The sequence below is a fragment of the Ensifer adhaerens genome (genome assembly GCF_001270265.1).
Lineage (GTDB): Bacteria > Pseudomonadota > Alphaproteobacteria > Rhizobiales > Rhizobiaceae > Ensifer > Ensifer adhaerens_B.
Genome location: NZ_LGAP01000009.1, coordinates 107325 through 161712 on the forward strand (window position 1 = coordinate 107325; position 54388 = coordinate 161712).

Sequence of the window (54388 nt, forward strand, 5' to 3'; positions counted from 1 at the left end):
TGCCGTGGCGCTCTGCGATTTCGAGGTGCGTGCGGTGCGGGTGCACCAGGCAGTCGACGAGGGCGAGTTGCTCGGGCTTCGTCAGCTTGACGCCCATCATCTGGCGCAGGACGAAAGCAGCGCTCGACGAAGGCAGGGCGCGCGGCATGGGTGCCGCCGGGGTGGGGAAGCGGAGAACTGTCGCAGTCATCAGACGCGAGCCTCCGATGCGAACTGCCATTCCTTCTTGAAGGCAGTGCCGCCGGCGAGGGCGGCGGAACCGATCATCGCCATGCTCAAAACGAGGATGACGCAGGCGAGAAAGAAGCGGCTCGGGCAGGCCTGGAGCCGCGCCTTGTGATAGCCGGTGAAGTGCTGATTCATGACCAGAGGCTCCGATTGAGGACGGGAAGGGAAAACCTTCGATGTCGGCCCGAGGGCCGACGCCGAAAGCGTTCGGCCTCAGGCGGCGCGGCTGGCGATGCGCACGCGGATGTGACGCGCGGATTGCTGGAATGCCAGTTCGCGGGCGGCGTCGCCGTATTTGATCAGCTGCTGCTGGGTGAAGCCTTTCAGCTTCAAGGCGGTTTCGGTGCAGCCTTCGCCGAGCAGGCGCATGGCGTCAGCCATGGAATGGGTGATCTGGCTGGGAGTGTTTCCGAGGGGGTTCTGCATGGGATCTCCGTTGAATTTGAGGGCAACGGAAATGGAAAATAAATCCAACTCTTAGAAACGTCAATGCGTGTCTGGATTTATTTTCCAATTCTCCCGATTCGACTCGACTCTCCTGCGCTTCTCTGGATTTATGAGAACCAAAGGAGAACAAACATGTCTGTCGCGCTACGCTATCAGCCTCGAATTTTCGTTCTGCATCTGCGGTGCGAGAACTGCGTGAGGGAGACTTCGAGGGTGGTGGAGGTGCCGCCCGTCGACGATGCGCCTTGCGACGTCGACGAGTTGGTCGAGAGCGGGGTTCTCTCCTCGCTGACGTATTGCTGCACTCAGTGCGACTGCAGAATTGGGCAAATCATTGGAGTTAGTCAGGAGCGAAACTATGTCGCATGAGGTAACGGAGTTTGTAATAGTGCCGCCCGTTGATCAGCGGGCGCAGATCCATGGTGCGAAGGAGCGGTTTGTTGATTACCTCGTCCGTCGCTTCCCTGGCTATGCGTTCAAAGTCTCGGCGGTCGCCCCCGTAGGAGAGATGGATTGCTACATGATCTATCCGATCATGAACTTTCTCGGACCGGACGGAAAATCCTACATGTGCGCCAAACCGCCGGCATGGTTGCTCGGCGAAATCAGTCGCGCATGCGATGACTTTGATGTCGAGCGAAGCTTCGCCGCTTAGTAGGTAAATTCGTTCTGGACGCGCCGAACAAGGCCGATGACCTCGACTCGCGTGCCGTCATCGGCGTCCGCGTCTCGTTCGACTACGATCGGCTTGTGCTTCGGATTCGTCGATCGGGGGTGAAACTCGGTGCGACCTTCGTAAATCTCAACCTGCTTCACCGACCATTCGCGAGTATGTCCGCCGTCACGCGTGCGCTCGACTATGACGACCATTGCATCACGAAGAACTGCTTCGTTTGCCACGTCTTCATATGCAACGGCGATAACCCGGTCGCCATCCATGATGGGTCTTGGCCGAAGGTTGTTCATTGAGTCCCCGGAGACATCGAAGACGATTTGGCGGGCTTGAGGAAAGCGCTCATCCGGTGGCACTGAGATCAAAACCGGCTCCGACTGATCGAACTCATCAACTTCACGAAACGCTCCAGCCTCCACCCGGCCCACCACCTGGGCGGCGACCATCCTGCCGGGCATCAATGTCAGTTCGCTCTGGGCCACCTCGATGCCATCTCGAAGCCAAAGGAGGGGGCGCTTGATCGTACGTGCGAGCGTGTCCAGCACATCTCCTCGCGGCTGCTCAATGTCGCCTCGCAGGTACTTGTTGATGTTGTCGTAGGGAATGCCTGATCGACGGGCAAGCTCGGCCTTGTTCCAGCCAAGTTCCTTACGTCTCTCGTCCAATCTTTTCCACCAAGCCATGGTCGCCATCATAGTTTCGGAATTATTTTCCGGGTTGGATTTCACTTGCCTTGTAAGTGGATTTAAAATCCATTATTGGTGCGTGCATGAGCACAATTACGATCAGGCAAATCATCAAGGATGCGGGCGGTGCGGAAGCGATCGCGAACGCAGTAGCTGATGCGGGCGGCGACCTGTCGAAGGATGCCGTTTACAAGTGGACGAAAACTGGGATCCCGGATCGCCATTGGCCGATCATCATCGCTCTGACCGAACACGGCCCGGTGGCCCTCTATGCCGCAAACTGTGCGGCGCGAGGTGTGCCCGTCGAAGCCTCGCAACATAGCGAGGCGGCTGAATGACGATGTTCTCCAAGCAAGGCACGAGAAGAACCGGCATCCTCCTCCCTGCCGGGTGCCTTGCCGCCTGGCAGGGGCGCGTCCTCCGGCGCGTCCCTGTCTCTGTTTTCCCTTTTGCCTATCCATGTGGTCCCCCTTGATCTGATGGTGACCCTACGCGCGGGCCTCTCGCGCTTCACTGAATCCTTATCCGGTTTTCTTTCCTTGCTTTTTTCGCGGGGTGTTTTCGTGCGTTTTGATGAGCCTTTGATGAACCTGAAAGGTGCGACCGAAGCCAGCTTCAAGCTCGGCGGCGGTCTGACCTCGTTTGCGCTTTTGGCGCGCGTCGGGGTGTCGACACTGTCGAAGTACGCCTCGGTCAGCCAAGAGTTTCGCGAGAACGTCATTCCCGTCGACATCGCCGTCGAGGCCGACCGTCGCGCCGGATCTCCTGTCATCATCGGCGAGGCGGCGCACCAACTCGGCTTCGAGCTAGTGCCGATCGCGGGGCAGACGGCGGCAAAACCAGTGACCGAAGCCGACGCGCACCGGGTGCTGAAAGAGACCATGGATGTCTCGCAGGCGATCATCGCGGCACGGTCCGACGGCAAGATTGACAGCCTGGAGCGCAAGCAGATCTCGCAAGAGGTGCGCGAGGCGATCCGCGCACTCGAAGCGGTGTTGGCTGGGATCGGGGAAGAGCCATGACGGTTTCGACCCTCGATGTCCGCCTCTGCGCCGAAGCGCGCGCCTTCCTTCGCACCGTTCGCCATGCGGGCGGTTCTTTGCATATCGGTGGCGAGCTGCGCGAGGTGGCGAAAACCTGCGCGGCGGCTGGCGTGCTTGTCTTCACCGGCTCGGCCAAACGCGAAACTGGCGTTGCGCTGACGGGCAGGGGCCACGCCTACCTCGATCGCCTGATGAGGGCGCACTGATGCCCTCGCTTCCTCGACAGATCCTCATCGAGCGCGTGCTGCAGCTTTGGCACGACCGCCAGCACGACACCCACGCCATCGTCGTACTGCTCAACATCGACGAGCGCGAGGTCTGCGAAATCATCGAACAATCGGAAAGGCGGGCGCTGTGAGCGATGGACTGCCGAAGGGAATTGGCGATCGCGCCAGGCGGATCATGGACGCGGCTCTTGCCTCGGGCGAGTTCCGGTCCGCAGATCCACAAGACCAACGGGCATGCGGAAACCTCAACGGCCGGCAGCTGTTGAAGCGGCATGCCAAGGATGCCTGGCTCTGGTATCCGACGGCGAAGGCCCACGAGCTGGCGGGCGTAACGCAGCCGGCCGCAGGCGAGAGGGGCGATGGCGGACCCGATGGTGATCGCCTCCCTGTGCCGATTGCCGACTCCTCCGACCTAGTCATCGCTATCGAGAGTGCCCGCGCGATGTTGGATGCCGGCGACGTGCAAGCGGCGCTGTTGCTTTCGGGTGGGCTCTATGAACGTGCGAAGGCCGGAGCGGCTTATGCGCAAAAGGTGAAGGCGTCGCGCGAGCTGATCGACAAGGCCCGGCGCATGCAGGCCGAAGCGCTCAAAATCGAGAGCATGTGCTACGTCGCCATGGCCGATGCGATCGACGAGGCGCAGGCCAAGGGCCATGTCGCAAAACAGGGACAGGCAAAGGTCCGCGATGCGGACGTTTTCACATTCGACGATGTCGGCATCGACAAACGCCGCCTGCACGAGGCGCGCAAGTTGCGCGACGCCGTGCGCAAAGAGCCTGGCTTTGTCGAACGCGTGGTGGAAGCACGGATTGAGGCGGGGCTGGAGCCGAGCCGGCGCAGCATTGCCGGGGCCATCGGCACGCGCAGCGCCAGCAATGACGAGAAGGGTGACCAGCTCTACGAGACGCCGCAAGAGGCGACCAAGACACTGCTGGCGCTGGAGAGCTTTTCCGCCACCGTGATGGAACCCGCCGTCGGGCGCGGCGCGATCCTGCGCGTGCTGGAAGCGGCGGGATATGACGTGGCGATTTCGGATCTGCGCGACCGTGGCGTCGCGACGCAGCATGGCGAGCTGCAGCAGGTGGGTGACTTCCTCAAGTCCGTGCCCGGCGATGCTGAAGGCATGGATATCGTCACAAACCCGCCGTACGGCGACGTTGCCAATGCCTTCCTGGCTCATGCGCTGCGCGTTCGCCGCCCGGGCAAGATGGCGGCGTTGCTGAACCTCAATTCCATGTGCGGTTTCGACGATCCCGATCGCCGCTACCTGATGGACGAAACCCCGCCATCCCGCGTCTACGTCTTCACCCGCCGCCTGCCGATGATGCACCGCGACGGATGGGACGGGCCGAAGGCGACAAGCCAGATGAACACCGCCTGGTTCGTCTGGGAGCGCAACCACGACGGCAGCTATGGCCGTGGTGACGGGTTCAAGACGATTCGCGTCGATTGGCTCCCGTACCAGGCAGCGCCGGCGCTGACGCCGGGCGCAGACTGGCATATCGCGCCGCTGAAGTTTGTCCCCGACGACGACTGCGACGAGGATTTCACCCGCGAGACACCGCGCAAGACGCTCGACGAGCGCTGCGATGAGGAGCGGGCGCGCGCGCTCGTTTGGATGTTGGAACACGACGAGTTCGACGCGATGACGCTGCGGCGTGGGATCGGTGTTCGGCCGTCCGTGTCCGATGCGCTAATCGCCGGGCTTTCGGCGGACGGGCTGATCGAGCCGCGCGACGGGGCGAATTGGTCGCTGTCGGATGCCGGGAAGCTGGCGCTGGAGGCGACCGCTGGAGCGCTGCTGCTGCTGGAGGTGGCGCAGTGACGACACTTCTCCCGATTGTCGAAGAACTGCTTGACGCGCCCGACGACGCCACGCGGGCGCGTTGGCTTCTGAATGTGCCTCTGGACGTGCTGTTGCGCGACCAGATGCCTATCCGGGTCGCGCTGCAGCGATCCGGGTTTCAGCCGGGCCTCACGTGCCTGGCAACCGAGATCGCCGCGCTCTGCGGCATCCGCTGCGATGACGGCGGCCATCCCATCACCATGCGGGTCTCGCGCGAATACGCGCGCCTGCAGCTCGTCGAAATCGCGCGCAAGGGAGCGTTGAAATGAGGCTGTTATCGGTTGGAACGTCCCGCGACCGCTGTGCTCCATCGAGTGATCATTTCGTTAGCCAACAGTTCGAGTTGATTGCAGTAAATGGACTGATGCTCAATCCCGGTGTCGCCGATGGTAACAAGCATATCGTCGATCCATTGTCGCCAATCGGGCGTTTGCTTCAACGCCATATCTCGGACTGTTTTCATGTAGTTCAAGTTTGCCTTCATCCCGCTTCGTACCTGTTGGATGTCAAGATGGCCGGGCCAGGTGATGGCCTCAAAGTCGTCAAAGGCACGGCGAGAAAAATCATTTATGCCCGTCTCCATCACCCCGAGACACCTGTTGAGTGCGCGGGTGTCAGCCGGGTCTGCTTTCAGTTTACCCAGTTCGCGGCGGCGAGCGTCGATGGTTATGCGTACCGCGGCAACTGCGTTGATGATTTGACGCGCAATGTTCGCCTGCGCTTCCAAACGTTGCATCTCGGCCGATTGGTATTGCATTTGCGCGTCCTTCACCTGCCGCGCCAAAAGCGCGATCGAAATGAAGGCAGCCACACCGGCGAACCAGCCGCTCGTTGCAGAAACCCACTCGCGAAAACAGTGCTCTTCGGGGTTGCCGGTGCAGAAACCAAAGTCTGCTTTGGGATCGCCGAAGATAATCACGGAAAATACGACAACAATCGTTGCCGGGCCAAACCAGCGCATAAATCGGTCACCCGGTCGAGGATACATGATGTCTCCGTTTTAGATCTTAGAAACCTATATGCCAGATTGCCGCGTTTGCAACGGTGGCTTGCATGACGACGCCGTCTCGTCCCGTTCTTCGATGGCATGGTGGCAAGTGGCGTTTGGCGCCTTGGATCATCGAGCACCTGCCTGCGCACCGCGTCTATGTCGAGCCATTTGGCGGTGCAGCGAGTGTGCTGATCCGCAAGCGGCGTGCCTATGCCGAGATTTACAACGATCTCGACGACGAGGTCGTTTGCCTATTTCGCGTTCTGCGTGATCCGGTTCAGGCTCACCGGCTGCGCGAGCTGCTGCAGCTGACGCCATTCGCCAGGTCAGAGTTCAAGGCGGCCTATGAGATGACCGACGATGCCCTAGAGCGTTGCCGTCGGCTCGTTATCCGCTCGTTCATGGGCTTTGGGTCTAACGCCCACGCAAGCGCGGCCAAGGGGCACCGATCGACAGGTTTCCGCGCCACGTCCAACAGAAGCGGTACGACCCCGGCGACGGATTGGGCGAACTATCCCGCTGCGCTCGATGCGTTGGTGGAGCGGCTGCAAGGTGTGGTGATCGAGAACCGCCCGGCAGTCGAAGTCATGGCGCAGCACGATCGCGAAGGTACGTTGCACTACGTCGACCCGCCCTACATGCACGAAACTCGAGCTCAGGGTAACAAGTACGATCTCGGCTGGCGCATGTACCGGCATGAACTGACGAACGATGACCACGCCGAGCTGCTCGACTTCCTGCGCAACGCGGCAGGAATGGTGGTCCTCTCGGGCTACGACGCGCCCCTTTACAACGACATGCTCGCGGACTGGAGCCGCGTGGAAAAGCAGACGTTCGCCGATGGCGCGCGCGAGCGAACGGAAGTGCTTTGGCTTAACCCCGCAGCGGCCGAGCAGCTCGAAGAACAGCAGCGGCCACATCAGCAGCATTTTCTGAATTTGGAGGCGGCTGAATGAGCAGCGGAAGGTCCGTCGGCCGGGCGGCTGGCAGTGCCGCAATGAGCGGCAAGATAGATGAATTGAAGGCGCTCGCCGCCGTCATCCTTTGGAATTCCAAGCATTTCGACACGTGCGACATCGCGAACGCTCTCGGCGTCGGCGAGGACGCGGTTTGCCGCACCATTGAAGCGGCGCGGCACATCGCGAGGGGCGGCGCATGAACTGGTTAGATGAGAGATACAGGATTGTTTTGATGTGCGGTGACGTGAATGTCGGGGCGGTTTATCCGCCGTCGGGACGCGCCAAGGTTTGGCGATGGCGAGTCTGGGTGACGAAGAGCGGGCATCCTGCTTCGGGTTCTGAAAAGTCCAATGCGGCGGCTGTCAGCCAGGTCGAGCGCCGCTTTCGTTCCTTCCTGATCGCTGCCGGGCTGGTGTCGGATGGCGGTGCGGTATGAGCATCGCGATCATGTCACAGCTGTTCAAGGCGCATCTAGGCTCGACCGGACGCAAGATGCTAGCGGTGCGCCTTGCCGACTTCGCCGACGATGACGGCAAGGGCATCTGGCCGACCGTCGGGCGCCTGTCGCGGGAGACAGAGCTTTCCGAGCGCACCGTGCAGCGTATCCTCGGCGAGTTTGTCACCGAGGGTCTGCTTGTGGTCGTAAAGAAGGGTGGCAGCAAGCCCGGCGAGGGCACGCGCTATGACTTCAACATGGCCGCCCTGGGCCGTCTTCCCTCCTCGAAAGTGGTCGCCGACGGGTGTCATGGTGTCACCCATGACACGGTGTCACCCGTGACACTGACGACAGCTACGGGTGACACTGACGACGCCGACGGGTGTCACGGTGACACCCAAACCATAATAGAACCACCAATAGAACCATCAGAGAGAGAGGGTGCGCGCGAAGCTGATTTGAAGGATGGAGATGATCCTTCGAAGTTCGGCAAGCGGGTAAAGGCTCTCGAAATGGGTACGGCGAACAATCCGTGGCCGGGTGCTATCGCCTCGTCGACCGCATGGGCTCTGCAGCAGTTCGAGAAACTGACGCCGGAAGAGCGGCGGATGGCAGAAGAGCGCCGTGATGCCTATCTGGCCGAATGCAGGGCGCAGAAGGTCAAGAACGTCGCGCTCGGCGTCTACCTTCGGGACAAGAAATTCATCGACGTCGCGATGACGGCCAAGGCGCATGCTTCGGGCGCGAAGATCCCGGTTGCCGCCTTCGGTCCGATCTGGGCCGGACTGCGCGCTCTGGCGCTGTTGAATGGCCCCGAGCATGTCGACGTTCCCCTCGATGTGTGTGACCGCATCCGCCAGACCTACGAAACGCTGCAGCGTGGCAGCGGGACACGCGCCGCTGCCTATTTGCAGGGCAAGGGCATCGTGCTCGGCAGCGACGGCGAGCTGCTATTCCCTGAGGGCTTTGAGCAGGAAGAGCGGCGTCGCCGTGAATGCGAAAGCGGTTATCCGGCTGTGACCCGCCTGCACCAGATGGCAAGCCGCTTCGAGCGCTCTGCCGAAGATGCGCGCTACCAGGTGTTTGCCGATCTCTGCGAGGCGGTGCCTGTCGGCTGCGAAATGTTCGAACGCTGGCGCTCATACCATGCCGAGGCCAATTGGCCGTTCGTGCCCGACGCGGGTTCGATGCGCGTCGTCTACTTCCCTAAGGGTGGGCCGGAAGGCCTGTGTGAATTTGAAGCCGCCGCACGCGCGGCCATTGCATTGGAGCGGAGCAATGATGATGCAGCATAGGGGAATCACTGGTCAGCCCATAGCAACCCGCACCGGTGATCGCTTCGAGGATCGCATGCGCCGAATCACCGATAGCATGCTCGACGAGGGCGCGCTGCTGACGCTGAATTGCCGAATCAGCGGCGGTAAAGCGCCATGGTTTGCGCTGCGCGTCTGGACCGGTCGTGAAAAGACGGTGGAAAGTACGCTGGAGGAAATGGGCGTTCGTTCGCTCGTTCCTATGCGGAAAGGCCCGGATCTTCGCCGTCGTCACCGTGTAATTGAAGGCACGATGATGCCTGTCATTCATGGCTATGTGCTGGTGCAAATGTTCGCCAGAGCCGAATATCTGGCCGGATTGCAGGGTGTTGAGCATGCTATCGAAGTGCTCGGCGGATGCGAGAAGCCGATGCGCATCAGCGACAAGGAAGTCAGCAGATTCAATGGTCTGGCGGACGGCGGAACCTACGATTTTGCGCGTCCCATTGACATCGTCGTGTCGGCTGGTGAGCGGGTCCGCTTAACGGCTGGTCCCTTTGCTAACTTCAACGCCGTAGTGGTGACGCCGAACAGGACCGGCCGTGGTGATGTGGTGGTATCCATCAGCATCTTGGGCGGCGATGTCCCGGTAACAGTGCCTCTTGCATTGCTTCGGAAGTTGTGAGAGTCATTTTGCCACTGGACTAGCTGATGATCCTGAAGTGAGCCTCTGAAAACGCCTAAACAGCGGGGAGCAATCCCGAGGTCGGTACGCCGGTCAGCCCCAGCCTTGACAGTCTCCCAAGCGAGACACCGATTCAGGGCAAGTGCTACAGCTATGAAAAGATGACAGGCGGCCGAAAGGTCGCCTTTTGTGTTCTAAGAGATATGAGCATCTCTCGATCGATTGACCGATGATCGACGCCCACATCAAATTCGATCTGTCTAGATTTGAGCGGTCGTTGCGCGATATCGAGCGCAAACAGTTGCCGTATGCGATCATGCTGACGTTGAACGAGACGGCCAAGGGTGGTCGGCTCGAAGTGCAGCGCGAGATGGACCGGGTGTTCGATAGACCGACGCCCTATGCCAAGCGCGGTGTTGTTTTCGACCGTGCGACCCGGCAGAACCTGCAGGCCGCTGTTGTTGTCACTGGCGACCGCACCAAGGGTGGCTTGCCCGCTACTGCATTCCTCGGTCCGCAGATCGAGGGAGGCATGCGATCGCACAAGGCGTTCGAACGTCAGTTGATCCAGCGCGGTCACATGAAGGCGAACGAGGTTGCAGTGCCAGCCAAGCGCGCACCGCTCGATCGATACGGCAACATGACGCAAGGTTTCTTGAACCGCGTTCTCGCCGATCTTCAGATCGATTATCGAGGGGCAGGGGCGACCCGCACGCGAACCGAGACATCGCTAAAGCGGAACAAGAACTACAAGAACGCGCGCTTCTTCGCGGCCAAACGCCCGGGCCATCTCTATCCGGGCGTCTGGCGGCGAGACCCGACCACGCAGGCGATCTTCCCGGTCATCCTGTTCGTGCCTCAATCCTCATATCGCATCCGCCTTCGCCTTCGCGAGGTGGTCGAGCGGTACGTGAACGCGAACATTCATGATCACTTCGCCGCCGCCTTCGAGCGGGCGGTTCGAACGGCCCGCTGACCCCTTTGAGTTTTTATGGGTCCTTCCTGGGGAAAGCCGGCCTGCGGGTATTTGGCACCGCGGTGGTTGTCCAGTCTGAGCGATTTTTTGAAGCCTAAAGTCGGAGCCTAAACTAAAGAGGCCCGCTAAAGTCGAGCGCACCCTAAAGATGAGCCTGCACGCTGAAGTCATGACGAAGAGCGCGTTCGCTGCTCATGTCGGCGTCAGCGCCGGGCGGATCTCGCAATACATCGCCGAAAGGAAAATCTTCGGCGATGCGCTCGAAGGCGAGGGGCGCAACGCCAAGATCCGACCGTCGGTCGCGATGGAGCAGTTGAAGCGTTCACTTGATCCGGCCCAGCGTTTCGGCGCGAACGGCATGGCGACCCGCTCGGCTCCGCCTTCAACCGCCACCGATCTGCTCGACGACGCGCCGACCAGGTTGAAGCCACCGGTCAAGCCGACTGTCGTCCCGGATCCTTTCGTCGACGAGGTCGCAGCCGAAAAGCTGAAGCAGCAGAAGATCACGACGGCGCGGATGGAGCGCGAGGAAGCGCTCGAGCTCGGTCGTTACATGCTGACGGACGATGCCCGGCGCGAGATGGTCAAGGCAGTCGCCGAGGCCTTCAAGGTGATGGAGCAGGGCATATCGGAGATGGCGAAGGCGATCGCAGCACAGTTCTCTATCCCGACGCACGATGCCACGCATGTGATGCTGAAGGCGTTCCGCGATCACCGGTCGAAGAAGGCGAAAGATTTCGCCGCCGAGGCGGCAGAGTTGCCCGACCACGTCGAGGACGATGAATCGTGACGATGCTGTTCAATCCCGGACGGCTCGCATTAAGCGTGCTGGCCGAGATCTGCGAGCCGCCGCCGTCGGTCGATTATCTGGACTGGGCGAAACGGCACATCGTTTTCTCGGAGCGGATTACCGACCACCCAGGCCCGTATAACGAGGACCTGGTCCCGTTCTTCTCCGAGATCTTGCGGGCACTGTCGCCCGAGGATCCATGCAATATCGTCAGTCTCGCCAAGTCGGCGCAGATCGGCGGCACCATTTGCGCCAACATTTTCACGCTTGGCTCGCTCGACATGGCGCCCGGCGATTTCCTCTATGTCCACCCGACGGAGGAGAACGCGGCGCGCTGGTCGAAAACCAAGCTGATGCCGCTGGTGCGCGAGATGCCAGTCGTCGCCAAGCTGTTCTCGCAGAACAGCCGGGATGCCAGCAACTCGGTGCTCTACAAGGAACGCATCGACGGCCGGGGCGCCATTCAGGCGGCCGGCGCCAACTCACCCGCCGGCCTGTCGATGATCTCGCCGCGCAAGCAGGTGCAGGACGACCTTGCAAAGTGGCAGATGAACGAGGCCGGGGACCCGGAGGCGCAGGCCGACAGTCGCAGCAAGGCGTTCTTCAACGCCAAGGTATTCAAGATCTCGACCCCGATGGTCGAGCCGGGTTGCAAGATCACGTCGAACTATCGGGAGGGTTCGCAGGAAAGCTACCACGTACCGTGTCCGCACAAGGAATGCGGCGGACTGCAGGAACTGCGGTGGGAGAACATGCGGGATCATATCGATCCCTTGCATCCAGAGAAGGCGCACTTCGTCTGCGTTCACTGCGGCGGAGAGATCCACGAGCATCATCGCGAATGGATGGTGCGCCCGGAAAACGGCGCGCAGTGGGTCGCAAAATACCCGGAGCGCGCTCGGCGCCATCGGTCGTTCCGGATCTGGATGGCCTATTCGCCGTTCGAACGCTGGGAGAACCTGGCGCGGGAATACATTTCGCTTCAGGCCGGTGGCCCGGAGAAACGCGACAACGGCGCCGGCGCCGAGCAGACGTTTTTCAACGACTGGCTCGGGCTTGCCTATGAGGCCGACAATAAGGCCGTCGATTGGGAAGTGCTGCGCGATCGAGCCGAGGCGAACGGCTTTGCGCGCGGTGTCATTCCCGCCGGAATTCTATCGCTGGTGTTGGGTCTCGATGTCCAGGGCGACCGTGTTGAGTGGTTGTTGGTCGGATATGGCCGCAATCGACTTCGCGCTGTCATCGACCATGGCGTGATCGATAGTCGCGCCGGCGGGCATCTACCCGGTTTTCGAGAGCATTCGGGTCACATCTCCGAACCGGAAGTACGCGCGGCGCTCGACTTCCTACTCGTTCGAGAGTGGCGCGACGACGCGGGACGCTTGCGCACCGTCGATTTGTTGGCGATCGACGGCAACGCCTACACCGACGACGTCTGGAACTGGGTGCGCAAGCATCCTCGGTCGCGCGTCATCATGGTTCGCGGCGGCAACAGCGACAACGCGCCGCCGATCGCCCAGGCCCGCGAGTACGACAAGAAGGGCAAGCCGAAGAAGCAGAAGTGGTCGAGCCGGTTTTTTACCTTCGCGTCGTCGGCCTTCAAGTTGCGGCTCTATCGCGACTTCAAAAAGGAAGATGCCGAACAGGCGGGCTACATCAGCTTTGCCCGTGGCTTTGAAGACGACCTGTTTCAGCAAGCGACGTCGGAAAGCCGGGTCGCCGAGAAAACCAGATCCGGCCACACCCGCTATGTCTGGAAACTGACAGAGGGTCGTCGGAACGAAGTTCTTGACATGCTCAACCAGAGCCTCGCGGGCGCCTACCGCCTCGGCATTCCCTACTGGACCGACGAGCAGTGGGACGTGATCGAAGATAGGCTCGGCAAGATCGAGCCCCCGCGGCAAGGCGACCTTGAGGACCATCTCAACCAGGTGCCACAGGCTCAACCGCAGCTGGCGCCACCGCCTCGATCCGAAGCGCCAGTCCGTACTGAACAGAAAAAGCTCACGGCTGCAGAAGCCCTGCGCCAACTCAACAGGTGACACATGAGACCGGCCCTCACTCCCGAACAGGAAGCGCTTTACCGCGGCCAGCTGGCTGACGCCGAGAGTGCGCTGCATCAGCTGATCACCGGCAAAAAGGCGGTGACGCTGAGCTACAATGGCGAAACCGTCACCTACACGCAGGCGAACGAGGCACGGCTGCGCAACTACATCCGCGAGCTGCAGGCGAAGCTCGGCCTTATCCCTGCGGCGCGTCGGCGGGGAGTACGGGTATGAGCTTGCCCGTCATCCTCGATCATAACGGCCGGCCGATGCAGCGGGCGACGGTGCGCCAGCGCGGCTTCGGTGGCGAGACCGCCTATCAGGCCGCGAGCTACAGCCATCCGGATATGTCCGATTGGATCCCGCGCTCGGTCTCCGGTCAGTCGGCGCTGTCGCAAGAGCGCGACGTCGTGGTCGATCGTGTCCAGGACATCGCTCGCAACGATGGCTGGGCGTCGGCGGCGATGTCGCGGCACATGGACGTGATCATCGGCTCCGGCTGGGATATCGCCGTCGATCTGCCGGAAAAGTCACTGAACCTGACGGCAGATGAGGCCGACGAACTCTCCGACGAGATCGAGGAGAAGTGGACCGAATATGCCACCGACCCGGCGTTCTGGTGCGATGCCAAGCGGCAGGGACCGATGGCCTCGGTTCTCGGCCGCGCATACCGTCATCGTTTCGGCGATGGCGAGGCTTTAGCCGAGATCTGCTGGGACGAGGAACGCGGGTCGCCCTATGCCACGCTGGTGAAGCTGATCGACCCGGCGCGGCTGTCGAACCCCTTTCATGAGGCCGACACGCTCAACCGCCGCGATGGAATCGACATCGACCGCTATGGCGCGGCCGACGCTTACTGGATCCGCACCCAGCATCCGGATGACGATTACGTCTGGGGCTCCGGATCGCCGGAATGGGTGCGGGTCGCGCGTGAGACCGAGTGGGGCCGGCCGATCATGGTCCATGCCTTCGAGGCGGATCGGGACGGCCAGTTCCGCGGAGTGCCGCCGCTGGCGCCGATCCTGCGCAAGCTGAAGCAGATGACCCAGTATGACGAGGCGGAACTCAAGGCCGCCATGGTCAATGCTGTGCTCGCTGCCTTCATTACGTCGCCCGGCGATCATGGTGAGATCGCCGAGTCTTTGACGGACGAGGATGCTGCCAAGCGCTGGGACCAGCGCACGCTCGATCGCGTCAACACCTACAAGGAGATGCCGCCGAAGATCCCTGCCGGGATGGCGCATTTTCTTTATCCCGGCGACAGCGTGACGCTGACACAGCCGGGCCATCCGAATTCCGGTTTCGAGGTGTTCTTCCGGGCAGCGCTGCGAAACGTCGCGTCCACCGTCGGTCTGACCTACGAACAGCTGACAATGGACTGGAGCCAGGTGAACTATTCCTCGGCTCGTGCTGCGATCCTTGAGGTTTGGCGCGGACTGACGGCGCGCAAGGACATGTTCGCCGCCCAGTTCATGAACCAGATCTACCGGGCGTGGCTGGAAGAGGCCATCGATCGTCGGATCATCCGTCTGCCGTCTCGCGCCCCATCGTTCGAGGCTGCGCCCGCCGCCTGGTCGCGCGTTGACTGGATCGGCCCTGCGCGCGGTTGGGTCGATCCCGAGAAGGAAGCCAAGGCCGCAGGGCTGCGGCTTAGCCTCGGGATCTCGCACCTTGAGAAGGAATGCGCCGAGCAGGGCATGGACTGGAAACAGGTGGCCCGCAAGCGCGCGCGCGAACAACGTTTTCTGTCGGCGCTCGGTCTGTCGTTCCCGACTGCCGACGCGTCAAAGCCGGAAGCCCAAAAGCCCGAGACATCGGACGAGCGCGATGCCCGCGAGCGTCAGGAGGCAAGAGCAGCATGACCCACTATCCGCAGATTGCCTCGCAGCTGTTCAATCGGCCGTTGCTTGCCCATCGTGGAACGCTCGAGCAATACGCCCGTGCCATGGCGCCCCGCATCTTTGGTGGCCCGGTCACCTTCGGCGGCGAGTGGCAGGCCGGTTTGATCGGCGAGCCGGTCCGCGATGTCGTCGATTGGGAAGGCAATCCGACCTACACCGGTCCTCGCATGATCGGAAAGACCGGCGTCGCCGTCATCGAAGCCGAGGGCGCGCTCGTGCCGAAGGGCAAATGGATCGGCGCGATGTGTGATGCCACCTCCTACGAGGGTATCCATGCGCAGGTGAGCGATTGCCGATCAAATAAGGATATCCGCGGCGTCATCCTGGAAGTCGATTCCTTTGGTGGCGCGGTGTCAGGGGCTTTCTCTTGCGCCGATGCGATCCATCAGCTGGCGCAGGAAAAGCCAGTGCTGGCGATCCTGACGGAGCATGCCTGCTCAGCCGCCTATCTGCTCGCTTCGGCCGCGACCGGCAGCGTCATCCCGAAAACGGGCCTGGCCGGTTCTGTCGGCGTGATCATGTTGCATGTCGACTACTCGAAGGCACTCGACAAGGCTGGCGTGAACATCACACCGATCTTTTCCGGCGCGCGGAAGAACGACTATTCGCCGTACGAGGCGCTTGGCGAGGAGGTCTACAAGAAGGCCGTGGCTGAGGCTGACACGGTCCGTGACATGTTTATCGACGCGGTGGCCGGATATCGGAAGGGCCGCATAACGGCCGACGCGTTGCGCAAGACCGAGGCCGAAACCTTCATGGGCGCCGACGCCGTGAATATGGGCCTTGTTGACGAGGTCGGCGATCCGATCGCCGCTGCCAACGCCTTCATTTCAGAGATCGGCCGCAAGGCCGCCTAACCGCCCGCAACAGCGGGCGATCCGCCCGAGGGCTTATCCCAGCAAAGGAGAAGCGCATGTCGCTTGCACAGATGATCCGCCGGGTAGCCGGCGGAAAACCCCGCCGCATGTCCGATGATCCGCCGAAGGACGCCGAAGATGAGGACCTCGATCCGGTTGCCGAAAACGACCAGGACGACCCCGCGGCGGACGACAACAATCCCGACAAGGATGCCGAAGACGAGGACGCGGTTCCCGACGACAACGACGATGCCGATCCGGACGCCGAAGAAGACGATCCGCAGGAAGGCATGTCGGACAAGGAAAAGGCCGCCTTTGCCAAAGGCCGCCGCGCCGAGCGCAAGCGCATCGGCTCCATTCTCGGCTCGCCTCGTGCCGAGGGCAATCCGGCGCTTGCCGCGCATCTTGCCTTCAAGACGGCCGACAGCCCGAAGAAGGCGCTCGCCGCCCTCAAATACGGCGGCACGGCGCAGGCGTCCGGTGGACGGCTTGCAGGTCGCATGAACGCGCGCGGTCCGTCGCAGACCGGCCGCGGTGGTGATGGTGACGTTCGCAGTGCGAACGCCGCCAAGTCCTGGGACGGCGCACTGGCCAAGGCCGGCGTCAAGATGAAGGGGAAGTGACATGACGGTGTTCAAGGATGGGCCGCGCACGGCCGAATATCTGATCTCCGAAGCGGGCGGTCACCGCTCGCGTGAGACCGGTGCGCTTGCCGCCGGCATTGTCGGCGAACTGCCGCCGGGCAGCGTGCTCGGCAAGGTAACCGTCGGCGGCGCCTTCAAGCTCTACAACCCCACTGCCAACGACGGCAGCGAGGTCGTCGCCCGCATCCTGTTTGAGGGCGGCGGCGCCGGCGACGTACGCACCATGACGGCGCGCGACAGCGAGGTGAAGGCCTCGAAACTCACTTGGTTCGCCGGCGCCACGGCAAACCAGATCGCCACCGGTGTCGCGGCTCTCGCGGCACTCGGCATCATCGTTCGATAAAGGAGGCCCCGATGCCACTTTCCATGGATGCATTTAATAACAGGGCCTTCTCTATGGTCAGCCTGACGGCGGCCGTCGACAAGGTCGACTTTGTTCCGGGTCTGCTCGGCTCGCTGAACATCTTCGAACCAGTGCCGGTCTACGGTCGCACGGTCGCGGTCGAGCGCCGCGAGAACAAGCTGTCGTTGATCCCGACTTCGCCGCTCGGCTCCGCTCCTCGCGAAACCGATCGTGCCGGTCGAGACATCCGCGATCTTCGCACTACCCGTCTGACAGATAGCTTCACCATGTGGGCTTACGAGGTCGAAGGCATCCGCGCCTTCGGCACGGAATCGGAGTTCGAAGCGCTGCAGGTTGAATACGCCACGCGCATGGCGACAGTACGCAGCAACATGGACCTGACGCACGAGTATCATCGCCTTGGCGCGCTGCAGGGCAAGCTGCTCGACGCGGATGGCGTGACGGTCATCTATGACTACTTCGCCGAATTCAACATTGCCGAACCGGCGGCCGTCAGCTTCGAACTCGACGTTGCCGGCACTGATGTCCGGACCGAATGCCAGAAGGTCGTTCGATCCATGGCGCGATCGGCAAAGGGGTCGTTCACGCCGGCAACGCAGGTGCATGCGATCGCCGGTGATGAATTCTACGACGACCTTATCAAGCATCAGAGCGTGGTCGCGACCTATCAGAACTGGGCGGCTGCCGAAGCGCTTCGCGAGAAGACGGCCTTCGAAAGCTTCTACTTCGGCGGGATCACCTGGCACAACTACCGCGGCACGGATGACAACGACGCCGTCGCCGTTCCGACCACGGAAGCGAAGTTCTTCCCGGTCGGCGCCAAGGACGTGTTCAAGAAGGCGATGTCGCCAGCGGAGTTCGGCCCGTTCGTCAACACGCGCGGCCAGGACACCTACGCCCTGAACATCGTCGACAAGGATCGTGAGGCGTGGACGAAGGGTGAGCTGTACTCGTACCCGCTCTACCTCTGCACCCTTCCCGAAGTCCTTCGCAAGGCCACCCGCACCTGATGCGGATCAGGAGGCGAGCGGCATGCCGGCCGTCTCCTGACATCACCCGGAGATTTCCATGAAAACGATCAAGGCTGAAATCATCCATGCCGGCCCGCGCGCTGTTGCCGTGCCGATCGTCGGCGGTTCGCTGACGGTTTGGCCCCAGGACAAGCTCGCTGGCGTCGACATCCTGCCAGTCAGCAAGGAACGGGAGGAACTGTACAAGACCAAGGGTGTGACCTTTGTGTTCGGTCGGGCTTCCTCCCCGCGAAAAGCGGGCGGCTCCGCGCAGCCGGTCAATCTTGCCGCGCTCGAGAAGGTGCTGGCTGATGCTAAATCCGCCTACGAACTGGCGCACCAGGCGGCATCAAAAGACGAGGCGACAGACTCCGACCATCAGGCATTGCAGCAGGCGATCGATGCTGTCGAGGACGCCGAAGAGAGCCTCGAACAGGCCAAGAAATGAGCCGGCGCCCATCGCTGTTTGAAGGGATGGGCGCGGACTTCGCCGACGCCTTCGGCAATGTCGACGCCGTGCTGACTATAGCCGGCGTCGCCAGACCGAAAGTCACCGGCATTTTCCGGGTCTGGCGCGAAGTCGATCTGGTCGAGGAAGTGTCGCAAGCGGTGGAAGGGACAACGCATCTTCTCTCTATCGCGGCCACCGATGCGCCCGGCCTCGAAAGTCAGCGCGACACGGTCACGATCGATGGCGTGACCTATCCGATCATAAACGTGGAAGACGATGCGCGCGCGATGCTCAAGCTCTTCCTCTCAGGAGACATCTGACATGAAACAGGAACAGGAAGCGCCGATCGCTGCGCGGACGGTCGATCTGCTGGAAGAGATTTGCCAGGCGCTGTTTTCCGACGGAACCGACGCTCAGAAGGCTGCGGCTCGGAAGGCCGTGGGAGCGATGACGCAGCGGCCGTGGCAGCAGTTGCCCTCGCGTTTGCGCACCGCCATCCGCTGCGATGTCGGTCGACTTGCGGACGCGAGGAAGACGCGCGAGCAGATCGTGGCGCTCGGCTATTCGGTCGAGATCCTCGGTCAGGCGCTGCGCGATCAGGGCAAGACGATCGCCTGACATGGCGCATCTTCGCACACAGATCTTCGACGCGGTCAAAGCGCGACTGGTCGCCATCCCAACGTTCGCCGAACCTGAGAAGGTTGTTCGCGGCCGGAAGGGTGCCATCCGTCAGGAGAAGTTGCCGGCGCTGACGCTCACCTGGTCGGACAGCAACGAACCGGCCAGTATGCGTCCGAGCTCCGGGCCAAATGGTGAGGATGGTTATGATCGCAGCTTGCCGCTGTCGATCGTGGTGCATCTTCGCGACGACGATCCGGAACTTGAGTTCGACGAGATCTGCGTCGAGGTTGAGGCCGCAATGGGCTCGGACATCCAGCTAGGCGGTCTCGTCATCGAAGCGCTGCTAGAGTCCGAGCGGCACTTCGTCAACAACCAGACCGGTACCTCTCTCGGCGCCGGTTCCATCAATTACCGGATCGCCTACAAGACGCTTGCAGCCGATCCACAGCAGGCCGCGCTCTAGCGCCGCCATTCCCCACCAGCAAGAGGACTTTGTCATGGCACTCGGCCGTACGCTTACACTTGCCCGCACGAATGGCGCGGGCGGCTTCGAACTCACCTGCATCACGGAGCAGCGGTCTCTCGAAATCAACAACGAGGAGATCGACATCACCAAGCCCAACTGCACTGACCCAGGCAGCAAGCTCGTTCTGGCGCTGATGTACGGTATTCAATCGATCCGCTTCAACGGGCAAGGGGCCTTCGTCAACAGCACCGTGATGAAGTCTGTTGCGACCGATGCCATCAACCAGGTCGTGTCCGAGTATCAGGTCACGGTTCCTGGAGTCGGCACGTTCGAGGGCGACATGCTTCTGTCGATGACGTTCTCAGGCGACAAAACTAACGAGCTGCAGTCGGATATTCGTTGCGCCATGAGCGGCGCTCTGACGTTCGTCGCAGCGGCATAAGGGGTACTCTCATGACCACTGCCAATGCTATCCGCGGCGAGGCGTCCGTTACGATTGGTGCGATCACCTTTCGCATTGCTGTGACTTTCTCTGGCCTCGCTCGCCTCTCCGACGCGCTCGGCACGAAAACGCTCGATGATCTCTACACCCGCATTCTGGGTTTCGAGCCGAAGGCCGTTGCGTGTGCAGTGCGCTGCCTTATCGTTCCCGACGATGGCGATCAGCTTGCTGAGTTGATTGCTCGGATCCTCGACGACGCCAACATCTCGGCAACGGATCAGATAGCATGGCGCGATGCTGTTCAGCGCGCTTTGGTGGGCCACATTGAAGCCGGCAACGCTCGGCGAGACGAACGGACCGCCAACCAGCTTTCGGCGGATGTCGTTCTGGGAAAGCCCGTCAGCCTCTCCTGATTTCAGACCATCTCAAAACCGCGTTCCGCATCGCGGTATCGCCAAAACTTCTCGGCTGGTCGCCGGAGATTTTCTGGTGCGCTACGGCGGCGGAGTTTGAGATGGCGCTCGAGGGGCTGTCAGGGAAGATGAGCAGCGCGCCATTTATCTCCCGCGAGGAGGTTCGGCGGATCGCGGCGGAGCACGGTGTTCGCCCGTCGCTCAAGGCAAATCCAAACCACAAAATCATAGGCGCGCCGAAAGAGGGGCAATAGCTGAATGTCACGTCCCGATATTCCAGTCACGATTTCCGGTGATCCGAAAGGTTTAGCCGACGCCCTGGCGCGCGTGCGTGCGCTTGGCAAAACAACGGCGAACGACGTCGCAGCGTCGTTTGCGGCGATCAAGAGCAAGGTTGGGGGTGCTGGTGGTTTCATTACCGGCATCGTGACGACGGGCGCGGTTGCGGCCATCAAGGACGCGGCCAACGCGATCGCGGCCGTAGGTGACGAGGCTCGGCGCGCCGGTGTCAGCGTGCAGGCGTTTCAGGAACTGAAGTTTGTCGCAGAGCAAAACCGTGTTGCTGTCGATGCGTTGACGGACGGCATCAAGGAACTGAACCTGCGCGCTGATGAGTTCATCGTCACCGGGGGCGGGGCTGCTGCAGAGGCATTTCAGCGTCTCGGCTATTCCGCCGACAAACTCAAGGACAAGCTCAAAGATCCGTCGGCTCTCTTTACCGAGATCATCGGGAAGCTTCAGCAGTTCGACAAGGCGGCGCAGATCCGTATCCTCGACGAGGTGTTCGGCGGTACCGGCGGCGAGCAGTTCCTGCAGCTGATCCGTCAGGGGGAGAAAGGCATTCGGGATCAAATCCGTGCGGCTCACGATCTGGGTCTCGTCATGGACGAGGAGCTGATCAAGCGCGCCGAGGAAATAGACCGGAAGTTCAACACCATTGCTGCGACCGTCGGTACGAACCTTAAGAAAGCTATCGTCGATGCCGCCGGCGCGTTCATGAGCTTCTCGGACTCGTTCCGCGCATTCGAGCAGCAACAGACCGGCAGCCTGCTCTATCGGCAATCTATGCTGAAGGACGCCCGCGATCGCGCCTCAAAACAGGCCGGCACCACTGAAGATAAGTTTCTTTCGATCTTCGGTCGGGATAGCGCGACGGAAATTGCTGCTATCGACGCTGAGATGAAGCAGATCCAAGGATTGCTTGATCGCAGAGCCGGGATCATTGACGCCGCGGCGCAGGCCTCACCGAAGGGCGGACGCATTCAATCGGCGCAGGACATTCTTCGCGCCGAGTTCGCGCAGCAGCGTGTCAACGATGCTTTCGAAAGCGGCTCGTCTGGATCGGGCAAGGGCGGCGGCGGTGGCCGCTCGAAGGTTGCAACGGACGCGGAAAAGGAAGCCAAGGCGATTGATCAGGTCATCGCGTCGTTGCGCGAAGAGCTTGCCGTCATCGGCCTGACTGACATCGAACGCGAGCGCACGCTGGCCCTTCGCGAGGCCGGCGTTACCGCGACCTCGAAGGAGGGCCAGCAGATCTCTGATCTGATCGACCAGAAGTATCGCCAGCTGGCAGCCGAGGATGCCTTGATCGACCAGCAGGAGCGTCTGCGCGATGGCGCCGAGCAGATGGGGGCGGCGATGGACGATCAGCTGAACCGGGTCATAGACGGCACCTTCGACGCGAAGGAAGCGATCGCGGCACTGCTGACAGAGATCATCAACGTGAAGACGAACGGGCAGGGGCTGTTCGGCTCGATCTTCAGCGCCCTCTCCGGCGGCTTCGGCGGTGGCAACAGCGATTTGTTCTCCTCGAGTTTCGTGCCGAACACCACGCTCGGGGGCATCCTCGGTTATGGCGGCGCTCGCGCCGGCGGCGGTGACGTTTCGCCGGGGAGGATCTACCGCTTCAACGAATATGAAGACGAATTCATGGTGCCGACGAACCATGGCCGCATCATTGCGCCGAGTAAGCTGCAGGGCGCAGGCTCCGGTGAAGCGGCTGATGGCGGCCGCTCTATCGTCCAGATCGAATTGAGCGAGGACCTGGTTGCCAAGATCCTGCAGCAGGCAAGCGGGCAGACCGTGCAGCTGATGAAGCGGAACGAGGCGGCTCGGGCAAACGTGCGCCAGAACGGCGGGGATTATTGATGCCAGATCTGATCACGCTTCCGAATGTGGTCTATGGGCCGTCGATCTTCTTCGATCCCATCCGGACCCGAAGCACCTCGCGCATGCTGGGACGCCGCACCGAAACGCTTTTCCGCGGCACGCCCTATTGGGTCGCGACCTATGCCGCAGGAAAGCTGACGACGGCCGAGGCGGCGCTGTTCGACGCCTTCAACATGGTAGCGAGTGATGGCGGTGTCTTTGCCGGTTACGATCCGCATCGGCCTCGGCCGATCGCCTACCAGGGCGACACACCGCTTTCCGGCATCAAGGCGGGCGGCGGAGCTTTCAATGGCGATGCTGTGCTGCAGGCGATTACCAATCCGCTGGCGATGGTTGTCGGCGGCCTTCCGGCCGGCTTCACGCTCTCGACGGGCGACTATGTCGAGGTGCGCAAGGCTCCGTTGGTGCGGTCGCTCCACCGGATCACGGCGCCGGCGACGGCGAGCGGCGCCGGCGTGGTGACGTTGGCAATCCGATTCGCGCTCGACACTCAGCACTTCGCAGCAGGCAACACGGTGCACTTCGAGAAACCGGCCTGCATCATGGAGATGGACGAAGGCAGCTACAGCCTTCCGAAGTCCTGGCCGAACTACAATGTTCAATTCATGGCAACGGAAAAGTTTTACTCATGAGCGCTCTTTCTCCTGAAGTCGAAGCGATCGTCGAAAGCGGCGAGTTCGCCGGCCTTGATCTGATCCGCTTCGATCTGCCGGGCAAGACGGTCGGGTATCATCGTGGCGGTCGGCCGTTCACCTACAACGGCCTTGAGTACCTGCCGAACAGATTCCTCGAGCCGGGCGATATCAACAGCGCCGTCGGCATCGCGGTGACGACGCGCACGATCGTCTTCTCGAATATTCCTGTCACCGATCCCAACGACGCAATCGCCCAGATCGAGCAGTACGACTATCCGAATGCTCCTGTCATCATCACGCATCTTGCCGGGGCGCCGGGCACAAATGAGGTGATCGGGATCCTCGCCTCGAACATTTATGAGATCGACCGCATCACATTCAGCGACGACGCGCTTGACGCAAAAGGCGCCGGCTTGCTGACGCTAACGATTGAACTCCAGCCGCCGGGGCGCTCGGCTCGCGGGCAGACGCTGGTCAAGCGCAGCCAGGCGGAGCAGCAGTTCGACAATGACGCGACCGATACCGGCCTCGAATATGTCGCGACCGTCGGCACGATCCCCGAGGAATGGGGACAGGTGTCGAGATAAGCCATGGAACGGTTTCGTATCGGATCGGCCACGCTCGAGCGTGAGCTGTCGACCCCCTATGCCTATGGCCCGGCGGATTGCTTCCACCTCGGCTGCGCCATGTCGGACGCGCTGCACCGCACCTCGCTGGTCGAGAAGTACCGCGGTGTCTATCGCAGCTTGAAGGGAGCGCACATCGCGCTTCGTCGGCGCGGTTTTTCGAGCCTCGTCGATTTCTGGTCGACCGAACTCGGGCAGAAGCCGGATGGCGGGGCATCGGCACTGTATTTCGACCTGGTCATCCTTCGTCTCGCGGATGGCGCCGAACATGTCGGTGTCTGCGCCGGCCACCGCTTCATCACCAAAACCGAGAGGGGCCGTGCTGACCACGGCCTTTCCGACGTCATCGCAACGTTCCATCTCGGATAATCCCTTCAATGGCAATTTTCTCGTTGATCACGACGGGGCTCGGCGCCCTGTTCGGCTCGACCTTAATCGGCAATCTCGTCGGCGGAGCCTTGGCTTTTGGCGCCCAGCTGGGTCTGGGGAAACTCAACAAGCCGAAGAAGCAGAAGTTCACCGCGGTTCAGGGCGAGGTGCAGCTGGGCGGCGACGTGCCGGTGCAGACGCTGTTTGGCAAGGGTAAGACGCGCGGGCAGCGCGCCTACTATGCCAAGTGGGACAAGGGCAACAAGATGAATGCCGATGTCTTCATCCTGGCCAATGGCTGGTGTGATGGCCTCGAACCCTACATCTATATGTACGGCCAGAAATACAATCTGGTCCCAAAGGCCGTCGCTGGTGGCGAGGCCGCGCGCTATAGCGTTGAAGGTTTCATCGATGGCGACGGCAATAGCTCGATTGATATCCGCTTCTATGACGGACGCCCGGGGCAGGTCGCCGATGCGCAGCTGGTCGCGCAGACGGCAGCGCTTGGCAACTCCTGGAAGGCGACCAGCCGTCTCAGTGGTATGGCCTATGTCGTCGTCTATCGTTACTACCACCTGAAGTTCTTCCGCGATGCGGGCAAGGGGCGGCCGGATATCGAGTGGATGCTGCGTGGCCTGCGTGAGTACGACCCGACCAAGGACTCTACCGTCGCCGGTGGCAATGGTCCGCAGCGGTTGAACGATCGTTCGACCTGGGTGCATACGCTGAACCCGGCTGTTCATCGTCTCAACTACCAGCTCGGCCTTCGTGGTCTGCTCTCCGGTCGCACGCTGGTCGGCGAGGGCAAGAGCCTCGGTCAGCTGGACCTGTCGTCGTATTTCGTGGCGATCAACTATTGCCGCACGCTACGCAATGGTAAACCGATCTATCAGTGCTCGCTCTGGGTCAGCGCCGAGACGGATCACACCGAAGCGTTGCAGGCGTTTGACGATGCCATGGCCGGATATGGCTTGAACCGTCGCGGCCTCTCTGGCGTCGTCGTCGGCGCGCCGCAGATCCCGGTTCTGACGATCACCGATGCGGATATCCCGGCCGATCGGCCGAAGCCGCGCCAGCCGCGCAAATCGGCATTCGAACTCTACAATCATCTGTCCGGTCAGTTCACCTCGCCAGATTCGATGTGGAACCCGGAAAGCTTGAAGCCGATCGTCGTCAATGCCGACGTCGCGGCCGACAAACGCGCGCGTCAGACCTCGATCGACTTCCTGCAGGTTCACGATGCCGACATTGCGCAATATCTGCTGAACGTCCGGTACCGCCAGAACCGCAAGGGCGGCACGGCGACCGTGCCGGTCAGTCGTCGTGTCGGTTTGAAGGCGGTGGAAGGGGAGTGGGTCACCTGGCTTGGCAAGTCATGGATGATTTCGGACTGGCATTGTAACGAGGATCTGCGCTTCAGCTTCGAGCTTTCCGAAACCGGCGCCGATATCTATGACGATGGCGACATCGCGCCGGGGCCGATCGTCCTCCCGCCGACGCCTCCGATCAATCCGTCAATGCTTTCCGTTGTGCAGGGGTTCAATGTCGCGGCGGGCATTATTGCCGGCGCCAGCGGCAGCCAGATGCCGTGCCTCAAATTCACCTGGACGCCTCCAGCGGACCCGACGATCGTCTCGGTCAACATCACCTATGAAGTCGTTGGCGGTGACCAGCGCTTCAGTGATGTCTCGACGGATCCGGAGAGTGGCGAGAAGCTGACGACCGATAACGTCGTGTCCGGCAAGGTATATCGGGCCAAGGCGACGATCACCACGACGCCCGACCGTTTCCGTACGGAAACGCCCTGGGTCACAGCTACCATTCCGACCGGCAACATGAATGTGCTCGACAACTCGATCACGGCCGCGAAGATCGCGGAAGCGGCGGTCACCGCAGACAAGATCATGAATGAGGCGATCACCAGCCTCAAGCTTGCCAATCAGGCGGTGACGACCGCGAAGCTTCAGGTCGCAGCGGTAACCAGCGACATTCTCGCCTCGCAGGCGGTGATTTCGAGCAAGCTCGCCGATGCGGCCGTTACGGCGCAGAAGCTTGCCGCCGAGGCCGTTGACGCGACCAAGTTCGCCTCGGGTATCAAGCCGGTGGAGGTCGTCAGCGCGCTGCCGACGACGGGCAACAGCGAAGGTCGGCAAGCCTACCTCACGACAGACGGCAAAGTTTACCGATATCGCAATGGCCGGTGGGTGAAGGATACGGCGGCCGCCGATATCACCGGGCAGCTCGTGTCCGACCAGTTGGCGGATGCATTGATCACAAACAGCAAGCTCGCCGCCCTTGCGGTCGATGCGGCCAAGCTGGCGACCAATGCCGTCACCGAAACCAAGATCGCCGACAATGCGATCACCACACCAAAGCTGGTCGCCAACGCCGTTGTGTCGGACAAAATCGCGACGAACGCGATCACGGCGCGCACTCTGCTGCTCGCCGATCTCGAAAACCTTATCCCTAACGGCAACATCGAAGACATATCCCCAATCGGTACTTATTGGGGCAGCGTGGCCGGCGGCGGGGTCATTGGTTACCTGTCGAAAGCCGCCTATCCCGACTTGGTACTCTCCGGCACGCGGTCAATCATCCTTCAGAAGCCGGCCGGCGACTTGAACGTTTCCGTCTTTGTGGACTCGAATGCCGCGACCCTGTTCCCCGTGACGGCGGGCGAAATCCTGTATGGCGAAACCACCATAAAAACCAACGGACCGCCAGCGAGCGCCGGTGCGTATTATCGCGTTCTTTGGTTCGACGCGGACCAGACGATTATCCCTGGCAGCGACGGAGTAGGTTACGGGGATATTATGGCGAACGCCCCCATGACCGCCGCTTGGGTGACCTATTCGAGAAAGATCACCGTCCCGGCGAACGCTGCCTTCGGGCGGGTGCGTCTCTACAACCATGTGACCCAAACCACGACGCAGAACGTGATCTTTGATCGCCTCATCCTGCGTCGGGCAAACGCCGCGAACCTGATCGTTGACGGTAGCTTGACAGCAACGATGATCGCCGCCTCGGCGATTACTGCAGACAAATTGGCCGCGAACTCCGTGGTTGCGGGCAAGATTGCCGCCGGGGCAGTGTCGGCGGACCAGATCGCGGCGAATGCCATCATTTCGAGCAAAATCGCGGCCGGTGCCATTACGGCGGACAAGCTGGCTGTTGGCACCGGCGCGAATTACATCGAGAATTCTGATTTCTTCGCTGGTACGGCAACTTGGGGAGCGCGTTGGAGCAACGCTCCCTCGTACTTCACCTACGAGATGCGTACCGACACCTATGGTGTCTCGGGTGGTTCACTTCAGATACGCCACGCGCGGCTGAACGCGGGTGATGCCTTCGATATCGCGCCTTGGGACCTAAGTCAGGGAACGTCGAAGCGGTACCCCGTGGAGGCCGGCAAACGCTACCAGTTTTCGGCCTACCTCTACTCTCATCGCGCCAGCAGGGTGATATACATTGGCTGGTTTGATGCTTCGGGCAACAATATCGCCTACGCGCAATCGGCAGTCGCCGCCCCGGAAAACGGAAACCCGGTCAGTCTGCTCTCCAACTACAACCGCTTGAACCTGTTCGCCACAGCGCCCGCAAACGCTGCGTCCTGCGAGGTGTTCATTCGGCATACCGGGACTGCCGCCGGCGGCGACAGTTACCTCTGGGTGAAGAACGCGTTCTTTGGGGAAGCGACAGCAAACCAGACCGAACCGTCGCCGTGGTCTCCTTCAGGCACGACGATGATTAGCGGCGGGCACGTCCTGACCGGGGCGATCACCTCCGACAAGATCGCCGCGCTCGCCATCACAGCCGGAAAGATTGCGGCCGGCGCGGTGACAGCAACGGAATTGGCTGCCGGATCGGTGACCGCTATCAAGATCGCAGCGGCCGCGATCACTGGCGACAAAATTGCCGCCAACACCATCGGTGCCAACAACATTGCAGCCAACGCGATCACTGCAAAGCACCTCGTCCTGACTGATTATGAGAACCTCGTCGCCAACGGATATTGGAGTGAAGGAAACGTGATCCTGCCTTATTGGGCTGGCAGCGGCGGCACAAACCTTCACATGACGACGTCCTATAGCCAGACCGGCCAATTTGCGTTGGTCCTGCAGAAGACGAACGTCAACGCTTCGGTCTACATGGAGCTACAGGCCGCCTATGCGATCGCCGTTACGGGCGGCGAGCAGCTCTATGGCGAGATTTCGGCCATGACGAACGGACAGTCCGCTTCGGCAGGATTGTACTTCCGCATCCTTTGGTATGACGCGAGCAAGACCGGCTATATCGGCTACACAGATATGGTGAGTAACGCTCCGGTGGGGAACGGGTTCGAAACTCGCTCGGGTCGCGCAACCGCGCCCGCAAACGCCCGCTATGCCACGTTGCAGGTGTACAACCACAGTTCCAATACCGTGACGCAAAACTTCATCATCGACCGCATCGTCCTGCGGCGGATGAAGGCGGCAAATCTGATCGTCGACGGTTCCATCACCGCCGACAAATTGAACGTGACCAGCCTTTCGGCGATCTCGGCGAGCTTCGGCGATGCGTACTTCTCCGGCGTCGCCCGTAGCATCAACGGCAAACTCTTATTGGACTTCAACAACGGCGGCATAGAGGTGTCCACCTGATGGCTCGAATTCGAATAGGCAACGATTACACCGGCTGCGGTGCACTCAAGGTCATGAAGAACAATGCCGACGATCCCTATTCGACGCCGGATAGTGAGCGTTGGAAGTTCCTCTACAACAGCAAGTTCGGCATTCAAGCGAGCTTGTGTGACATATGGGTGGTGAACACCTTCCAGGCTGGCAGCGGCGTCACCTACTATCCTCCGGGAAGCAATTCCGCGACGTTTACCTATATGTCCGTGACCATTGCGCAGGGAACGCTCTGGGGCTTTCGCAACACGGCGTTCCCGACGCTCCGCTACAACGTCCCGCTGTTCGACGTGAAGGCGAAGAAGGGCGGCGGAAGCAACGTCTACAATCAACAGATGGTCGCCTGGACCGATAACGGCGCCTACTACAACGGTCAGGGCGGCTTCTATGCCGTGGGAAATTTCGCCCAAATTGGCTGGGCGGAAAACATGGTTCTCAACAACAATCTGGGGAACTTCTCATACGGGACCCCGATCGTCGTCACGCCGAACGACACGATTGATGTGTTCAATAAATTTCGATCGCGCGACAAGCGATTGATCGTCTGGAATTTGCCGGGGAACAACGTCGCGCCGGATGACGCTCCGATCCTGGCGCCGAACGGCACCAAGACCATCAAGATCACCTCAACCGAGACGAAGATCGCTAAGCCGGGCTACAACGTCGACACCGCAACGCCTCAGCAGATGGCTTTCGATCCCTCGAAAATGCCGGTGAAGGTGATCGCAGCGGCAGATATCGCGCTTCCCGCTGGCGTGAGCTACTACAACACCGGAGTTCCCCTCCCGGATACCGTCGTGCTGGACGTTCATTTTTACGACAGCGCTACGATCATGTATCCGTCCAATCCGCAGGTTCTCGATTTCGGCGCGGAATATTGGTTTGACGGGACGAACATCGGTTTCAACGCGACAAAGGCGATGCGCGCTCGGTTCATGCTCTATCTTGAGGATACGAGCGCGCCGACGGGTGGAAGCAACAAACCCTTGCGGACGTTCACTGAGGGAGGCGTCGACGTCGTCCAACTCCTTCGCCCGGGCGCGGCCGACCCGCCATCATGGGCTGATATCGTCATCGATACGCGGCGTCCGCAAGTCCAAATCCTGGCGCAAGGGTATTTCGCCTTCGGCGCCGGCAACGACCTGATTACGGACATTCCGTTCGATGGGACGGGGATGTTCCCGATGGTGAAATACCTCACGCATCACGGCGCCGGCAACGGTGCGAGCCTCGGGCAAAGTAACCTCCCGATGTCGTGGAGCGCGTTGTGGCGCCTGCCGTTCGTGAAGCGGCTGAAATACACCTACAGCGGCCAAGCCCACGCAGGGGAAAGCACCTATTGCGAGCTGACGGCCAACAACGCCCGGTTCCACACCTTCGCGGGCAATGCCGGCGATTACTACAATCGCGCCGACAGCCCCGGCAACTGGCGCACCTCAGGCGCCTATGCGCCCGTCGGCATCCGTTACTTCATCTTCGGCATCCCGGCCTAAACCCAAGGAAGAACCGCAATGTACAGCATCGAGAACAGCTATAACCCAATGATTGAGGCCCTCCTGAAGGGCGTTCAGGCCGGCCAGGGCGAATACTGGATGGCCTCCATCGCTTGGTGGCTCGGCCGACAGGATTTCTTCAGCTGCCGGGAATACTGGTTCACCGTCGCCGGTAAACTGACCGCCGAGCTGCCGGCCGCGCAACGTGCCAGGATCGTCGAGCAACTCGGTAAACAGGAAGACGCCTACGTCGACAACCCGCCAATGACGTGGCCCGAGGTGCCTTCGATCGTCCAGAACCTGCTGGCCGGATGGGACCCGGCTCCGGTCGAGCCCGATCTACCGGCCATGCGTCTCGACGCGATCAACAAGATTGATCGCGATGCCGAAAACTACCGCCTGAATTTCATCACCGCTGGATCGGGTCAGACGATGGCGTACCAGCAGAAGCTGACCGAAGCCCGGGCGGCGCTCGTGGATCCGCCGGCGTCGGAAAGCGAGATCCCGCATATCGTCGCCGAAGCCGCGCTTGATGGCGTCAGCGTCGCGGAGAAGGCGGCGGAAATCATCGCCATGTTTGAGCAGTGGCAGCTCGTCTCGGCGGGGATCGAAGCCAAGCGGCTCGGCGCGAAAAAGGCGGTCGCGGCAGCTGAAACGGCGTCTGCGATCAAGTCTGCAGTCAGCGTCAATTGGATGGAGGCATAAGAATGTCCTCACTCGTCAACTCGCTCAAGCGCCAGAACATGCTGCTGCAGGAGGAAAATGAGCGGCACGCCAATGGGCTCGACAACCTGGCCAGCATGCTCAACGAAGCTCTGTTGGTCCTGGATGGACACGACGCGAACTATGTCGCCAACATCCGCGCCCGCCTCGGCATTGCCCAGCCGGTGAGTGCAGCTGTCTCACCGCCCATCTCCGATGCTGTCATAGAGGAGCGCGAGATGCTGCTGGCGGCGAATCTGTAACCAGCACTGTCGCCAGTGCGACGGCCTACCGCCACCTCGCGTTCCTTTCGCCTTTCATCATCGCAACAGCATCGGCCTCCATGTTGCGGCACATGGTTTCGTATTCGGCCAACAACTCGGCTCGAACGGGAACTTCCTTGCGCAGATCGTCGACCATCAAAACCGAAGCGGCATAGAACTCGCAGAGACTGACGAATGCCACGCTGTGGATCGACAGTAACTTTTCACGATAGGCCGGGAGAGCGAGCCGGAGCCGTGCTCTTCCGACCCTACGCATGGCGAGCCCTGATCTCAGATGCCCTTTGATCATGGCCAGTTCGTCGCGCTCGTCTGCCTCGTCGTAGTCCATAAAAAGATCCGATCGTACTCGGCGCCCGGCGCGCTAACTGAAATCCGCCACTCAATGCGGCGCCGTTCATAGCTCGTCTGAGTGTGCGCGGCCATCTCCTCCCAAACAAGGAAAAGCAGCATGAACATGAACCGACGCATCAACGCGGCGGGCCTTGCGCTCGTCAAGCAATGGGAAGGCCTGAAGACGAAGGCTTATCGAGACGTAGGCGGCATCTGGACCATTGGCTACGGCCATACCAGCGCCGCAGGTGCACCGACGGTGACACCGACCATGGTGATCACCGAGGCAAAGGCAGAAGAGATCCTGCGCGCCGATCTCGCCAAGTTCGAAGAGCGGGTTTCGCGCCTGGTCAAGGTGCCGCTGACGGACAACCAGCACGCGGTGCTCGTCTCCTTCGATTTCAACACCGGCAGGCTCGGCAAATCGACGCTGCTGAAAAAGCTGAACGCCGGCGACTACGACGCCGTGCCGGCCGAGCTGATGAAGTGGGTCAATGCCGGCGGCAAGCGGGTGAAGGGTCTCGTCAACCGGCGCTCGGCGGAGGCCGGGCTCTGGGCCAAGGGCGAGTTCGTCTCGACCAACACCCAGCCGGCCGCATCGAAGGCGCCGGAAGTCGTGACGAAGGAAAACCTCAGCTGGGCGGCCGGGATCGTCTCGACCCTCGGCTTTGCCTTTACCGGCAATGGCCCGCTGCAGTGGGCACTCGCCGGCATTATTGTCGCGTCGTTTGCCGGTGGCGCTTATCTCTTCATCCGCAATCGCCTCGATCCGGCATGATCCCCTGGCCGAAGATCCTCGGCGGCGCGCTCGTGCTCGCCGCCATCACCTGGGTTGTCCTTGAGATCCGCGAGGACGGCGCCCGATCGGTCACCAACGCATTCGAGAGGCAAAACAATGCGGCGGCACATTCCGCGGGCGATGCTCGCGCTGACTATGACACTTGCCCTGACGAGCTGTGGGACTTCGGCGCCGGCGAATGTCGACGGCCTGCGGCGGGTCGTCGGAACTGACCTGGTCGGTGCGCGCGGGGCGACGCCGGCGGACCAGCGGAAAATAGACCGGACTGTCGTCGGCCTCTGCGCCGGCGGCGTTTGGACGAATGTGGAATGCGTGAGGCATGGGGAAGGGCGCTAGATGCCGCAAAAATACACGTCTCTTATTGAATTGCTCAATGCCTGGTTCGGTGGCGCGGCGACAACGCTCATCGCCGTGCTTGTCGGCCGTCTCATGTGGCACACGAATGAGGTGCGAAAGATGCGACGAAAGTTCTTCGGAAAAGAGTTGCTGTGGGAAATGCCGATCGCGGTCGGTATGGCATTTGTTGGTGAAGGATTGGCAACCTGGCTGAACCTCGGTCAGCCAATGGCGACAGGTATGATCGCGGCACTCGCGTACCTTGGCCCGCGCGGGTCGGAAGTGCTTTTCATGCGTTGGTTTGGAGCGAAGTTAGGGTGATGATCTCTGTTGATCTTCGGAGTTGCACTTCAACACTCCTTCGCTCGTTGTGGTGCAGGTGGTTACTCTTCTTGGCTCCAAACCAGATCGTTCCGGTGTTGCCACAAGAATTCGTTCCAGCTCTTCGACCGCCGTGACCGGAACTAGTCGGTACCCTGCATTTAGGGCAGCGAGGCCCAATTGGCCGGATGATGCGGGTGCCGTAACCTGTAACCCCGCGTCCGACCATTTTTGAAAGATAGCAGTGTATGCATCGGCTTGGCCGGTTGTTTGGATTTGGCCGGCAACTTCGGAAAGTCCCTTTCGATAGTCCGCGATTACAACGTCCCGCGCCGAAACCCGCTTGTTCAACTCGGCTATTTGTTGTTGCGCTTGTGCTATCTGCAGCTTGTAGCCTTGCGCTTCGACCACGACTTCACTCCATTTGAATGTCGTCATGAGAATGACACCCATGAAAACCAGGAAGTAACCGAAGCCGGTGACTTTGGATTTTCCAAGGTAACGCCAGATGGGCGGCCAACAGAACGCAAACCCGACTAGAAAACACAGAATGCTCGCGACCAGAATGTAGTTTTCGTTCATATCGCCCCCCTATCGCCCCGATTTGGACGATCGAGATTGCAATGGCGATAGTCAAGTTATGTTCGGGGGAATATTTTGAGTTCCGGCGTGTTGACGCCTGCTAGCGCCATAGCTCGTCGTAGACCACCTCGATATTGTACTTGTTACACATACAGCGTCTCAGGCATTACGGTTGATCCTGCCAAGCACCAGGCCGTTGCATTCGCGATCTACGGTCAAGTCGATACCGCGCCGGTGTCGCATGGCGCGCTCCTCCTGTGACGAGAGCTATCGCGTTACCGACGCTGGTCAACGCCGGTGCACCAACGATCAGCGCTTCTGCTTCCCGATCTTGATTGTGTTTCCAGCGGCGTTCTTACAGCGCTGGCACCGCATCTTCGCTGCGAGTGCGAGTATGGACTGATCCTTGCCGAAGCGACGCTGCAGGTCACCGCGATTGAGATGCACTTCACGGCGACAGTGCTTGCACCTGCAAAAGAGTTCGTACCATTCCGGCAGATTGGCGAACGTGATCTCCTCAGGTCGGCCGGCTGGTGCCGTGTTGCCAGCCGGTTCGATCGGGAGGGCAATCGCTCCTCTGCGGACTTGCTGTAGGACAGTTGGCAGCGATCATAGAACGGGTTTTTCGTCTTTGTGCAGCCGTTTGCGTCCGCAAGTCGACCAAGCAGAGAGGGCATAGGAACATCGCCGATCCGCTCCAGCAGCGCCTTCGCGTCATATTGCTTCTTCAGCCCGCATTTGCACTCGACCTGGATTTTCAGAACGAACTCAGACAGCCACCAGGCACCGTTTCTAGGCATCCTTCAAATGTTCCTCGGTCGGTTTCCACCCGCGCGTAAAACCAAGGCTCATGGAGATTTCGGCCAGTGCGAGCTGTTCGCGCAGATGTTTGCAGTCGGCGAGGAGGGTCCGGATCGTGGCCTCGGCGTCGCCATCGTGCCAGGCAAGGGCTGCAGCGAGTTCGTCAGGCGTCTGACCGACGTCGTCGGCGTGGGTGATTTGCTGAGCGGCGGACATGCTTTCTCCTCGTCCGGGGTGCCTCCCCGGAGCTTTCGTCTGTTAGGTTTTAGGTTGGCGGCCGCATCGCCGGTGAAATTAGGACCTCTTGGCCGGTGGCCATTCGATCCGATGCTCGAAGCAATACCAGTTCGGCGCTGCGCGGCCGTGGGCATAGCCGAAGCTCCCCCACTTCGTGCAGCCAGGATGCTCGCACAGGTGCTCAATCAGGCCGCTTTCCGCTCTCTTGGTAGCGCCGACTTCGTCACTCATGCTGCAGGGCCTTCTCAATGCTTCTGTTCTACAAATGTTCTCATTGAGGCAGAGAGTCAACACTGAGATTTCGGGAGTAAGTGTCCTGCTGCGGGAGCGTTATGGGGACACGAAGAAAAGAAGGGCGACAAGCAACCACAGCATCACACCGATGAATCCTGCCATGTCAGCGTGGCAAATCAGCGAGCCATCCTCGACGCGTTTGAATCCCAGCCAATTAAATCCTCTCTCGGCCGAGGTTATTGATTGAACGCGCACCTTTCCTAGAGTGATGATCGGCAGCACCAGCCTAGCGGTGGTGTAGCCAAACAACTCAAGAAGAACGTCAATCAAGTCATAACTCCGGTGCAAGGTTCCATGGCCGCAGAATGGGATAATCAGCGACATCGGTTAATACCCGGCGAAGATAGGCTTCGACGCCCACTTGGGGAGGGGTTAATGCGGTTTCCGCGCGAGCAGCACAACGCCGGCGCCAAGCTCGAACATCTCGGCATTCGAATTCATCGCGAGGAAATTGTTGTCGGCAAGTTCCATCAGCGCCGTCGCCACTTCCTCGCGTGACCATCCGGCCTGGTAGGCCCGATCGGCAACCGACTGAAATTCGGCTTCTATCGCCTCCTGGTAAAGGAGTTCGCGATCAGAGAGAGATTTCGGATGTTTAGGCCCGGCGATTTTCGGCATGGCGTGTCCTCCCGGAGAAGATGGTAGGGCGCACTTCGCATTCTGCAAGGCTCCGCTAATTTAAGGATTCGCCTTCGATCTTAACGCGCCTGTCCGTCCAGCCGCGCCGACAGGCCTCGTCGAGCACGTCGCGCCACATGTCGTCGTCGGAGCCGTTGACCCAATTTGCTTGAGCAAGCAGGAAAACGGCCACTAGGCAAACCTCACGAAGCTCGTCGTCGGTGATGGAGGGGGGTGCACGCATGAGTGTCTCCTCTTGAGAGGAGGTTAAGCCGCGACGGTGGTCGTTGGCTATTGCAAGATTCACAGTAGTTTTCGCGACAGTCGGCGTGTGCGGTCGTATTAGAAGAGATTGGCCGGAGGGTTTTCCCTCCGGCCTTTGGCTGCCCGGCCACGGGTGGCCGCAGCCGCGAGGCTGCAACGGCGGGTGCTGATTGGCGTCGTACCCCGCCCGGCAATCACACAAGATCATTGCCACACCCGCTGCCTGCGCAGGCGTTCGGCGGTGTGCCAGAAAAAGTGATCCTCTACAATGCAAGATAGTTTTCAGTTCACGGCCGTTCGGCCTGTGTCCCCGCCGGCGGCGTACCTCGGCGGCAAAAAGCAGCTCGCGGCGCGCATCGCCTCGATGCTCGAACAGATCCCGCACAACCTTTACGCCGAGCCATTCGTAGGGATGGGCGGTGTGTTCCTACGTCGATCGCTCATTCCAAAGGCGGAGGTCATTAACGATCGCTCCGGCGACGTCACCACGCTGTTCCGCATCCTGCAACGGCACTATCCGCAGTTCATGGAAGTGATGAAATTCCAGCTCACTTCACGGCGGGAGTTTGAGCGCCTTGCTGCCACCGACCCATCGACGCTGACGGACCTGGAGCGTGCTGCACGCTTCCTCTATCTTCAGCGACTGGCGTTTGGGGGCAAGATCACCGGGCGATCGTTCGGCGTCGATACCGTTGGGTCGGCCCGCTTCAACATCGGACGCCTCGGCATCATCCTCGAGGAGGTACACGAGCGTCTCAGTGGGGTCGTTATCGAGAATCTGGACTGGCGAGAGTTCATTGATCGATACGATCGCCCTGGTGCGCTCTTCTATCTCGATCCGCCGTATTTCGGAAACGAGAGCGACTACGGCAAGGGTGCCTTCTCGCGCGATCGGTTCGCTGAAATGGCTGAGCATCTGGCGAGGATCAAGGGGCGGTTTGTGATCTCGCTCAATGATCGGCCAGAGGTCCGCGAGATCTTCGCGGCATTCCCGATCGCGCGGGTTGATCTGACCTATACCGTCGCCGGCGGAGGTGGAAAGGATGTAGGGGAGGTTATTATCCTTGATGGCAAAGAGCCGGCGGTAGCGAACCTACCGGCAATTCAAGCGACTCACACCAGCTAGTGATTGCTGGTGGGTGCCATCTCATCTGCTTGTGTAGCACTGCCCGTCCCTCCTTGTGGGACGGGTGGAAGACCGTTCGTCGGTACCGATGTCGGCACTTGGGATTCTATCTCGCTCGTCTTGCCCTTTGCGGTTGAAGGGGCCTGCGCCGACGAGCCAACAATGTCGGTCGACTGAGAGAGTGTGGAGCCGGGTGTGTTCAAGCCACAGATTGCGACGTAAAACACGGCAGCAAACATCAAGAGCGCCATTGATGCACCGCCAACGGCTGTTACATAGAAACCCCTTTCGGCTCTGGTCGCAGGCGTTTCGACCATTTTGCTGTATTCGTCATCGTTCAAGTATCTGTAGAGGCGTGGTTTCCATTCGTTCCGCATACCTTTCTGAATACGCAAGAACTGAAGGCCACTCCCGATTACCACGAACACGTATATCGCCAGCACCAGCGCTAGCAGCACCGACAAAATCTGAATGAAAGAACTGGATGCTGGCAACGTCGCACGAGCTATAAGTATCCCGATATTGCCCACGGCTGCGCCGGTCACTGCAGCGGCAAGCCCTCGAGCGGTATCCGCGAGCTTGACGGTTTCATCGGAGACCGATTTCCGTAAGTCGGATAATGCCTTCAACGTTTCCTGACTTTGACGAGACACCCCGAAGTTGTAAGCAATCTTTGCGCCTTCGAGTGCTTGATGAAGGATACCTACTAGATCTCGTGCGTTACCTCCGCGTAGTGCCGAGCGAGCGACCTCCGCTGCCAGCAAAGCGTGTCGATTCTCAACTTCTCGGTCATTTTCGTAGACCCATTGAGCTGCGCGCTGCAGTTCTTCAAATGACTTTGCGTCGAGTGCTTGCTCGAATTTTGCTGCGAAACGAGTTGCGGGCGGACCTCGAAAAAGTAGCTCTCCGTCCGTCTCAACTTCCTGAGCGAGTGATGCTGTTAGGTGAACCGCCGCCACGTCACCCCAGTTCGCTGGTACAATCGCACTTGGTTCGCGGAGTAGCCAGCGACCTAGACCGGAACGAAGGACGTTAAAATCTCCGAGTACGCGAACGAACCGTCGCGGGTCGATAGTTTCATCTTCAGGATGAAACTCAGTGGTGTCGTCCCAATCTGAGTATCGAGTTGTTCTCGTTTCGAAGGACGATGGGAGTCCCTGCAGCCATATGATCGGAGCAGTGGGTGGACGCATTAGCAGTTGTTTGAACGCAGTTTTCGTAAGAACGGCTTCAACCCCATCAGGCGAGATAGGCTTCGATGCCACAATCTTAACGTCTCGCAGATCCGCCGAAAGCTGCTTGATACTAAATTCGCCGCCCGCGTCTTCGAGCGTCTCTACCGCCAAGCCCGCTCCGGCGAGCAGATCGCACAACCGAATCGCGTCTTCGCCTTCGAGTTGATAGACGATGACTTGACTAGGTGTCTCCGTGACTGCCGCGCGCTGGTTGTCGACCAGGCGATCTATTTCAGTCGCGAGGGCGTTCAGCAAGGGTCTTATCCTCTACAAGCGGCGCGTTGGTGCGAATAGTAAACTCCACTCCACCCTCGGGCAGTTCACGACGCATCACCGATCTGCCTTGTTCTTCACCGGGAAACTCTATGCGGACCTGTTCAGCCGTGCGGATGTAGCGGCGCGGCTGCAACCTTAAAGTCTGAGGATCTGGTCGGAAATCAACATCCGTGAGATCCACAGATTTCAGTTTTCTCCGCATTACCTTCTCAATGTTGAGCCGTACACTCTCGTCGTCGGGTCGGTCGGCCGCATGGAGCACCGCGTCTACCACGTCGTCGTTTGTTACCATGTCCCGTGCCTGAAGCGCACTTTTAGCTCGCGCAACCGCCGCTCCTACATTCTTGTCGGGCAAGTTATCCTTTAGTTCCTGCAAAGCTCCGCGTATCGCTTCATTTAGCTTTCTGCTCAGTTCTTCAGTCGATCGGCTTCTTTCAACGCCGAGATATCGTTCGAAGTAGTCGGTGAGGTCGGGCGCCTCTTTCATTCGGTCGCTTGCAGACAATTGTTCTTCTGCTGCGCCCTCGCGGACCCGAACAATGCTAAACTTCTGGAGTGCCTTCTTTTCTTTGACAAACGCCTGGATGATTGCGCGCAGCACGTTCCTTCCGTCCTGTTGAGCCAGTTCAACAGCTTCGCGGTAATCGTATTTTACCAGCGCATATAAGATCACGTTAGGGTCGTCATTGCGCAGCTCAAAGACAAAGAAGGCGCCGCTACTACTCTGGCGTACGTGGTCGCGATAAAAAAGCTGAGATAGTTGTTGCCCGCCTTGCTCGAATGTTAGTTCGTTCCGCGCCATCCGTTCAATAATAGGCCGAACGTACGAGTCTTCCTTGAAACGGTGTACGCCGGCAGCGGCGGCTGCGAAGATACGCTCGCGAAAAAATGCTTCTTGTTGCACTTCGATTTGCGGTTGGGGAGAAAACGGTTCTTCTGCACGTCCTACGACATGCAAGATCATCTTGCTGACCTCGACAGTGTTCAGTTCATGATCCGTCAGAAAGCTCACGTGATTCTCCCTCAATTGACATATGCGTTGGCTACGCAGCGTTGCATCTGTTTTATGCTCGCTCGTCAAGAAGTAGATACTCAAAGATTTAACATAAGCTGATTCTAGTGCCGCATGTTCATATTTGGCGCTTGCGTGGGCCTTTTGCCAGCTGGTCACGGGGGACGCTGCGGCGCAAAACTGCAACCAGCTGATTTTGAGTGATTACCTTCCTTGGGTCAGAAACCCTATGTCCGGTATCGCTGTTTCGCAATTGACGACAACTTGGTTTGGTCATTTGTTACTCTCTTCGCAATCTGGAGGAGAGAATGACAAATCCTGAGGCCGATGCTCAACTCCACTGGGTCTTATCGCAGTCAAACGTTCCGGTGGCATTACGTTTGGGAAAGGGTACCAAACTTCAGGTAAAGGTGCCGTTCGCTCCTGACAACCGCGTCTGGCTGCAGGGAGGCAAGCGCACGTCGCCGAAATGGTTCGGATATTAAGCGGTGGGAGCTGCCGCAGTCCTGGTTTAACGACTTCGTAAATCGGACCCTTTCTCGATATCGCCGTGTCTATGTTATCCAGCCCTATCAGGACCAAGAAGTCTGTGCGCCCGCTTGCTGGAATGCGGCTGGCCATGAATGCCAATGCTCGTGCATGGGTGCAAATCATGGCTCAGGGGAAGGTCGTGGCTGGTTTGTCGCATCCGACACGTTTGCGGTGAGATGGGGCACTCGCCATGTAGCCTGTCGTTTGCTGTCGGCGAAATGAATGGGGTGGAAGATGAAGCTTCGCCGTCGCCTGGATGCCCTAAAGCGTTCTCAGAGTTTAACCGTCGTGTGCGATTGCGAGTTGGGGTTGGACTTCACCTTCACCTCTACCCGAAAGCCGCGGCGTGGAGCGTACGCATGGCCTGCTCGTCTCCTGCAGAATCTGGATCAAGTGGGACGCCCGCGAACACATCGTCACCGGCCAACCAGCGATTCTCGATGCTTGGATCTTGGATTACCAGTTCCATCGCACTGTTGAATTCGTACGATGCACGAGATAGTCCGCTTTCCATCAATGCTCCCTCAAGGGCGGTGCTGAAGATCCCGCGAACCATCATGTGAGCCATCGGCGTTGGAATATCCTCGCCGCTGAGCCCAACATAGGATCTTTGACAGATTTCGGCGTCAGCCGACGCTGCTGAGCGACAGACGTTCGGCCGGTTCTTATAATTGAGGCAAAGGTTGTCTGATAGAGCGGGACAAGGGGTAATCATGTCGCCGCGATCGTCAAATGAGAGGCCTCTCACCGCTTGCATCGTTTCTTCCAAACGGGCGACGTAACCTGCGTGCTGGTCGTTGGAAATTGTTTTTGCGAAGAAGATGACTTCTGGCACCTTCGCCGCCACCCAAACAGTGCAGCAGTACCAACAGCCCTTGGAGCACTGTGTCGGCACATCCGCCAGCTTACGAGAAGACTTGTCCATGGCGGTGTGCAGAAAGTTCATCAGTCCATAAACGCGGCCGCTTCTGCGAGCTTGCTCAACATGCTCATGAGTTTTCCGCATGAGCCGAACCATCAAGCCTTCGTCGAAGTGGTCGATGTTGATCCCTTGATCGATTTGGCGATCATATTCTTTGTTTTGCCTACGGCGGTTAGCTCGGTTCATATTTTCCTCTAAAATGCTCCATTTTAGTCAACTCGACTAACGAGGTCAGTCACGACAATGAAGACCTCAACGCCGGCGGCGAAGCCTGCACTCAAGGGCGCTGTTACTGGTCGCTGCCACCAAGTGTCGCGTCTGGACGGAAGATAGGAATCTGTGCCGTCCGCCGTTCAAAGGCGCCAGCGAGCAGGTGGATGGCGCGTTCGAGCCTAGCGCAGCGGGTGAATACTAGTCGCTCGCGATTACGCCTTTGGTCTTGAATTGATCGATGTATTCTCGCGACGAGGTCACATACTCGTCCTGGTCGCGTAAATGGTTGTCCACCAAGTCATTGAGGAGCAGCGGTTTATAAGCGGCGTCTGCCAAACAGTAAGCCCGCACCAAGCCATCTAGAAAGGCCATGCGCTCACGACGACGTTCAAGAAGCTCCGGCCGCGACAGTTTTAGGACCTGCTCCGTTGCAAACGCACGAAGGCTGTCTGGTCTGGGCGCGACGACCTCTCTGAAATAGAGGAAGTGCTCTTTCGGATCGTCCCTGTACGGATCGATCAGGCTATCTTGCGAATGAGCAGGGTCGGCGGTGTATTCGTCCCCCTTGTTTTCATTGCAGATGTCGCAAGCTAGCGTGAGGTTTTCCCATTCATATGCCTTGCTTGGGACCTTCGATTTGGGAGCGACGTGCTCAATATCTCCGTGGGTGATATGTCTAACAACACTTTCGCAATAGGCGCACTTGCCGTGCGTCTCCGCCACAACCGCGGCCTTTATGTCAGCGTGTCTGTAGCGTTCCTTCATCGTTTGGGTTGGTTTGTTGCCGGCGGCCAAGGTCCCAAGTAGACTGGTCGTCCACGCCTCGGCATTCCTTTCCAGAACATCGGGTTTCTCAGTCTTCTTGAGGCGTCTCAATTGGACCTCGTCAGGCTTGTCAGTGCCGATGGATAGCTTGACGCAAGGCCTTCTCTCTCTAGCTGCGCATAGATGTTTTTAAGTGCGGCCTCATCAAGCCTCGTTCCCTTGAATTGACCCACTATCTGTTGAACGCGAGCTTCGGCCCAATCTGGTATTGTGGAGGCAATTCCCAAAACGTCACGCAGGATCTCGCTTGCAGATGCTGCCTTGTTGACGGTGTCTAGTCTTTCAGCAACAACCCGCGTGCCCAACAATCCTCTGATAGACTGATCGTCATCGGCTCCGGCAGCGATATCCGCATCGAGATAGCGAAGCACGTAGACTGCAGAGTCCTGCATTGCGGAAATGATGAATGGGCTGTGCGTTACCGCTATGACCTGCAGTCCCGGGAACGCTTCTAGAATACTCGGGAGAAACGATTTCTGCATTGAGGGATGCAGATGGTTCTCTGGTTCATCAAGGGTGACGACGAAACGCTCGCGGCCTTGCGAATAGAAGTAGAGCTGCCATGCGACTTCAAAAAGTTTGATTATTCCGCCTGAGGCGGCGTCCACTAAAAAGTCCCCGGACTTGGTAGATAGCAATACCTCAGGCGGTCGTATGATGAGCTTTTCGAAACCCAGCGACTTCGGTAGCATTACTTTGAGGACAGCTTCGAAACCCTTAAAAAGCTCGATCAATTCGGGCATCGGGTCCATGGTTTCATTGCCATAGCCGAAGATGCTCAGCTGCATGAGCGTCATTTTGATGTGATAGAGCGAACCACTATTGAGCCCGCCGCCTTGGTAAAAGTTGATGTACTCACTATCCACACCAAGGCCGATTGACTGCCGCACTGGCGGCGCCGATGGGTAGTTTGCCACATGCCGATAGACATTCGGCGGGCGATGCGAATCGATGTGAATGCCGTCTACCGTCAACTGACGATCGAACGCAACATCGTAGTGTAGCGCCGCCTGTGTCGGTACGTTTATTTTGCAAACAGTGCCGTCGGAGTATCCGATTTCCCCGATCTCAATTCCATGCGGCGATGTTGGCAGAGGCGGTGTGGGAGCCAAGCCAAGTTTTCGTAGAACGAACAATCCCACCGAGAATGGTCTCTTTGCTCCAGAACGTTGAGGGGTAGCCAAGAAGGCGCGATGGTAACCGAAATGCCTACTGAAGAAGGAGAGTAGAGTGCTCTTGCCAGCCCCGTTTGCGCCAGTAATGATCGTCAAGCGTGGATGAAGCTGCAGCTCGATATCCTGAAACTGTCTCCAGCCTCGAATGCGTAGTTTGGTGAAGCCTGGTGTTGTGCTCATGATGCGCCCCTCTCGGACATCTCTAGCGTGTGCTGCTCGGGTTTGTCATCAAGAGAATTCTAGTGGCAGTGGTGGCTTTTGGACGTCGGCCAGAAATTGAGAACAGTCGCCGAACGGCGCTGGCTAACCTCTCTGGTAGTTGATTGATTTGTTGTCTCTTCTCAGGCCTACAGCGCCTTGTGTCCATCGCCAAAGCTCCTCTAGGCGATTATTCTTCGCCTAACGTCAGTGCTCGCTTGTCCGCTGAGAAATGCTTCCGATGGTATCGAAGATGTTCGACAGAGATGTCGTGCCATTTTCCGCGGGTCAAACGCCCAGGTATTCCGACCAGCGAAAAGTCGTCGTTTATGCTGAAGACGCCGAGATCGAACATCACATGATGGTTTGGGCAAAGACAAAGAATGTTCTGAGGCTTATCGGGGCCATTGTGCGGCTTACCTAATGGGCGAATATGCGCAGCTTCAGCATAGCGCCCAGCCTCGGTTTCTATGAAAGTTCCGCACACTTGGCAGCGGTGTCGGTATTTTCTCTTTATTTCTTTCGCTTGTTTTGTGTCTCTGACTATACGCTGAACCAAAATGGTGGCGCGCCTGGGACTTTCATTTCCACCATTCAGCCCAATCGGTTCGATAGCCGCCGGTGGCGGGTTTTCACGACCTACCTCGGATCGGACCAGACGGTAGCGCCAAATTCTGAAGCCCGCTGAGCCAATTTCGTGCCAATGGCTTTCAACAAGATAGAGCCCATCGTATCGGTACCCGGAGATCGGTGCGGAAGGATTGTTTCGCGCTGGGCCCCGGATTACGCGGACCGGAATCCCCTCTAGCTGGTTTCGCACAAGCGCCAGGTTTCCGCGGGTCATCTCTTGGTCTTTGATTTGTTTTCCGGATTTATTCTGGCCGCCATGGCCGGTATAGATAATCTCGTCACCCAGATCGACATCATCCGGATATCCGTGGGATATCACTATAGAGTCTGCTCCGTCGTGTTCCGTGCCGGAAATTCCACCCTGGTTGGATCGATGAACACCTTCAGCGTTAAGCTGCTTGTAGTTGTCGAAGGTATCCCCGACATTTACGCCCTCTGGGTGTCCGAACGTTACTTCACTGCCCGCCACAGAAAGATCTCCCTTGAGCAACTCCATTTACGTGAGGGTGATAACGACCAGGAGTTAATTCCCATTCAACGTCGCTGGGCTCAACTAACTCGCGCATTTCCGGTTCGCCAAAAAATGAGAACATTCACTGAATTGCGTTGGCTAACCGTTTCGGTAGCCAATTGATTTTGCTTGATCTTCGCAGGCCCTCCGGGCCCACCAAGTTCAAGAACCTCAATCTCGCTTCATAGAACTGATGGCGACGGGTATGAGGGTGCACGTCACATAGCCGAAAAAGGCAGCGGTTGCGGCAAGCATAAGCGCCAGCAGTGGCCATCCAGTCGTCAGCGCCTCGAAGGCAAGCCATGCGGAGACGCCTATACACCCAATAAGGTAGGCGAAGAAAACGATTAGGCAGATTGGGCGCAGTGCCTTGAATCGGTAATAGGCCGTTCCCGTCACGACAAAGAGGATCGCGGCAAATAAGGTCATTAGGCACCTGGCTCCCAACGATTAAGTGATCCGCGATACTAAGCTGCAGTAGCCCTAAACAAAACAAAACGATGGTGTGAGGCAGTTCTCCGCTGCCAATTGGGCTAAGACGCGGGGGTACTTCATGCCCGTTTGGCGGGCGCGGCGCGGCTTCTTCCTTTGTCGGTGATCACTAATCCGCCCTCGATCTCCTCAAGAAAACCGTCCGTGATATAGTTTCCTTCGCTTCCCTTATGAGACGTGATGTTCCTGACGCGTTGCTGCCATACCTGCTCCGCAGGGCGACTTTCAGACCTCGCGAGATCGGCGTCTGTCAAATCGAGGATTTTGGGCAGCGTGCGGAATAGATCCTCAAACTGGCCTTTACCGCTCGATCGCAGCGCCAAGATCGACAAGACCGCTTCCGCGATTTCATTCTCGGTTGTTCTGTTGTGTTCATCAGGCATTGCTCACCTCCCTGGGTCACAATGCAAGGTTGATTGAGTCCGCAGCGATGTCAAGTTGCATGAACGTTGTCTAATTTGATGCAACTAGGCTACGAAACGGAGGAATGAGGTGTGGGATCACGTGAGACGGTCGAGCGCCGCCATTCAAATCTGGCGCTAAACGGTGAGACACGGGACGTAAAAAACATAATGAAATGACGTGCCGCCAATCTGTCCCACGCGGCAGCAAGTCGTTGAATTTTGGACCTTGCCTCGCTCCGGCATGGGGCACCACCACTCAGTTTTTGCGCATCACTCTTAGCGTGACTTCGGTTCGCCCCGCCTTCGAAGGCGCGGTCTGCGCTTGATCGATGTTTCGATCGACTCACCCGCTCTTGCCGTTCATGTCAGCAGAACATGTGGTTCTCGTGGAGTCGCCTTTCATCGCCCATGCCGCTCACATCGCCGTTGATTGGTCGCAGACTTCCGATTCGGATCCAGCAACAAACAGAATGATCTTTTTTGCTTTTATCTTGGGCGCCATCTGCGGGTCAGCGATCCGGGCTCCGACGCAGGTTGGTTGACACCCTTGCCGTCCCTGTGATTGAACAACGGCGGGCGAAGATGTTAGGTGCGGTGCAGCAGAAATCTGTTGCGGCGGGGCCATGTTACCGACAATCGAGAATTACGACGAACTCTACGGCGCATTCCGGTGGCAGATCCCCGAGAAATTCAACATCGGCGTGGCGGTGAGCGATGCCTGGGCGGCAAGAGCGCCGGATCGCATCTGTCTTCAGCATTTCAGCCCGGATGGCGCCCATCGCACGCTGACTTACGGCGCTTTCTCTCGGCAATCCTCCGCCTTCGCGCGCGGGCTTGAACGCCAGGGGGTCAAGCCCGGAGACCGGGTGGCGATCCTGTTGCCGCAGGGGTTTGAGGCTGCCATTGCGCACGCGGCCATCTACAAGCTCGGCGCGATCGCCCTGCCTCTGGCCTTGCTCTTCGGGGTCGAGGCGCTGGAGTATCGACTGCTCGATGCGGGTGCGGCGGCGATCGTGACGAATGCGTTCGGCCATGAGCGGGTCGCGGCCATCCGCGAGCGGCTGCCGGATTTGCGGCTGGTCGTGCTGGCCGGTGCCGAAGGCGTTCCAGGCACGCTCGGTTTCGCCGACCTTGCCTCAGGCGAAGCCGACGGTTTTGTCACGGCGGATACCACGCCTGACGATCCGGCATTGATGATCTATACCTCCGGCACCACCGGGCCGCCCAAGGGGGCGCTGCATGGGCACCGGGTGCTGCTCGGCCATCTCCCGGGGTTTCAGTTTCACCATCATTTCCTGCCGCAACCGGGCGACCGGATGTGGACGCCTGCGGACTGGGCCTGGGCCGGCGGATTGTTGAACGCGCTGCTGCCCTCGCTGCTGCTCGGCGTTCCCGTGGTCTCGTCGCCGGCGCAGAAGTTCGATCCGCACACGGCTTTTCGGATCCTTGAAGAGATGGATGTGCGCAACGCCTTCATTCCGCCGACGGCATTGCGGCTGATGAAGGCGGTCGACAGGCCGCGCGATCGATACCGTCTCAATCTGAGGACCGTCGGTTCCGCCGGCGAGGCGCTCGGGCGCGAAACCTTTGAATGGGCCAGGACAGCACTCGGCCTCGATGTCAGCGAGTTCTATGGCCAGACGGAGTGCAATATCGTCATTTCGTCGGCCGCCGATCTCGGTGTTGTCAAGCCGGGGGCGATGGGCAAGGCGGCGCCGGGCCATCGGGTGGCGATCATCGACGGCGATGGCCGCGAATTGCCGGCCGGAACCGTCGGACAGGTGGCGATCCGACGGCCGGACCCGGTGATGTTTCTCGGCTACTGGAAGAACGACAAGGCCACCGAAGCAAAGTTCATCGGCGACTGGATGACAACAGGCGATCAGGGCGTGATGGATGCCGAAGGCTACTTCACCTTCTTCGGGCGCGATGACGACGTGATCACGTCTTCCGGCTATCGCATCGGCCCGGGAGAAATCGAAGACTGTCTTGCCGGCCATCCGGATGTGCAGCTTGCTGCGGCCGTCGGAAAGCCCGACGCGCTGCGCACCGAAATCGTCAAGGCCTACGTCGTTCTAAGGCCGGGTATCGCTGGCGACGACAAGACGGCGCAGTCCATCCGCGAATGGGTGAAGATGCGGCTGTCGATGCACGAGTATCCGCGAGAGATCGCCTTTGTCGACAGCCTGCCGCTGACGACGTCGGGCAAGGTCATTCGCCGGTTGCTGCGCGAGCGGGCGGCGGCGGAGCCGCCACACTCGCCCTCCTTCTGACGCTCGAGCGCAGTGCGCCCAAATCGACGCATGGCGCTCCAAGAGTTTGATTTTCTGAACGATGCAGTCGCTCAGCGCCCGGCGAGCGCCTTGATCTTCTCCCGCAGCATCCGCGCCATGTTGCGGGTGTTGCGGTAGAGGTGGAGCTGTGCGGCGACCTGGCGGACGTCGCGGTCGCGGGTCTGCTGCAGGCCGATCACCAGCGTGCCCATCTCTTCGCGCTCCTGCCAGAAGCGGCTCATGACCGGGTGGTCGGGAACGGCGCAGGAATCCGAGCGGGCAATGTTGGCGTCGTCGAGATGCCATTCGGTCAGTTCCGCCAGCAGCAGCTTGCCGGGCGAGAATTTCGCGTAGTGCTCATTGTAGGCTGTCTTCCACGTGTAAGCTTCACCCGCCATCAGGAACACGACCATGGAAGCGATCGCCTTGCCGTCGAGATCGAGCGTGTGGATGCGGACGCTATCGGCCTCGGCGAGATTGGTGATCGCCTCGCGGGCGAAGGCCGCGCGGAACCGGTCGAGCACCATGGCGCTGCGTTCGCGGCCCTTCCAGCCGGACGCTTCCAGCGCAAGGAATTCTTCCATGCGAACGCGGATCTCGCTGGGCTGGCGTGCGACCGAATAGGCAAGCTGCCCGCGCTTCTCCAACTGGCTCCACTGGCGCCGCAATTCGCGGAAATGCGCCGGGCTGATCGATTTCTTCAGATAGGTCGGGCCGTCTAGCAGGCTTTCGAGCATCGGCCGGCTGAACGTGTCGGTCACCGTCAGCGGCAGGTTCCGGCCGATGGCGACGGCGCGCGCCAGTTGCGCGAACTTGCCCTTCAGGCGTACGTCCGGCAGCACCAGAACCCGGGGCAGGGTTGCCGATGGATCGGTCAGGGCTTCGAACAGGTTGTCGATCGTCTCAGCCGCATCCTCGGCATCGAGCAACGGCACGCCAAGCGGGCCGAACGGATTGGACCAGGCGCGGATGATCGGGGCGCCGATGGAAAAGCCGGGTTTCTCGATCGAGAACGGCATCAGGAAACGCATGCGGCTGCGGCGTTCATCGTTATCGCGGATGATGGCGAGCCGGATCACGCGCTCCTCGAGCCGGGGCATTGCTGGCGCTAGGAAGCGGCCGGTGAAGAACACGTTCGGCTCAAGCGCCCGGTTCGACAGGAAGTCGAGCTCACGCTGCAGTTCGTAGCCCGCCTTGGCCGGATAGATCGAAAGGTGGCGCCCGGGACGTCCGACCTCAATCATATGTTCCGCCTGCGGATGGGTGTGGCCCATCGGTGCCAGCCCGCCAAGAATGCGGGCGGCCCTGTCGTCTGCGTCACCGGGAAGATTGGTATTGCCGATCATGGATGGATCGCCCCGTTGTTGTCATGGTTCGAACGCCCGCTTGCGAAAGCGAAGAGTGCGAAACCGAAGGTGCGCCTTACGGCGAAATGAAGCAGCATAGCCTCGACGAACATAGCGCCGGCGGTTGCAAATGCAGCACCGGTCAATCCGAAGAGAGGAATGAGGCTCAGGTTAAGCGCGATGTTGGCCATGAGTGCGCCAGCGTAAAGGATCACGCAGAGCGTCTGCTGACCTGCCATCGTCAGCAGGATTTCGGCAGGCCCGATGAAAGCCTTGGCCATGATGCCGGCAAAGAGGATGGCCATTAGCGGCAGGCCGCCGACGAAGGCAGGGCCGAAGAGCGAAAGCAGGAAGGGTCCGGCAAGCAGGACCATGGTTCCGAGCAGGAGCGATGGCCAGAATGCCCAGCGCGCACTGTCGACGGCGATGTCTGCCAATTGCCGGCGGTCGCGGGCGGCCATGGCGCCGGCGATACGGGGGCCTGCCGCTGCCTTGACCGCGAACATGACGAAATGCACCAATGCCATCGTCTTGGCGGCGGCGAAATAAACGGCGACATCGTCCGGCTTGAGATAGAATCCGACGATGACCACGTCGGAATTGGTCAGCAGGAAGCCGAAGCCGTCGATCAGGAAGATCGGGACCGCGACCTGGAGCCATCGTCCCATTTCGATCCGAAGCGGCCCACTGACATAGCGCGAACGCAGCCGCCAAGTGAGAACGAGGAACTGACTGACGGTCGTGACATAGGCGGCGGCCATGGCAGCGGCCATCGCGGTTCGTGCCGTGTGCGGCTCCCCCATCGTCGTTGCCAGCACCATGAAGGCGAGCACCAGCAGCGGGCGAATGATGAATGTCGGGCTCATCGCCGAAAGCGGCCAACCGTGCGCGCGGGCGGTGCCGTCCATCACATCGCCAAGCGCGATCATCGGAAGCGTGAACAGGCCGAGATAGAGTGGAACCAGATAGTAGCCCTCGATCCGGTCGGCAAAAAGCCAAAGCCCCAGAAATCCGACGAGGGCAAGCGTGCTTGCGGACACGAGGGCGAAGATCCGGGCGGTGGTCGTCAGGCCACGAATTTCGGCCAGCGCCGAGGTCGCCTGGTACTCGGGCAGGAAGCGGATCACGGCCGAATGGAAGCCGATGCAGGAAAGGCTGCCGAACAGGATGACCAGTACCCAGACGAAGACGAAGATGCCGTATTCGAACTCGCCCATCAGGCGCGCGAGAATGATCTGGGACAGGAACGCGATCGCGGCGCTGAGGATGCGGATGACGAAGGCGACAAGTGCCATGCGCCGCGCCGTATTCTTCGGGTCCTGTTCGGTCAGGGCGGCGACCAGCACGCCGATCAGCGGAGACAAGCGGTGTCGCAGCGCCGACGGCAGCATTCGTCCGGCTGTTTGACATACCGCCATGAACACGAGAACACCCTGAGATTACGCAATACAGGGTTTAGTTGTGCCAGATCAGCGTTAACAAACGGTTCAGTCGGGGGGCTCGCCTTAGGGAGGGAACCGATCGGACGGGGTTCGATCGGTGGCTTTAAAGACGATGGGCGGACGGCAAGGCGGACCGCCCCGCACCAAGCGGCCGCCCAAGGTGCAGCAATGGGATGGTCTTGGCGCTTTGCACTTCTGCAAACAAAAATGCCGCCCGAAGGCGGCATTTCAGATCAGGCTTCGTAAATTCCGTGGCAATGCTTGTACTTCTTGCCGGAGCCGCATGGGCAGGCCTCGTTGCGCGAGACCTTGCCCCAGGTCGAAGGATCGGCCGGGTTGCGGTTTGTCGGTGCGACGGCCAGCAGCGAACCAGCACCGCCACCGAAATCGTCTTCGCCGGTCAACGGATCGATATGGTGACCCACCATCTGCGGCGGTACCGGCTGCGGAGCCTCGGCTGCCTCGCGGACCAGTTCGACGCGCATAAGCTGGGCCGTTACGGCCTGGCGCAGGTTGCCGAGCAGGGCCTGGAACATTTCGAAGGCTTCGGACTTGTATTCCTGCAGCGGGTCGCGCTGGGCATAGCCACGGAAGCCGATGACCGAGCGCAGGTGGTCGAGGTTGACGATGTGTTCGCGCCAGAGATGGTCGAGCGTCTGCAGAATGACCGAGCGCTCGACATATTGCATGATCTCGGGGCCGAAACGCTCGGCCCGGTCGGCCACAGCCTTTTCGGTCGCCGCCGTCACGCGCTCGAGAATGTCGTTCTCGTCGATGCCCTCCTCGGCTGCCCATTCGACGATCGGCAGGTCGAGGTTGAGGTATTGTTGGACGTCGGCCTTGAGGCCCTCGACGTCCCACTGTTCTGCATAGGCCCGCTCGGGGATGCGCTTGGAAACGATGTCTTCGATGACTTCGTTGCGCATGTCGGTGATGGTTTCAGTAACGCTCTCGGCATCCATCAGCTCGATGCGCTGCTCGAAGATCACCTTGCGCTGGTCATTGAGCACGTCGTCGTATTTCAGAAGGTTTTTGCGGATGTCGAAGTTGCGGGCTTCGACCTTCTTCTGGGCGCGTTCAAGTGCCTTGTTGATCCAGGGATGGACGATCGACTCGCCTTCCTTCAGGCCGAGCTTCTGCAGCATGCCGTCCATGCGGTCGGAGCCGAAGATGCGCATCAGGTCGTCTTGAAGCGACAGGTAGAACTTGGAGCGACCCGGGTCGCCCTGACGGCCAGAACGGCCGCGGAGCTGGTTGTCGATACGGCGGCTTTCGTGGCGTTCGGTGGCGAGGACGTAAAGTCCGCCGGCGGCCAGCGCCTTTTCCTTCAACTGCTGCACCTCGTTGCGGATCGCCTGTTCGCGCTCGTTGCGCTCGGGGCCGGGCTCGACCTCTGCGAGTTCCTGCTGGATGCGCATGTCGACGTTGCCGCCGAGCTGGATGTCGGTACCGCGACCCGCCATGTTGGTGGCGATCGTGACTGCGCCCGGCACGCCGGCCTGTGCGACGATAAAGGCTTCCTGCTCGTGGTAACGCGCGTTCAGCACCTGGAAGTTGTTGAACCCGGACTTCTTGAGCAGATCGGCAAGCTGTTCGGACTTTTCGATCGACGTCGTGCCGACCAGCATCGGCTGGCCGCGCTCGTGCGCCGACTTGATCTCGTCGATGATCGCTTTCAGCTTCTCGCCCTGGGTACGATAGACCTCGTCGTCCTCGTCGAGACGCTTGATCGGCAAGTTGGTCGGAACTTCAATGACTTCCAGGCCGTAGATGTTGCCGAATTCTTCCGCTTCGGTGGAGGCCGTGCCGGTCATGCCGCCGAGCTTGGAATACATGCGGAAATAGTTCTGGAAGGTGATCGAGGCGAGCGTCTGGTTCTCGGGCTGGATCTGCACCTTTTCCTTGGCTTCGAGCGCCTGATGCTGGCCTTCGGAATAGCGGCGGCCCGGCATCATGCGGCCGGTGAATTCGTCGATGATGACGATCTCGCCGTTGCGCACGATATAGTCCTTGTCGCGCTGGAACAGCTTATGGGCCTTCAACGCGTTGTTGACGTGGTGGACGATTGCGACGTTTTCGATGTCGTAGAGCGATTCACCCTTGAGCAGGCCTGCCTGTTTCAGCAGGTTTTCGAGCTTCTCGGTGCCTTCTTCGGAGAAGTTGGCCGAGCGCTGCTTCTCGTCGATCTCGTAGTCTTCAGGCGAAAGCAGCGGGATGAACTCGTTGATCGTGTTGTAGAGATCCGAGCGGTCGTCGAGCGGGCCGGAGATGATCAGCGGCGTGCGCGCTTCGTCGACGAGGATCGAGTCCACTTCGTCGACGATGGCGAAGAAGTGACCGCGCTGCACCATCTGCGGGCGCTCGTACTTCATGTTGTCGCGCAGATAGTCGAAGCCGAGTTCGTTGTTGGTCGCGTAGGTGATGTCGCAGGCATAGGCGTTGTGGCGCTGGTCATCGGTGAGGCCATGGACGATGACGCCGGTCGACAGGCCGAGGAAGCTGTAGACGCGGCCCATGGTGGCGGCGTCGCGCTGGGCCAGGTAGTCGTTGACGGTGACGACGTGCACGCCCTTGCTGGCAAGCGCGTTGAGATAGACGGGCAGGGTTGCGACGAGCGTCTTGCCTTCGCCGGTCTTCATTTCGGCGATGGCGCGCTCGTGCAGGATCATGCCGCCGATCAGCTGCACGTCGAAGGGACGCAGGCCAAGCACGCGGCGGGCTGCCTCGCGGGCAACCGCAAAGGCCGGCACCAGCAGGTCGTCGAGGGTCTTGCCGTCTGCGAACTCTTGGCGGAATTCCACGGTCTTGGCGGCGAGTGCCTCATCCGACAAAGCCTTCATATCGGCTTCAAGAGCGTTGATGGCATCCACTCTGGCCTTGTAGCCACGCACACGGCGATCGTTGGAGGAACCAAACAACTTGCGGGCTAGGCCGCCGAGACTGACCATACGAATGGTCCTTTCTTTTTTGTTGCCTTGGGTTCCACTGGCCGCACCGTCCAAAACCGCGCAATGCCGTGAAACGCCCGGAAACTGTTCTGGACGCGAGGTTGCGTGACAGATAAGAGGGGGGTCGAATTATGTCAACGCACTTGCATGGCCGGACGGCTACAGAACGGCCACATTCTGGTGGTGTTCAGCCGCCACAAGCCCGATGCAATCGCGTTGACGGCCAAAGGTGAAAGGTTACGAGCATGTCGAAGTTGAAAACCCTGGCCGCTGCGGCCCTGGTTGCGGCGATCGCCGTTCATGGTGTCGCGCGCGCCGAAGACGCGGACCCGGTCATTGCGACCGTCGGTGGCGAGGAAGTGCGCCAGTCCGAGCTCAATCTCGCCCTTGGCGGTCTCGACCCGCAGCTCCAGCAGATGCCGGAAGAGCAGAAGCGTGCTGCCGCGCTGTCGGCCGTCATCGACGTCAAGCTTCTGTCGAAGACGGCAGAGAAGGAAGGCCTTCAGGACGATGCGACCTTCAAGCAGCGTCTCGCCTACCTGACTGAGCGCGAACTGCACAACGCCTTCTTCAAGAAGCACGTCGTCGACGCGATCACCAAGGAAGAAGTGAAGGCGCGCTACGACAAGGAAATCGCGGCCGTTCCCGTTCAGGAAGAGATCAAGGCGCGTCACATCCTCGTCAAGACCGAGGAAGAGGCCAAGGAAATCATCAAGGAACTCGACGCCGGCAAGAGCTTCGTCGAACTCGCCAAGGCCAAGTCCTCCGATCCGAACAAGGACGACGGCGGCGACCTCGGCTACTTCACCAAGGGCCGCATGGTTCCGGAATTCGAAGCCGTCGTG

At 59.9% G+C, this 54388-nt stretch carries 66 protein-coding genes (2 of these 66 only partly in view); 42 read left to right on the top strand and 24 right to left on the bottom strand.

What is annotated here, in order from left to right; genetic code table 11:
- The 3 genes from AC244_RS15905 to AC244_RS37545 all read right to left on the bottom strand — a co-directional run.
- Window positions 1–190: the 5' portion of a hypothetical protein gene (locus tag AC244_RS15905; protein ID WP_152975973.1), read on the bottom strand. The gene continues 86 nt to the left of window position 1, outside the view; only the first 190 of its 276 coding nucleotides appear in the window; its start codon is at window positions 188–190; its stop codon lies off the left edge, out of view.
- Window positions 190–363, bottom strand: a complete 174-nt coding sequence (locus AC244_RS37540; protein WP_202596079.1) for a hypothetical protein — start codon at window positions 361–363, stop codon at window positions 190–192. The genes AC244_RS15905 and AC244_RS37540 overlap by 1 nt, the downstream gene beginning before the upstream one ends.
- Window positions 364–441: 78 nt before the next feature.
- Window positions 442–654 (bottom strand): hypothetical protein, encoded by a 213-nt coding sequence (locus AC244_RS37545; protein WP_152975974.1) that lies wholly within the window; start codon window positions 652–654, stop codon window positions 442–444.
- Between the two features lie 379 nt (window positions 655–1033).
- Between AC244_RS37545 and AC244_RS15920 the strand changes: the two genes are divergently transcribed.
- A complete protein-coding gene (locus AC244_RS15920) occupies window positions 1034–1330 on the top strand; it encodes a hypothetical protein (protein WP_053249789.1) in 297 nt (98 codons plus the stop codon).
- On the opposite strand, the gene AC244_RS15925 is transcribed toward AC244_RS15920, so the two are convergent.
- Window positions 1327–2040, bottom strand: coding sequence for a helix-turn-helix domain-containing protein (locus tag AC244_RS15925; protein WP_234716945.1), 714 nt, complete (start codon window positions 2038–2040; stop codon window positions 1327–1329). The genes AC244_RS15920 and AC244_RS15925 overlap by 4 nt on opposite strands.
- A gap of 77 nt (window positions 2041–2117) precedes the next feature.
- Between AC244_RS15925 and AC244_RS15930 the strand changes: the two genes are divergently transcribed.
- The 6 genes from AC244_RS15930 (at window position 2118) to AC244_RS15950 (ending at window position 5419) form a co-directional block, all read left to right on the top strand.
- The gene (locus tag AC244_RS15930) at window positions 2118–2372 is read left to right on the top strand and encodes a carph-isopro domain-containing protein (protein WP_053249883.1); all 255 of its coding nucleotides are present in this window, start codon (window positions 2118–2120) and stop codon (window positions 2370–2372) included.
- A gap of 111 nt (window positions 2373–2483) precedes the next feature.
- Window positions 2484–3056, top strand: coding sequence for a phage regulatory CII family protein (locus tag AC244_RS15935; protein WP_234716946.1), 573 nt, complete (start codon window positions 2484–2486; stop codon window positions 3054–3056).
- Window positions 3053–3283: a hypothetical protein gene (locus tag AC244_RS15940; RefSeq protein ID WP_053249790.1), complete on the top strand. Its 231-nt coding sequence runs from the start codon at window positions 3053–3055 to the stop codon at window positions 3281–3283. Before AC244_RS15935 ends, AC244_RS15940 begins: the two co-directional genes overlap by 4 nt.
- Entirely contained in the window at window positions 3283–3435 is a 153-nt protein-coding gene (locus AC244_RS37550) for a hypothetical protein (protein ID WP_202596080.1), read from the top strand. Before AC244_RS15940 ends, AC244_RS37550 begins: the two co-directional genes overlap by 1 nt.
- Window positions 3432–5129, top strand: coding sequence for a hypothetical protein (locus AC244_RS15945; RefSeq protein WP_063934110.1), 1698 nt, complete (start codon window positions 3432–3434; stop codon window positions 5127–5129). The genes AC244_RS37550 and AC244_RS15945 overlap by 4 nt, the downstream gene beginning before the upstream one ends.
- Window positions 5126–5419, top strand: coding sequence for a hypothetical protein (locus AC244_RS15950; RefSeq protein ID WP_053249791.1), 294 nt, complete (start codon window positions 5126–5128; stop codon window positions 5417–5419). The genes AC244_RS15945 and AC244_RS15950 overlap by 4 nt, the downstream gene beginning before the upstream one ends.
- A 5-nt stretch (window positions 5420–5424) precedes the next feature.
- Here AC244_RS15950 and AC244_RS15955 read toward each other — a convergent pair whose 3' ends face one another.
- Window positions 5425–6111, bottom strand: a complete 687-nt coding sequence (locus AC244_RS15955) for a hypothetical protein (protein ID WP_053249792.1) — start codon at window positions 6109–6111, stop codon at window positions 5425–5427.
- Window positions 6112–6203: 92 nt separating this feature from the next.
- Between AC244_RS15955 and AC244_RS15960 the strand changes: the two genes are divergently transcribed.
- The 24 genes from AC244_RS15960 to AC244_RS16075 all read left to right on the top strand — a co-directional run bounded on the left by AC244_RS15960 (window position 6204) and on the right by AC244_RS16075 (window position 24253).
- The gene (locus AC244_RS15960; protein WP_053249793.1) at window positions 6204–7097 is read left to right on the top strand and encodes a DNA adenine methylase; all 894 of its coding nucleotides are present in this window, start codon (window positions 6204–6206) and stop codon (window positions 7095–7097) included.
- Window positions 7094–7300 carry a hypothetical protein gene (locus AC244_RS15965; RefSeq protein WP_053249794.1) on the top strand — a complete coding sequence of 69 codons (207 nt, stop codon included), beginning with the start codon at window positions 7094–7096 and terminating at the stop codon, window positions 7298–7300. The genes AC244_RS15960 and AC244_RS15965 overlap by 4 nt, the downstream gene beginning before the upstream one ends.
- A gap of 107 nt (window positions 7301–7407) precedes the next feature.
- Window positions 7408–7536 (top strand): hypothetical protein, encoded by a 129-nt coding sequence (locus tag AC244_RS38610; protein WP_268750767.1) that lies wholly within the window; start codon window positions 7408–7410, stop codon window positions 7534–7536.
- Window positions 7533–8831, top strand: coding sequence for a helix-turn-helix domain-containing protein (locus AC244_RS15975; protein ID WP_053249796.1), 1299 nt, complete (start codon window positions 7533–7535; stop codon window positions 8829–8831). The genes AC244_RS38610 and AC244_RS15975 overlap by 4 nt, the downstream gene beginning before the upstream one ends.
- The gene (gene nusG, locus AC244_RS15980; protein ID WP_053249797.1) at window positions 8815–9474 is read left to right on the top strand and encodes a transcription termination/antitermination protein NusG; all 660 of its coding nucleotides are present in this window, start codon (window positions 8815–8817) and stop codon (window positions 9472–9474) included. The genes AC244_RS15975 and nusG overlap by 17 nt, the downstream gene beginning before the upstream one ends.
- 229 nt (window positions 9475–9703) lie before the next feature.
- Window positions 9704–10450, top strand: coding sequence for a hypothetical protein (locus AC244_RS15985; RefSeq protein ID WP_053249798.1), 747 nt, complete (start codon window positions 9704–9706; stop codon window positions 10448–10450).
- Window positions 10451–10598: 148 nt separating this feature from the next.
- A complete protein-coding gene (locus tag AC244_RS15990; RefSeq protein ID WP_053249799.1) occupies window positions 10599–11240 on the top strand; it encodes a hypothetical protein in 642 nt (213 codons plus the stop codon).
- Window positions 11237–13282 carry a phage terminase large subunit family protein gene (locus tag AC244_RS15995; protein WP_053249800.1) on the top strand — a complete coding sequence of 682 codons (2046 nt, stop codon included), beginning with the start codon at window positions 11237–11239 and terminating at the stop codon, window positions 13280–13282. The genes AC244_RS15990 and AC244_RS15995 overlap by 4 nt, the downstream gene beginning before the upstream one ends.
- Before the next feature lie 3 nt (window positions 13283–13285).
- Window positions 13286–13519, top strand: coding sequence for a gpW family head-tail joining protein (gene gpW, locus AC244_RS16000; RefSeq protein ID WP_053249801.1), 234 nt, complete (start codon window positions 13286–13288; stop codon window positions 13517–13519).
- Window positions 13516–15147: a phage portal protein gene (locus AC244_RS16005; protein ID WP_053249802.1), complete on the top strand. Its 1632-nt coding sequence runs from the start codon at window positions 13516–13518 to the stop codon at window positions 15145–15147. Before gpW ends, AC244_RS16005 begins: the two co-directional genes overlap by 4 nt.
- Window positions 15144–16043 carry a S49 family peptidase gene (locus tag AC244_RS16010; RefSeq protein WP_053249803.1) on the top strand — a complete coding sequence of 300 codons (900 nt, stop codon included), beginning with the start codon at window positions 15144–15146 and terminating at the stop codon, window positions 16041–16043. The genes AC244_RS16005 and AC244_RS16010 overlap by 4 nt, the downstream gene beginning before the upstream one ends.
- 56 nt (window positions 16044–16099) lie before the next feature.
- The gene (locus AC244_RS16015) at window positions 16100–16666 is read left to right on the top strand and encodes a hypothetical protein (RefSeq protein WP_053249804.1); all 567 of its coding nucleotides are present in this window, start codon (window positions 16100–16102) and stop codon (window positions 16664–16666) included.
- A 1-nt stretch (window position 16667) separates the two neighbouring features.
- Entirely contained in the window at window positions 16668–17030 is a 363-nt protein-coding gene (locus AC244_RS16020) for a head decoration protein (protein WP_053249805.1), read from the top strand.
- Between the two features lie 11 nt (window positions 17031–17041).
- Window positions 17042–18061, top strand: a complete 1020-nt coding sequence (locus AC244_RS16025; RefSeq protein WP_202596081.1) for a major capsid protein — start codon at window positions 17042–17044, stop codon at window positions 18059–18061.
- A gap of 58 nt (window positions 18062–18119) precedes the next feature.
- The gene (locus AC244_RS16030; RefSeq protein WP_053249806.1) at window positions 18120–18509 is read left to right on the top strand and encodes a hypothetical protein; all 390 of its coding nucleotides are present in this window, start codon (window positions 18120–18122) and stop codon (window positions 18507–18509) included.
- On the top strand, window positions 18506–18832 hold the full coding sequence (locus AC244_RS16035; protein WP_053249807.1) for a hypothetical protein: 327 nt from the start codon (window positions 18506–18508) through the stop codon (window positions 18830–18832). The genes AC244_RS16030 and AC244_RS16035 overlap by 4 nt, the downstream gene beginning before the upstream one ends.
- Before the next feature lies 1 nt (window position 18833).
- Entirely contained in the window at window positions 18834–19130 is a 297-nt protein-coding gene (locus AC244_RS16040; RefSeq protein WP_053249808.1) for a hypothetical protein, read from the top strand.
- A gap of 1 nt (window position 19131) precedes the next feature.
- Window positions 19132–19596, top strand: coding sequence for a hypothetical protein (locus AC244_RS16045; RefSeq protein WP_053249809.1), 465 nt, complete (start codon window positions 19132–19134; stop codon window positions 19594–19596).
- 34 nt (window positions 19597–19630) lie between these two features.
- Complete coding sequence (locus AC244_RS16050; protein ID WP_053249810.1) at window positions 19631–20041, top strand: phage tail tube protein; 411 nt, start codon at window positions 19631–19633, stop codon at window positions 20039–20041.
- 11 nt (window positions 20042–20052) lie between these two features.
- Window positions 20053–20454: a hypothetical protein gene (locus AC244_RS16055; protein WP_053249811.1), complete on the top strand. Its 402-nt coding sequence runs from the start codon at window positions 20053–20055 to the stop codon at window positions 20452–20454.
- 258 nt (window positions 20455–20712) lie between these two features.
- Complete coding sequence (locus tag AC244_RS16060; protein ID WP_053249812.1) at window positions 20713–22602, top strand: tail tape measure protein; 1890 nt, start codon at window positions 20713–20715, stop codon at window positions 22600–22602.
- Window positions 22602–23255, top strand: coding sequence for a hypothetical protein (locus tag AC244_RS16065; RefSeq protein WP_053249813.1), 654 nt, complete (start codon window positions 22602–22604; stop codon window positions 23253–23255). The genes AC244_RS16060 and AC244_RS16065 overlap by 1 nt, the downstream gene beginning before the upstream one ends.
- Window positions 23252–23845 carry a DUF2163 domain-containing protein gene (locus tag AC244_RS16070; protein ID WP_053249814.1) on the top strand — a complete coding sequence of 198 codons (594 nt, stop codon included), beginning with the start codon at window positions 23252–23254 and terminating at the stop codon, window positions 23843–23845. The genes AC244_RS16065 and AC244_RS16070 overlap by 4 nt, the downstream gene beginning before the upstream one ends.
- A gap of 3 nt (window positions 23846–23848) precedes the next feature.
- Window positions 23849–24253 carry a DUF6950 family protein gene (locus tag AC244_RS16075; protein ID WP_053249815.1) on the top strand — a complete coding sequence of 135 codons (405 nt, stop codon included), beginning with the start codon at window positions 23849–23851 and terminating at the stop codon, window positions 24251–24253.
- Between the two features lie 62 nt (window positions 24254–24315).
- On the opposite strand, the gene AC244_RS38080 is transcribed toward AC244_RS16075, so the two are convergent.
- A complete protein-coding gene (locus AC244_RS38080; protein ID WP_234716948.1) occupies window positions 24316–24828 on the bottom strand; it encodes a hypothetical protein in 513 nt (170 codons plus the stop codon).
- On the opposite strand from AC244_RS38080, the gene AC244_RS38085 reads away from it, so the two are divergent.
- Genes AC244_RS38085 through AC244_RS16095 form a run of 4 tightly spaced genes read left to right on the top strand, consistent with a single transcriptional unit; the run spans window position 24796 to window position 31381 of the window.
- Complete coding sequence (locus AC244_RS38085) at window positions 24796–28893, top strand: hypothetical protein (protein ID WP_234716949.1); 4098 nt, start codon at window positions 24796–24798, stop codon at window positions 28891–28893. The two genes, AC244_RS38080 and AC244_RS38085, sit on opposite strands and share 33 nt — an antisense overlap.
- Window positions 28893–30416: a hypothetical protein gene (locus AC244_RS16085; protein WP_053249816.1), complete on the top strand. Its 1524-nt coding sequence runs from the start codon at window positions 28893–28895 to the stop codon at window positions 30414–30416. The genes AC244_RS38085 and AC244_RS16085 overlap by 1 nt, the downstream gene beginning before the upstream one ends.
- An 18-nt stretch (window positions 30417–30434) precedes the next feature.
- Entirely contained in the window at window positions 30435–31121 is a 687-nt protein-coding gene (locus AC244_RS16090; protein ID WP_053249817.1) for a hypothetical protein, read from the top strand.
- A gap of 2 nt (window positions 31122–31123) precedes the next feature.
- Window positions 31124–31381: a hypothetical protein gene (locus AC244_RS16095; protein ID WP_053249818.1), complete on the top strand. Its 258-nt coding sequence runs from the start codon at window positions 31124–31126 to the stop codon at window positions 31379–31381.
- Window positions 31382–31406: 25 nt separating this feature from the next.
- Here AC244_RS16095 and AC244_RS16100 read toward each other — a convergent pair whose 3' ends face one another.
- Window positions 31407–31730, bottom strand: coding sequence for a hypothetical protein (locus AC244_RS16100; RefSeq protein WP_053249819.1), 324 nt, complete (start codon window positions 31728–31730; stop codon window positions 31407–31409).
- Between the two features lie 126 nt (window positions 31731–31856).
- On the opposite strand from AC244_RS16100, the gene AC244_RS16105 reads away from it, so the two are divergent.
- The 4 genes from AC244_RS16105 to AC244_RS16115 are packed head-to-tail and all read left to right on the top strand — an operon-like array spanning window position 31857 to window position 33188.
- Entirely contained in the window at window positions 31857–32510 is a 654-nt protein-coding gene (locus AC244_RS16105; RefSeq protein ID WP_053249886.1) for a lysozyme, read from the top strand.
- Window positions 32507–32743, top strand: a complete 237-nt coding sequence (locus tag AC244_RS16110; RefSeq protein WP_053249820.1) for a hypothetical protein — start codon at window positions 32507–32509, stop codon at window positions 32741–32743. Before AC244_RS16105 ends, AC244_RS16110 begins: the two co-directional genes overlap by 4 nt.
- Complete coding sequence (locus AC244_RS38090; protein ID WP_082366871.1) at window positions 32628–32867, top strand: hypothetical protein; 240 nt, start codon at window positions 32628–32630, stop codon at window positions 32865–32867. Before AC244_RS16110 ends, AC244_RS38090 begins: the two co-directional genes overlap by 116 nt.
- The gene (locus AC244_RS16115; protein WP_053249821.1) at window positions 32868–33188 is read left to right on the top strand and encodes a phage holin family protein; all 321 of its coding nucleotides are present in this window, start codon (window positions 32868–32870) and stop codon (window positions 33186–33188) included.
- Here AC244_RS16115 and AC244_RS16120 read toward each other — a convergent pair.
- The 6 genes from AC244_RS16120 to AC244_RS16145 form a co-directional block, all read right to left on the bottom strand.
- Window positions 33180–33770: a hypothetical protein gene (locus AC244_RS16120; RefSeq protein WP_053249822.1), complete on the bottom strand. Its 591-nt coding sequence runs from the start codon at window positions 33768–33770 to the stop codon at window positions 33180–33182. The two genes, AC244_RS16115 and AC244_RS16120, sit on opposite strands and share 9 nt — an antisense overlap.
- 792 nt (window positions 33771–34562) lie before the next feature.
- On the bottom strand, window positions 34563–34787 hold the full coding sequence (locus AC244_RS16130; protein ID WP_053249824.1) for a hypothetical protein: 225 nt from the start codon (window positions 34785–34787) through the stop codon (window positions 34563–34565).
- Between the two features lie 78 nt (window positions 34788–34865).
- Window positions 34866–35039: a hypothetical protein gene (locus AC244_RS37555; RefSeq protein WP_202596082.1), complete on the bottom strand. Its 174-nt coding sequence runs from the start codon at window positions 35037–35039 to the stop codon at window positions 34866–34868.
- A 99-nt stretch (window positions 35040–35138) separates the two neighbouring features.
- Window positions 35139–35426 (bottom strand): hypothetical protein, encoded by a 288-nt coding sequence (locus AC244_RS16135; protein WP_053249825.1) that lies wholly within the window; start codon window positions 35424–35426, stop codon window positions 35139–35141.
- Between the two features lie 48 nt (window positions 35427–35474).
- Window positions 35475–35720 carry a hypothetical protein gene (locus AC244_RS16140; protein ID WP_053249826.1) on the bottom strand — a complete coding sequence of 82 codons (246 nt, stop codon included), beginning with the start codon at window positions 35718–35720 and terminating at the stop codon, window positions 35475–35477.
- A gap of 55 nt (window positions 35721–35775) precedes the next feature.
- Window positions 35776–35964 (bottom strand): hypothetical protein, encoded by a 189-nt coding sequence (locus AC244_RS16145; RefSeq protein ID WP_053249827.1) that lies wholly within the window; start codon window positions 35962–35964, stop codon window positions 35776–35778.
- Window positions 35965–36252: 288 nt separating this feature from the next.
- On the opposite strand from AC244_RS16145, the gene AC244_RS16150 reads away from it, so the two are divergent.
- The gene (locus AC244_RS16150) at window positions 36253–37110 is read left to right on the top strand and encodes a DNA adenine methylase (RefSeq protein ID WP_053249828.1); all 858 of its coding nucleotides are present in this window, start codon (window positions 36253–36255) and stop codon (window positions 37108–37110) included.
- On the opposite strand, the gene AC244_RS16155 is transcribed toward AC244_RS16150, so the two are convergent.
- From AC244_RS16155 to AC244_RS16195, 8 genes are all read right to left on the bottom strand, one after another.
- Window positions 37107–38600 (bottom strand): hypothetical protein, encoded by a 1494-nt coding sequence (locus AC244_RS16155; protein WP_053249829.1) that lies wholly within the window; start codon window positions 38598–38600, stop codon window positions 37107–37109. The genes AC244_RS16150 and AC244_RS16155 overlap by 4 nt on opposite strands.
- A complete protein-coding gene (locus AC244_RS16160; RefSeq protein ID WP_053249830.1) occupies window positions 38578–39633 on the bottom strand; it encodes a nucleoid-associated protein in 1056 nt (351 codons plus the stop codon). The genes AC244_RS16155 and AC244_RS16160 overlap by 23 nt, the downstream gene beginning before the upstream one ends.
- Window positions 39634–40492: 859 nt before the next feature.
- Window positions 40493–41272: a YkgJ family cysteine cluster protein gene (locus tag AC244_RS16165; protein ID WP_053249831.1), complete on the bottom strand. Its 780-nt coding sequence runs from the start codon at window positions 41270–41272 to the stop codon at window positions 40493–40495.
- A 225-nt stretch (window positions 41273–41497) separates the two neighbouring features.
- Window positions 41498–42175, bottom strand: coding sequence for an HNH endonuclease (locus AC244_RS16170; protein WP_053249832.1), 678 nt, complete (start codon window positions 42173–42175; stop codon window positions 41498–41500).
- A complete protein-coding gene (locus AC244_RS35295) occupies window positions 42172–43479 on the bottom strand; it encodes an AAA family ATPase (protein WP_082366872.1) in 1308 nt (435 codons plus the stop codon). The genes AC244_RS16170 and AC244_RS35295 overlap by 4 nt, the downstream gene beginning before the upstream one ends.
- A 208-nt stretch (window positions 43480–43687) precedes the next feature.
- Complete coding sequence (locus tag AC244_RS35300) at window positions 43688–44596, bottom strand: YDG/SRA domain-containing protein (RefSeq protein WP_202596083.1); 909 nt, start codon at window positions 44594–44596, stop codon at window positions 43688–43690.
- Between the two features lie 213 nt (window positions 44597–44809).
- Window positions 44810–45067, bottom strand: a complete 258-nt coding sequence (locus AC244_RS16190; protein WP_053249836.1) for a hypothetical protein — start codon at window positions 45065–45067, stop codon at window positions 44810–44812.
- A gap of 122 nt (window positions 45068–45189) precedes the next feature.
- Window positions 45190–45513, bottom strand: a complete 324-nt coding sequence (locus tag AC244_RS16195) for a hypothetical protein (RefSeq protein ID WP_053249837.1) — start codon at window positions 45511–45513, stop codon at window positions 45190–45192.
- 644 nt (window positions 45514–46157) lie between these two features.
- Here AC244_RS16195 and AC244_RS16200 point away from each other — a divergent pair.
- Window positions 46158–47807: an AMP-binding protein gene (locus AC244_RS16200; RefSeq protein ID WP_053249838.1), complete on the top strand. Its 1650-nt coding sequence runs from the start codon at window positions 46158–46160 to the stop codon at window positions 47805–47807.
- A gap of 71 nt (window positions 47808–47878) precedes the next feature.
- On the opposite strand, the gene AC244_RS16205 is transcribed toward AC244_RS16200, so the two are convergent.
- From AC244_RS16205 to secA, 3 genes are all read right to left on the bottom strand, one after another.
- The gene (locus AC244_RS16205; protein ID WP_053249839.1) at window positions 47879–49153 is read right to left on the bottom strand and encodes a GNAT family N-acetyltransferase; all 1275 of its coding nucleotides are present in this window, start codon (window positions 49151–49153) and stop codon (window positions 47879–47881) included.
- Window positions 49150–50544, bottom strand: coding sequence for a lipopolysaccharide biosynthesis protein (locus AC244_RS16210; protein ID WP_053249840.1), 1395 nt, complete (start codon window positions 50542–50544; stop codon window positions 49150–49152). The genes AC244_RS16205 and AC244_RS16210 overlap by 4 nt, the downstream gene beginning before the upstream one ends.
- A 284-nt stretch (window positions 50545–50828) precedes the next feature.
- A complete protein-coding gene (gene secA / locus AC244_RS16215) occupies window positions 50829–53543 on the bottom strand; it encodes a preprotein translocase subunit SecA (RefSeq protein WP_053249841.1) in 2715 nt (904 codons plus the stop codon).
- Window positions 53544–53788: 245 nt separating this feature from the next.
- Here secA and AC244_RS16220 point away from each other — a divergent pair, with 245 nt between their 5' ends.
- Window positions 53789–54388, top strand: the 5' portion of a protein-coding gene (locus tag AC244_RS16220) for a peptidylprolyl isomerase (RefSeq protein WP_053249842.1). 258 nt of this gene lie beyond the right edge of the window; 600 of the gene's 858 nt are visible here — the first part of the coding sequence; the start codon lies at window positions 53789–53791; the stop codon falls past the right edge of the window.

Coding starts and splice junctions, on each gene's coding strand:
- AC244_RS37540 (WP_202596079.1), bottom strand. CDS start 363: ATGAATCAGCACTTCACCGGCTATCACAAGGCGCGGCTCCAGGCCTGC.
- AC244_RS37545 (WP_152975974.1), bottom strand. CDS start 654: ATGCAGAACCCCCTCGGAAACACTCCCAGCCAGATCACCCATTCCATG.
- AC244_RS15920 (WP_053249789.1), top strand. CDS start 1,034: ATGTCGCATGAGGTAACGGAGTTTGTAATAGTGCCGCCCGTTGATCAG.
- AC244_RS15925 (WP_234716945.1), bottom strand. CDS start 2,040: ATGGCGACCATGGCTTGGTGGAAAAGATTGGACGAGAGACGTAAGGAA.
- AC244_RS15930 (WP_053249883.1), top strand. CDS start 2,118: ATGAGCACAATTACGATCAGGCAAATCATCAAGGATGCGGGCGGTGCG.
- AC244_RS15940 (WP_053249790.1), top strand. CDS start 3,053: ATGACGGTTTCGACCCTCGATGTCCGCCTCTGCGCCGAAGCGCGCGCC.
- AC244_RS37550 (WP_202596080.1), top strand. CDS start 3,283: ATGCCCTCGCTTCCTCGACAGATCCTCATCGAGCGCGTGCTGCAGCTT.
- AC244_RS15955 (WP_053249792.1), bottom strand. CDS start 6,111: ATGCGCTGGTTTGGCCCGGCAACGATTGTTGTCGTATTTTCCGTGATT.
- AC244_RS15960 (WP_053249793.1), top strand. CDS start 6,204: ATGACGACGCCGTCTCGTCCCGTTCTTCGATGGCATGGTGGCAAGTGG.
- AC244_RS15965 (WP_053249794.1), top strand. CDS start 7,094: ATGAGCAGCGGAAGGTCCGTCGGCCGGGCGGCTGGCAGTGCCGCAATG.
- AC244_RS15975 (WP_053249796.1), top strand. CDS start 7,533: ATGAGCATCGCGATCATGTCACAGCTGTTCAAGGCGCATCTAGGCTCG.
- nusG (WP_053249797.1), top strand. CDS start 8,815: ATGATGATGCAGCATAGGGGAATCACTGGTCAGCCCATAGCAACCCGC.
- AC244_RS15985 (WP_053249798.1), top strand. CDS start 9,704: ATGATCGACGCCCACATCAAATTCGATCTGTCTAGATTTGAGCGGTCG.
- AC244_RS15990 (WP_053249799.1), top strand. CDS start 10,599: ATGAGCCTGCACGCTGAAGTCATGACGAAGAGCGCGTTCGCTGCTCAT.
- gpW (WP_053249801.1), top strand. CDS start 13,286: ATGAGACCGGCCCTCACTCCCGAACAGGAAGCGCTTTACCGCGGCCAG.
- AC244_RS16005 (WP_053249802.1), top strand. CDS start 13,516: ATGAGCTTGCCCGTCATCCTCGATCATAACGGCCGGCCGATGCAGCGG.
- AC244_RS16010 (WP_053249803.1), top strand. CDS start 15,144: ATGACCCACTATCCGCAGATTGCCTCGCAGCTGTTCAATCGGCCGTTG.
- AC244_RS16015 (WP_053249804.1), top strand. CDS start 16,100: ATGTCGCTTGCACAGATGATCCGCCGGGTAGCCGGCGGAAAACCCCGC.
- AC244_RS16020 (WP_053249805.1), top strand. CDS start 16,668: ATGACGGTGTTCAAGGATGGGCCGCGCACGGCCGAATATCTGATCTCC.
- AC244_RS16025 (WP_202596081.1), top strand. CDS start 17,042: ATGCCACTTTCCATGGATGCATTTAATAACAGGGCCTTCTCTATGGTC.
- AC244_RS16030 (WP_053249806.1), top strand. CDS start 18,120: ATGAAAACGATCAAGGCTGAAATCATCCATGCCGGCCCGCGCGCTGTT.
- AC244_RS16035 (WP_053249807.1), top strand. CDS start 18,506: ATGAGCCGGCGCCCATCGCTGTTTGAAGGGATGGGCGCGGACTTCGCC.
- AC244_RS16040 (WP_053249808.1), top strand. CDS start 18,834: ATGAAACAGGAACAGGAAGCGCCGATCGCTGCGCGGACGGTCGATCTG.
- AC244_RS16045 (WP_053249809.1), top strand. CDS start 19,132: ATGGCGCATCTTCGCACACAGATCTTCGACGCGGTCAAAGCGCGACTG.
- AC244_RS16050 (WP_053249810.1), top strand. CDS start 19,631: ATGGCACTCGGCCGTACGCTTACACTTGCCCGCACGAATGGCGCGGGC.
- AC244_RS16055 (WP_053249811.1), top strand. CDS start 20,053: ATGACCACTGCCAATGCTATCCGCGGCGAGGCGTCCGTTACGATTGGT.
- AC244_RS16060 (WP_053249812.1), top strand. CDS start 20,713: ATGTCACGTCCCGATATTCCAGTCACGATTTCCGGTGATCCGAAAGGT.
- AC244_RS16065 (WP_053249813.1), top strand. CDS start 22,602: ATGCCAGATCTGATCACGCTTCCGAATGTGGTCTATGGGCCGTCGATC.
- AC244_RS16070 (WP_053249814.1), top strand. CDS start 23,252: ATGAGCGCTCTTTCTCCTGAAGTCGAAGCGATCGTCGAAAGCGGCGAG.
- AC244_RS16075 (WP_053249815.1), top strand. CDS start 23,849: ATGGAACGGTTTCGTATCGGATCGGCCACGCTCGAGCGTGAGCTGTCG.
- AC244_RS38085 (WP_234716949.1), top strand. CDS start 24,796: ATGGCCTATGTCGTCGTCTATCGTTACTACCACCTGAAGTTCTTCCGC.
- AC244_RS16085 (WP_053249816.1), top strand. CDS start 28,893: ATGGCTCGAATTCGAATAGGCAACGATTACACCGGCTGCGGTGCACTC.
- AC244_RS16090 (WP_053249817.1), top strand. CDS start 30,435: ATGTACAGCATCGAGAACAGCTATAACCCAATGATTGAGGCCCTCCTG.
- AC244_RS16095 (WP_053249818.1), top strand. CDS start 31,124: ATGTCCTCACTCGTCAACTCGCTCAAGCGCCAGAACATGCTGCTGCAG.
- AC244_RS16100 (WP_053249819.1), bottom strand. CDS start 31,730: ATGGACTACGACGAGGCAGACGAGCGCGACGAACTGGCCATGATCAAA.
- AC244_RS16105 (WP_053249886.1), top strand. CDS start 31,857: ATGAACCGACGCATCAACGCGGCGGGCCTTGCGCTCGTCAAGCAATGG.
- AC244_RS16110 (WP_053249820.1), top strand. CDS start 32,507: ATGATCCCCTGGCCGAAGATCCTCGGCGGCGCGCTCGTGCTCGCCGCC.
- AC244_RS38090 (WP_082366871.1), top strand. CDS start 32,628: ATGCGGCGGCACATTCCGCGGGCGATGCTCGCGCTGACTATGACACTT.
- AC244_RS16115 (WP_053249821.1), top strand. CDS start 32,868: ATGCCGCAAAAATACACGTCTCTTATTGAATTGCTCAATGCCTGGTTC.
- AC244_RS16120 (WP_053249822.1), bottom strand. CDS start 33,770: ATGAACGAAAACTACATTCTGGTCGCGAGCATTCTGTGTTTTCTAGTC.
- AC244_RS16130 (WP_053249824.1), bottom strand. CDS start 34,787: ATGTCCGCCGCTCAGCAAATCACCCACGCCGACGACGTCGGTCAGACG.
- AC244_RS37555 (WP_202596082.1), bottom strand. CDS start 35,039: ATGAGTGACGAAGTCGGCGCTACCAAGAGAGCGGAAAGCGGCCTGATT.
- AC244_RS16135 (WP_053249825.1), bottom strand. CDS start 35,426: ATGTCGCTGATTATCCCATTCTGCGGCCATGGAACCTTGCACCGGAGT.
- AC244_RS16140 (WP_053249826.1), bottom strand. CDS start 35,720: ATGCCGAAAATCGCCGGGCCTAAACATCCGAAATCTCTCTCTGATCGC.
- AC244_RS16145 (WP_053249827.1), bottom strand. CDS start 35,964: ATGCGTGCACCCCCCTCCATCACCGACGACGAGCTTCGTGAGGTTTGC.
- AC244_RS16150 (WP_053249828.1), top strand. CDS start 36,253: ATGCAAGATAGTTTTCAGTTCACGGCCGTTCGGCCTGTGTCCCCGCCG.
- AC244_RS16165 (WP_053249831.1), bottom strand. CDS start 41,272: ATGAACCGAGCTAACCGCCGTAGGCAAAACAAAGAATATGATCGCCAA.
- AC244_RS35295 (WP_082366872.1), bottom strand. CDS start 43,479: ATGAGCACAACACCAGGCTTCACCAAACTACGCATTCGAGGCTGGAGA.
- AC244_RS16190 (WP_053249836.1), bottom strand. CDS start 45,067: ATGACCTTATTTGCCGCGATCCTCTTTGTCGTGACGGGAACGGCCTAT.
- AC244_RS16195 (WP_053249837.1), bottom strand. CDS start 45,513: ATGCCTGATGAACACAACAGAACAACCGAGAATGAAATCGCGGAAGCG.
- AC244_RS16200 (WP_053249838.1), top strand. CDS start 46,158: ATGTTACCGACAATCGAGAATTACGACGAACTCTACGGCGCATTCCGG.
- AC244_RS16205 (WP_053249839.1), bottom strand. CDS start 49,153: ATGATCGGCAATACCAATCTTCCCGGTGACGCAGACGACAGGGCCGCC.
- AC244_RS16210 (WP_053249840.1), bottom strand. CDS start 50,544: ATGCTGCCGTCGGCGCTGCGACACCGCTTGTCTCCGCTGATCGGCGTG.
- secA (WP_053249841.1), bottom strand. CDS start 53,543: ATGGTCAGTCTCGGCGGCCTAGCCCGCAAGTTGTTTGGTTCCTCCAAC.